This is a genomic window from uncultured Sphingomonas sp. (assembly GCF_913774285.1).
In the GTDB taxonomy this organism is placed as follows: Bacteria; Pseudomonadota; Alphaproteobacteria; order Sphingomonadales; family Sphingomonadaceae; genus Sphingomonas.
Genome location: NZ_CAJYHX010000028.1, coordinates 334,430 through 378,275, shown reverse-complemented (window position 1 = coordinate 378,275; position 43,846 = coordinate 334,430). Strand labels below are relative to the sequence as shown.

49 protein-coding genes and 1 tRNA gene (1 of these 50 only partly in view) are annotated in these 43,846 nt (G+C 68.5%); 19 read left to right on the top strand and 31 right to left on the bottom strand.

Annotation, left to right across the window (positions count from 1 at the left end; translation table 11 throughout):
- The 3 genes from QZ670_RS16015 to QZ670_RS16005 all read right to left on the bottom strand — a co-directional run.
- On the bottom strand, positions 1 to 1,374 hold a 1,374-nt coding region (locus tag QZ670_RS16015), incomplete at its 3' end, for a UdgX family uracil-DNA binding protein (RefSeq protein WP_294257067.1).
- Between the two features lie 236 nt (positions 1,375 to 1,610).
- Complete coding sequence (locus QZ670_RS16010) at positions 1,611 to 2,093, bottom strand: hemerythrin domain-containing protein (RefSeq protein WP_043061101.1); 483 nt, start codon at positions 2,091 to 2,093, stop codon at positions 1,611 to 1,613.
- Between the two features lie 64 nt (positions 2,094 to 2,157).
- Positions 2,158 to 3,405 (bottom strand): putative DNA modification/repair radical SAM protein, encoded by a 1,248-nt coding sequence (locus QZ670_RS16005; protein ID WP_294257065.1) that lies wholly within the window; start codon positions 3,403 to 3,405, stop codon positions 2,158 to 2,160.
- A 90-nt stretch (positions 3,406 to 3,495) separates the two neighbouring features.
- Here QZ670_RS16005 and QZ670_RS16000 point away from each other — a divergent pair, with 90 nt between their 5' ends.
- Positions 3,496 to 4,701 (top strand): hypothetical protein, encoded by a 1,206-nt coding sequence (locus tag QZ670_RS16000; protein ID WP_294257064.1) that lies wholly within the window; start codon positions 3,496 to 3,498, stop codon positions 4,699 to 4,701.
- 6 nt (positions 4,702 to 4,707) lie between these two features.
- On the opposite strand, the gene QZ670_RS15995 is transcribed toward QZ670_RS16000, so the two are convergent.
- From QZ670_RS15995 to QZ670_RS15945, 11 genes are all read right to left on the bottom strand, one after another.
- Positions 4,708 to 5,118 carry a hypothetical protein gene (locus QZ670_RS15995; RefSeq protein WP_294257062.1) on the bottom strand — a complete coding sequence of 137 codons (411 nt, stop codon included), beginning with the start codon at positions 5,116 to 5,118 and terminating at the stop codon, positions 4,708 to 4,710.
- 56 nt (positions 5,119 to 5,174) lie between these two features.
- Positions 5,175 to 5,708 carry a demethoxyubiquinone hydroxylase family protein gene (locus QZ670_RS15990; protein WP_294257060.1) on the bottom strand — a complete coding sequence of 178 codons (534 nt, stop codon included), beginning with the start codon at positions 5,706 to 5,708 and terminating at the stop codon, positions 5,175 to 5,177.
- Positions 5,705 to 6,190, bottom strand: coding sequence for a disulfide bond formation protein B (locus QZ670_RS15985; protein ID WP_294257059.1), 486 nt, complete (start codon positions 6,188 to 6,190; stop codon positions 5,705 to 5,707). The genes QZ670_RS15990 and QZ670_RS15985 overlap by 4 nt, the downstream gene beginning before the upstream one ends.
- Before the next feature lie 5 nt (positions 6,191 to 6,195).
- Positions 6,196 to 7,524, bottom strand: a complete 1,329-nt coding sequence (locus tag QZ670_RS15980; RefSeq protein ID WP_294257057.1) for a S41 family peptidase — start codon at positions 7,522 to 7,524, stop codon at positions 6,196 to 6,198.
- Between the two features lie 65 nt (positions 7,525 to 7,589).
- Positions 7,590 to 8,750 (bottom strand): M23 family metallopeptidase, encoded by a 1,161-nt coding sequence (locus QZ670_RS15975; protein WP_294257055.1) that lies wholly within the window; start codon positions 8,748 to 8,750, stop codon positions 7,590 to 7,592.
- Complete coding sequence (locus QZ670_RS15970; RefSeq protein ID WP_141987891.1) at positions 8,750 to 9,172, bottom strand: 23S rRNA (pseudouridine(1915)-N(3))-methyltransferase RlmH; 423 nt, start codon at positions 9,170 to 9,172, stop codon at positions 8,750 to 8,752. The genes QZ670_RS15975 and QZ670_RS15970 overlap by 1 nt, the downstream gene beginning before the upstream one ends.
- A 24-nt stretch (positions 9,173 to 9,196) precedes the next feature.
- Positions 9,197 to 9,550 carry a ribosome silencing factor gene (gene rsfS, locus QZ670_RS15965; RefSeq protein WP_093296138.1) on the bottom strand — a complete coding sequence of 118 codons (354 nt, stop codon included), beginning with the start codon at positions 9,548 to 9,550 and terminating at the stop codon, positions 9,197 to 9,199.
- A 26-nt stretch (positions 9,551 to 9,576) separates the two neighbouring features.
- Positions 9,577 to 10,236 (bottom strand): nicotinate-nucleotide adenylyltransferase, encoded by a 660-nt coding sequence (locus QZ670_RS15960; protein WP_294257053.1) that lies wholly within the window; start codon positions 10,234 to 10,236, stop codon positions 9,577 to 9,579.
- Positions 10,233 to 10,517, bottom strand: a complete 285-nt coding sequence (locus QZ670_RS15955) for a type II toxin-antitoxin system RelE/ParE family toxin (protein ID WP_294257052.1) — start codon at positions 10,515 to 10,517, stop codon at positions 10,233 to 10,235. The genes QZ670_RS15960 and QZ670_RS15955 overlap by 4 nt, the downstream gene beginning before the upstream one ends.
- Positions 10,518 to 10,769 carry a ribbon-helix-helix protein, CopG family gene (locus QZ670_RS15950; protein WP_294257050.1) on the bottom strand — a complete coding sequence of 84 codons (252 nt, stop codon included), beginning with the start codon at positions 10,767 to 10,769 and terminating at the stop codon, positions 10,518 to 10,520.
- A 31-nt stretch (positions 10,770 to 10,800) separates the two neighbouring features.
- Positions 10,801 to 12,069, bottom strand: coding sequence for a glutamate-5-semialdehyde dehydrogenase (locus QZ670_RS15945; protein WP_294257049.1), 1,269 nt, complete (start codon positions 12,067 to 12,069; stop codon positions 10,801 to 10,803).
- Positions 12,070 to 12,117: 48 nt separating this feature from the next.
- Here QZ670_RS15945 and QZ670_RS15940 point away from each other — a divergent pair, with 48 nt between their 5' ends.
- Positions 12,118 to 13,197 (top strand): DUF3667 domain-containing protein, encoded by a 1,080-nt coding sequence (locus QZ670_RS15940; RefSeq protein WP_294257048.1) that lies wholly within the window; start codon positions 12,118 to 12,120, stop codon positions 13,195 to 13,197.
- A gap of 147 nt (positions 13,198 to 13,344) precedes the next feature.
- On the opposite strand, the gene cyoD is transcribed toward QZ670_RS15940, so the two are convergent.
- The 9 genes from cyoD to pdxH are packed head-to-tail and all read right to left on the bottom strand — an operon-like array spanning position 13,345 to position 20,874.
- On the bottom strand, positions 13,345 to 13,734 hold the full coding sequence (cyoD, locus tag QZ670_RS15935) for a cytochrome o ubiquinol oxidase subunit IV (RefSeq protein ID WP_294257047.1): 390 nt from the start codon (positions 13,732 to 13,734) through the stop codon (positions 13,345 to 13,347).
- Positions 13,731 to 14,378, bottom strand: coding sequence for a cytochrome o ubiquinol oxidase subunit III (gene cyoC, locus QZ670_RS15930; protein WP_294257045.1), 648 nt, complete (start codon positions 14,376 to 14,378; stop codon positions 13,731 to 13,733). The genes cyoD and cyoC overlap by 4 nt, the downstream gene beginning before the upstream one ends.
- A complete protein-coding gene (locus QZ670_RS15925) occupies positions 14,375 to 16,384 on the bottom strand; it encodes a cbb3-type cytochrome c oxidase subunit I (protein ID WP_294257097.1) in 2,010 nt (669 codons plus the stop codon). The genes cyoC and QZ670_RS15925 overlap by 4 nt, the downstream gene beginning before the upstream one ends.
- Positions 16,385 to 16,386: 2 nt before the next feature.
- Complete coding sequence (gene cyoA, locus QZ670_RS15920; RefSeq protein WP_294257043.1) at positions 16,387 to 17,277, bottom strand: ubiquinol oxidase subunit II; 891 nt, start codon at positions 17,275 to 17,277, stop codon at positions 16,387 to 16,389.
- Positions 17,270 to 17,881, bottom strand: coding sequence for an isochorismatase family cysteine hydrolase (locus tag QZ670_RS15915; protein ID WP_294257042.1), 612 nt, complete (start codon positions 17,879 to 17,881; stop codon positions 17,270 to 17,272). Before QZ670_RS15915 ends, cyoA begins: the two co-directional genes overlap by 8 nt.
- Positions 17,882 to 17,904: 23 nt before the next feature.
- Positions 17,905 to 18,084: a hypothetical protein gene (locus QZ670_RS15910; protein ID WP_294257041.1), complete on the bottom strand. Its 180-nt coding sequence runs from the start codon at positions 18,082 to 18,084 to the stop codon at positions 17,905 to 17,907.
- 57 nt (positions 18,085 to 18,141) lie between these two features.
- Complete coding sequence (locus tag QZ670_RS15905) at positions 18,142 to 19,311, bottom strand: MFS transporter (RefSeq protein ID WP_294257040.1); 1,170 nt, start codon at positions 19,309 to 19,311, stop codon at positions 18,142 to 18,144.
- Between the two features lie 55 nt (positions 19,312 to 19,366).
- Positions 19,367 to 20,299: a cation diffusion facilitator family transporter gene (locus QZ670_RS15900; RefSeq protein WP_294257039.1), complete on the bottom strand. Its 933-nt coding sequence runs from the start codon at positions 20,297 to 20,299 to the stop codon at positions 19,367 to 19,369.
- Positions 20,296 to 20,874: a pyridoxamine 5'-phosphate oxidase gene (gene pdxH / locus QZ670_RS15895; RefSeq protein ID WP_294257038.1), complete on the bottom strand. Its 579-nt coding sequence runs from the start codon at positions 20,872 to 20,874 to the stop codon at positions 20,296 to 20,298. The genes QZ670_RS15900 and pdxH overlap by 4 nt, the downstream gene beginning before the upstream one ends.
- 97 nt (positions 20,875 to 20,971) lie before the next feature.
- Here pdxH and QZ670_RS15890 point away from each other — a divergent pair, with 97 nt between their 5' ends.
- The 4 genes from QZ670_RS15890 (at position 20,972) to QZ670_RS15875 (ending at position 27,939) form a co-directional block, all read left to right on the top strand.
- Positions 20,972 to 21,838, top strand: a complete 867-nt coding sequence (locus QZ670_RS15890) for a Ku protein (RefSeq protein WP_294257037.1) — start codon at positions 20,972 to 20,974, stop codon at positions 21,836 to 21,838.
- On the top strand, positions 21,831 to 24,344 hold the full coding sequence (gene ligD / locus QZ670_RS15885) for a DNA ligase D (protein ID WP_294257036.1): 2,514 nt from the start codon (positions 21,831 to 21,833) through the stop codon (positions 24,342 to 24,344). Before QZ670_RS15890 ends, ligD begins: the two co-directional genes overlap by 8 nt.
- Positions 24,345 to 24,568: 224 nt before the next feature.
- A complete protein-coding gene (locus QZ670_RS15880; protein ID WP_294257035.1) occupies positions 24,569 to 27,049 on the top strand; it encodes a circularly permuted type 2 ATP-grasp protein in 2,481 nt (826 codons plus the stop codon).
- Positions 27,049 to 27,939: a transglutaminase family protein gene (locus QZ670_RS15875; RefSeq protein WP_294257096.1), complete on the top strand. Its 891-nt coding sequence runs from the start codon at positions 27,049 to 27,051 to the stop codon at positions 27,937 to 27,939. Before QZ670_RS15880 ends, QZ670_RS15875 begins: the two co-directional genes overlap by 1 nt.
- 147 nt (positions 27,940 to 28,086) lie before the next feature.
- On the opposite strand, the gene QZ670_RS15870 is transcribed toward QZ670_RS15875, so the two are convergent.
- Positions 28,087 to 29,319, bottom strand: a complete 1,233-nt coding sequence (locus QZ670_RS15870; RefSeq protein ID WP_294257033.1) for a phosphatidylserine/phosphatidylglycerophosphate/cardiolipin synthase family protein — start codon at positions 29,317 to 29,319, stop codon at positions 28,087 to 28,089.
- A 150-nt stretch (positions 29,320 to 29,469) separates the two neighbouring features.
- On the opposite strand from QZ670_RS15870, the gene rpoZ reads away from it, so the two are divergent.
- Entirely contained in the window at positions 29,470 to 29,814 is a 345-nt protein-coding gene (rpoZ, locus tag QZ670_RS15865) for a DNA-directed RNA polymerase subunit omega (protein WP_294257031.1), read from the top strand.
- Between the two features lie 60 nt (positions 29,815 to 29,874).
- Here rpoZ and QZ670_RS15860 read toward each other — a convergent pair whose 3' ends face one another.
- The 3 genes from QZ670_RS15860 to QZ670_RS15850 all read right to left on the bottom strand — a co-directional run bounded on the left by QZ670_RS15860 (position 29,875) and on the right by QZ670_RS15850 (position 32,297).
- Complete coding sequence (locus tag QZ670_RS15860; protein ID WP_294257029.1) at positions 29,875 to 30,390, bottom strand: DUF4269 domain-containing protein; 516 nt, start codon at positions 30,388 to 30,390, stop codon at positions 29,875 to 29,877.
- 149 nt (positions 30,391 to 30,539) lie between these two features.
- The gene (locus QZ670_RS15855; protein ID WP_294257026.1) at positions 30,540 to 31,238 is read right to left on the bottom strand and encodes an RlmE family RNA methyltransferase; all 699 of its coding nucleotides are present in this window, start codon (positions 31,236 to 31,238) and stop codon (positions 30,540 to 30,542) included.
- Positions 31,239 to 31,256: 18 nt separating this feature from the next.
- Positions 31,257 to 32,297 (bottom strand): Ppx/GppA phosphatase family protein, encoded by a 1,041-nt coding sequence (locus QZ670_RS15850; RefSeq protein WP_294257025.1) that lies wholly within the window; start codon positions 32,295 to 32,297, stop codon positions 31,257 to 31,259.
- 178 nt (positions 32,298 to 32,475) lie between these two features.
- Between QZ670_RS15850 and QZ670_RS15845 the strand changes: the two genes are divergently transcribed.
- Positions 32,476 to 32,549 (top strand) — tRNA-Gln (locus QZ670_RS15845).
- An 80-nt stretch (positions 32,550 to 32,629) separates the two neighbouring features.
- Here the strand turns inward: QZ670_RS15845 and QZ670_RS15840 are convergent.
- The gene (locus tag QZ670_RS15840; protein ID WP_294257023.1) at positions 32,630 to 33,919 is read right to left on the bottom strand and encodes an MFS transporter; all 1,290 of its coding nucleotides are present in this window, start codon (positions 33,917 to 33,919) and stop codon (positions 32,630 to 32,632) included.
- Positions 33,916 to 34,239 carry an antibiotic biosynthesis monooxygenase gene (locus QZ670_RS15835; protein WP_294257022.1) on the bottom strand — a complete coding sequence of 108 codons (324 nt, stop codon included), beginning with the start codon at positions 34,237 to 34,239 and terminating at the stop codon, positions 33,916 to 33,918. Before QZ670_RS15835 ends, QZ670_RS15840 begins: the two co-directional genes overlap by 4 nt.
- Before the next feature lie 64 nt (positions 34,240 to 34,303).
- On the opposite strand from QZ670_RS15835, the gene QZ670_RS15830 reads away from it, so the two are divergent.
- Entirely contained in the window at positions 34,304 to 35,065 is a 762-nt protein-coding gene (locus QZ670_RS15830) for a sulfite exporter TauE/SafE family protein (RefSeq protein ID WP_294257020.1), read from the top strand.
- Positions 35,066 to 35,183: 118 nt separating this feature from the next.
- On the opposite strand, the gene QZ670_RS15825 is transcribed toward QZ670_RS15830, so the two are convergent.
- Entirely contained in the window at positions 35,184 to 36,119 is a 936-nt protein-coding gene (locus tag QZ670_RS15825; protein ID WP_264606943.1) for a ribose-phosphate pyrophosphokinase, read from the bottom strand.
- 200 nt (positions 36,120 to 36,319) lie between these two features.
- Between QZ670_RS15825 and QZ670_RS15820 the strand changes: the two genes are divergently transcribed.
- From QZ670_RS15820 to QZ670_RS15785, 8 genes are all read left to right on the top strand, one after another.
- Entirely contained in the window at positions 36,320 to 36,991 is a 672-nt protein-coding gene (locus QZ670_RS15820) for an energy transducer TonB (RefSeq protein ID WP_294257017.1), read from the top strand.
- A gap of 73 nt (positions 36,992 to 37,064) precedes the next feature.
- Positions 37,065 to 37,412, top strand: a complete 348-nt coding sequence (locus tag QZ670_RS15815; RefSeq protein ID WP_294257015.1) for a hypothetical protein — start codon at positions 37,065 to 37,067, stop codon at positions 37,410 to 37,412.
- Between the two features lie 14 nt (positions 37,413 to 37,426).
- Complete coding sequence (gene ribD, locus QZ670_RS15810; RefSeq protein WP_294257095.1) at positions 37,427 to 38,374, top strand: bifunctional diaminohydroxyphosphoribosylaminopyrimidine deaminase/5-amino-6-(5-phosphoribosylamino)uracil reductase RibD; 948 nt, start codon at positions 37,427 to 37,429, stop codon at positions 38,372 to 38,374.
- Complete coding sequence (locus tag QZ670_RS15805) at positions 38,374 to 38,982, top strand: riboflavin synthase (protein ID WP_294257014.1); 609 nt, start codon at positions 38,374 to 38,376, stop codon at positions 38,980 to 38,982. Before ribD ends, QZ670_RS15805 begins: the two co-directional genes overlap by 1 nt.
- Positions 38,969 to 40,105 carry a 3,4-dihydroxy-2-butanone-4-phosphate synthase gene (gene ribB / locus QZ670_RS15800; protein WP_294257012.1) on the top strand — a complete coding sequence of 379 codons (1,137 nt, stop codon included), beginning with the start codon at positions 38,969 to 38,971 and terminating at the stop codon, positions 40,103 to 40,105. The genes QZ670_RS15805 and ribB overlap by 14 nt, the downstream gene beginning before the upstream one ends.
- Positions 40,105 to 40,524 (top strand): 6,7-dimethyl-8-ribityllumazine synthase, encoded by a 420-nt coding sequence (gene ribH, locus QZ670_RS15795; RefSeq protein ID WP_294257011.1) that lies wholly within the window; start codon positions 40,105 to 40,107, stop codon positions 40,522 to 40,524. Before ribB ends, ribH begins: the two co-directional genes overlap by 1 nt.
- A complete protein-coding gene (locus QZ670_RS15790) occupies positions 40,524 to 41,069 on the top strand; it encodes a GNAT family N-acetyltransferase (protein WP_294257009.1) in 546 nt (181 codons plus the stop codon). The genes ribH and QZ670_RS15790 overlap by 1 nt, the downstream gene beginning before the upstream one ends.
- A gap of 4 nt (positions 41,070 to 41,073) precedes the next feature.
- Positions 41,074 to 41,574 (top strand): hypothetical protein, encoded by a 501-nt coding sequence (locus tag QZ670_RS15785; RefSeq protein WP_294257008.1) that lies wholly within the window; start codon positions 41,074 to 41,076, stop codon positions 41,572 to 41,574.
- Here the strand turns inward: QZ670_RS15785 and QZ670_RS15780 are convergent.
- Positions 41,562 to 42,677 (bottom strand): alkene reductase, encoded by a 1,116-nt coding sequence (locus QZ670_RS15780; protein ID WP_294257007.1) that lies wholly within the window; start codon positions 42,675 to 42,677, stop codon positions 41,562 to 41,564. The two genes, QZ670_RS15785 and QZ670_RS15780, sit on opposite strands and share 13 nt — an antisense overlap.
- Before the next feature lie 54 nt (positions 42,678 to 42,731).
- Here QZ670_RS15780 and QZ670_RS15775 point away from each other — a divergent pair, with 54 nt between their 5' ends.
- Positions 42,732 to 43,637 (top strand): DMT family transporter, encoded by a 906-nt coding sequence (locus tag QZ670_RS15775; protein WP_294257005.1) that lies wholly within the window; start codon positions 42,732 to 42,734, stop codon positions 43,635 to 43,637.
- Between the two features lie 40 nt (positions 43,638 to 43,677).
- Positions 43,678 to 43,846, top strand: the beginning of a protein-coding gene (locus QZ670_RS15770) for a COQ9 family protein (RefSeq protein ID WP_294257002.1). Its footprint extends 488 nt past the window's final position; the window shows 169 of its 657 coding nt (coding positions 1–169); the start codon lies at positions 43,678 to 43,680; its stop codon lies beyond the right edge, outside the window.

Below are 43,846 nucleotides of genomic sequence, written 5' to 3'. Positions count from 1 at the left end.
CTGTTTCAGGTCTTCGACGAAGCGGGCGTATTCCTCGGCCTTTTGCGTTTCGTCGGGCAGGCGCAGCAGATAGCTCGGGTGGACGGTGATCCAGGCCTCGCCGCCGTCGGGGAGGGCGATGGCTTTGCCGCGTTCGCGGCCGATCGTGACCGTCCGGCCCAGCAAGGAGCGGGCGGCGGTGGCGCCGAGCGCGACCGTGACGCGCGGGCGGATGAGCATCTGTTCCTGTTCGATCCACCAGCGGCAGGCCTGGATTTCGCCGGTGTCGGGCTTGGCGTGGATGCGGCGCTTGCCGCGCTGTTCGAATTTGAAGTGCTTCACCGCGTTGGTGACGTAGACGCGGGCGCGGTCGATTTCGGCTTCGGCGATGGCGCAGTTGAAGACCTGTCCGGCGGGGCCGACGAACGGCGTACCGGCGAGGTCCTCCTGGTCGCCGGGATGTTCGCCGACGAACATCAGCGGCGCATCGACCGGACCTTCGCCGAAGACGGTCTGCGTCGCGTGCTTGTAGAGGTGGCAGCGGGTGCAGGCCGCGGCTTCCTCGCGCAGCGCCGCCCAGGCGGCGGTGGCATTGTCGCCGATCGCCGGCACCTCGCGTGACTGGGTGATCATGCCGCTTTCCCGTGCCTGTGCGCCGGCGATCAGCTGCCCGACCAGCGCGGTTTCGGGCATGTTCTTCCAATACTTCCGCGGCATCTCCTTCAGCATCGCGCCGATCTTGACGCGCGCGGGGTTGAAGATGCTGGCGTAATAGGTCTTCCACACCTCTTCGGTGGGATCGCCGTCGGGCGCGTCCGCCTTTTGCGCGCCGGGTCCTTCGGCCAGCGCCTTGCCGTCCCAGTGGAGCGAGACCTCGGGCGTCAGGATCGACCAGCGCATGCTGGCGAAGCGGTTGACGAAGAAGGCGGCGTTGGCGCGGACGATGTGATGGTCAGGCTCGAACCAGGCAACGTAGCGCGTGCCCTCATCGTCCTGTTCCTCGCGGAAGCGGAGGAAGGCGCGCATCTTGTGGATGTCGCGGCGAACCGATTTGGCGAGGCCTTCGAGGCGGCGGACGAGCGGGTCGGCCTGATCCTCGATCAGTTTCGGTTCGCGGCGCAGGCGGGCGAGCGCGGTGTAGAGGAGCGCGAACCGTTCGGGATCGCTCGACAGGACGACGCTGCGCGCGAGATCGATGAAGGCGCGGGGGACGGAGAGGGTGCCGCTGGGGGGCGGCGGGGGCGTGTTGTCGGCGGCGGTGGCGAACAGGTCGGCGGGGGTGTCGCCGACCTGCCAGACGATGTCGTCCGGGGGGACGTCCGCCGCGGCGAGGGGCCGGGCGGCGTCGCGCCACGCGTCGAAGTCGTCGGGGGTGGGGAGGGTGATTATGCGCATCACACTCTTTCGTCACCCCGGACTCGTTCCGGGGTCCACTCCGCGGCGAGGGGGATGGTTGAAGCCTCTTGCCGTTCCCTCGCGGCCCGGTGGACTCCGGAACAAGTCCGGAGTGACGAGGTGTTTGGGGCAGGCGATGTAAAAAGTAGCGCAAGCCGTCCCCCCGCGGGCCGGTGGACCCCGGACCAAGTCCGGGGTGACGGGGTGGTTGGGGCAGGCGTACCGAGCCTCACCGATCAGTCGCGGTCGTCGCCGCCGGCGGGCTTTTCCTTGGCGAGCTTCAGTTCCTCGGGCTTGCGCTCTTCGTAGATCGCGGCGAGTTCCTTCTCGGTCTTGCTGTCGAGCTCGTCGGCCGCGGCGGGGAACATTTCTTCCTCTTCCTCGGTGATGTGGTGTTCGTAGCGGCGGCGCATGTGAAAGAACTTCTCGTTCCACTCGTCCGACGACACCTCCAGCTCGGTCATCTCGGCGAGCAGGTCGTCGACCTCCTTGTGCTCGGACACCGAATGGCGCGCGTCGTCGCGCAGCTCGGGGTCGCGTAGCATCGTGGCGTAGAGCGATTCCTCCTCGGCGGCGGCGTGCGCCTGCACTTCGAGGCGGAAGGTTTCGAACAGCTTGCCGCGCTTGGCCGTATCGGTCAGTTCGGCCAGCTCCTTCAGCATCTTGCGCTGCTTGTCGTGGTCGCGCTTCAGGTCGGCGTAGATGTCGGCGAGGGCCATGGGTGTGTCTCCTTCGCATCGCCCAACCGGCGAGCGCGCACGGCGTTTCACTCGCGAGTCATTCTCACGCGGCGAAGAGTTCGAGCTGCTGCTTTTTCGGAGCGACGAGCGGCGTCAGGTCGGCGCGGTCGCTGAGCAGGACCGGGCGCCAGTCGTCGGTGACGATGAAGGGGCGGACCTTGGCGACGCTGACCGTCAGGCGCGCGACATCGTCGAGGCGCAGGCGGCGCCAGCGGCGGGTGGCGACGATGCGGTCGACCGCTTTCACGCCGAGGCCGGGGACGCGGAGCAGCATTTCACGGGGGGCGCGGTTGACGTCGACCGGGAAGCGGTCGCGGAACTTCAAAGCCCAGGCGAGCTTCGGGTCGATGTCGAGTGGCAGCATGCCGGTGGCGTCGTCGGCGGCGGCGACGACCTCGGCCGGGCTGTAGTCGTAGAAGCGCATCAGCCAGTCGGACTGGTAGAGGCGATGTTCGCGCATCAACGGCGGGCGTTGCAGCGGCAGCACGGTGCTGGCGTCGGGGATCGGGCTGAACGCGCTGTAATAGACGCGGCGCAGGCCAAAGCGGTCGTAGAGCGTCGAGGCACGCGCGACGATCTCGCCATCGGTCGCGGCGTCGGCGCCGACGATCATCTGCGTCGACTGGCCGGCGGGGGCGAAGCGGGGGGCGGATTTGTACTTCCTGCGTGCATCGCCATTGTCGGCGATCGCGCCCTTCACGTCGCGCATCGCGCCTTCGATACGGGTGCCGTCCTTTTCGGGGGCGAGGCGCTTCAAGCCGCTGACCGTCGGCAGTTCGACGTTGATCGAGACGCGGTCGGCGTAGAGGCCGGCCTGATGCACCAGCTCCGGATCGGCGTCCGGGATCGTCTTGAGATGGATATAGCCGCGGAAGTAATGGTCTTCGCGTAACGACCGCGCGACCTCGACCATCTGCTCCATCGTGTAGTTCGACGATTTGATGATGCCGGACGAGAGGAACAGCCCCTCGATATAGTTGCGCTTGTAGAAGGCGATCGTCAGGTCGACGACCTCTTTGGCGGTGAAGCGCGCGCGGCGAACGTTGCTGCTCTTGCGGTTGATGCAATAATGGCAATCGAAGATGCAGCTGTTGGTCAGCAGGATCTTGAGCAGGCTGATGCAACGCCCGTCGGGCGCATAGGCGTGGCAGATGCCCATGCCCGTGGTCGAGCCCAGCCCTTTGCCATCCTTCGACGTACGCTTGGCCGTGCCCGACGACGCGCAGGACGCGTCGTATTTCGCGGCATCGGCGAGGATCGCCAGCTTTGCACGGGTGTCGAGTTGCGCCATCCCGTTCCTTCTATGTTCTCAAGCACCTGCTGTCCAGATGGACGCTCGGCCATCGGCCCTGTACCAGCGCCGATCGGAGGGTTTTCGGGCATGATTCAGCGGATCGACGGGCGCCTGCGCGCGCTGGCACTCGGCATGGCGCTCACCTGCCTGCTGGGCTGGGTGTTCAAGGCGCATTGCATGCCGCAGGGCTGGAGCGGTGCGATCCAGTATATCAGCGGCTGCTACAGCGATGCGCCCCCCTTCTGGGTCGAGCGCCATGTCGGCGAAGGGCAGATTCCCTATTTCCAGACGCCGATGGAATATCCGGTGCTCACCGGGCTGCAGATCTGGATCGAAGGCGCGCTTGGCCGCGGGCTGTTCGGTGCGGGCGCGGACGGCGCGACCTTCCTCGCCATGGTTTCGCTGGGCAACGCGCTGCTCGCCGGGCTGATCCTGGCGATGTTCGTCCGCGGCGGCATGGACCGGGTCCGCCTTTGGCTCTGGGCCTGCGCGCCGCCGCTGATCCTCTATCTCGGCCATAACTGGGACCTGGGCGCGGTGACGCTTGCGGTGGCGGCAATGTTCGCCGCGCGGCGGCAGCGGCTGGTGCTGGCCGCCGCCCTCGCCGCGCTGGGGACGGCGGCAAAGCTGTTCCCGGTGCTGCTCTTGCCGCTGATCGGGCTGGCGGCGCTGGCCGCGCCCGGGCAGGCCTGGCGCACACGGTTGACGACGGCGGCACGCTGCGTGCTGGCCGCGATCGGCGCCTGGACGGCGGTGAACCTGCCGGTGGCACTGGCGGCGCCGGAGAACTGGTCCGAATTCTACCGCTTCTCCGAGGCACGCCCCGGCACGGTCGCCTCCACCTGGTCGGTGTTGTCGGACCAGGGCGTGTGGGTGAGCGACACCGCGCAGCGCAACTTCGCGGCCTCGCTCGCTTTCCTGCTCGGCGCGGCTGCGATCGTCGCGATCGGCTGGCGCCAGCATCGCGAACGGCCCTGGGTACTGTTCACCCCGGTGCTCGCCTGGTTCCTGCTCACCAACAAGGTGTGGTCGCCGCAGTTCGACCTGTGGCTCTACCCGCTGCTGGTGATGACCAGTCCGCGCCTGGCGCCGATCGCGTTGTTCGTGATCGGCGACGTCGCGGCCTATGTGACGGAGTTCTGGTGGCTGGCAGGCCTTGCCAATGCCTGGCCCTATGCCACCCAGCAGGATATCTTCATCGCCGCGAGCGTGCGCGCGGTAGCGATGCTGTGGCTGATCGCCGATGCCGTGCGGCTGCCGGCGCCCGCGTGGATCCCCCGCGCGCCGGCCTGAACCCGATCAGGGCAGCGGCAGGTCGGTCTCGGCCTTCTTCTGCGCGCGGCGCTCGGCCCGTGCGGCGGTCGCGCGCTGGACGAAGCAGCCGGTACCGCCGCTCGCGCCCACGGTCGAGCAGCTGCCGGTGCCGAAATTGCCGGTGGTCAGCGCATCCTGCGAGCGCACCGCCCAGGACTGGCCCTTCTGGGGGTCGGTCGGCGTGGTCTCGCGGATGTTCTTCGGGATGCGGAAACGCTCGCCCTCGTCCAGACGCTGGCAGACGACGATCTCTTCGCCGTTCTTGTTGGTCGGGCACTTGTCGTTGCCGTAGATGATCAGCACGCCGTTCTGGACGGCATTCTGGGCATGCGCCGGCATGGCGGCGAGCAGCGGCGCCGCAACGGCCGCGGTGATGATGGCGATCCTCTTGAGCACCTGCGTTCCTCCTGTTGTGCGCGCCACCCTGCCGCGGCGCGCCTGAATAGCCGCTGTCAGACCCGCTTCGACACGCCGATCGCGAACCGGCATCCGGCACGGATCAGCGCCGAGAGCACCGGATAGCCGGGCGTGCTTTCCGCGCCCGAGGCAATCGCGGTGTCGCGATGCTCGATCTCCTCGTCACGGAATCGCGCGACGGCATCGCGGAGTTCCGGATCCTCGTCGCCCAATTGCTCGAGCTGCTGCTGGTAATGGAGGTCGATCTCGGTCTCGATCGCCGCGGTGCACGCCATCGCCGCCTGCGGGCCGAGCGCGGCGGTGACGACGCCGAGCCCGAAGCCCGCCACGTCCCAGAAGGGCTGGAGCGCCGTCGGTCGGACGCCGCGCTTGGCGATCAGCGCGTCGAAAAAGGCGCGGTGATGCTCCTCCTGGTTGGCCATGCCGGCGATGGTGCGCGCGGTGGGCGTGCGATCGCCCATCACCGCGAGCTGCCCCGCATAGATGCGCGTCGCGCCATATTCGCCGGCCTGGTCCACCCGAACCATGGCCTCGCGGCTCTCGCGCCGATCCCCCGGCTTCCAGCTCATCGCACTGCCTTTCGCGTTGCGAGCAGCGCGATTCCCACCGCGCCGCCCAGCGACAGGATCGCGTTATAGCCTGCCAGGCTGATTCCGAACATCGTCCATTGGGGCACGTCGCAGCGGACGATCGGGCGGCGCAGCGCCTCGGTCAGCATGTCCATCGCCGAGCCATGGGTGGGGGCGGCAGTGCAGGCGGTGATGCCCTGCCACCAATGATATTCGGTGCCCGCATGATAGACGCCGATCGCGCCGCTCACCGCGATCAGCAGCGCGGCGAGCAGCACCAGCGCCGCCACCTGGCGCCGCCCGCGCACGAAGAAGGCGAGCACGGCGACGACGATCGCCGCCAGATGCGGCCAGCGCTGCCACACGCACATCTCGCACGGCACCAGGCCGCCGATGAACTGCGATCCGATCGCGCCGCCGAGCAGCGCCAGCGGCAGCAGCAGCGCCAGCCAGCGGGCGAGCACCGGCACGTTCCGCGGCATGCGGCTCACTTGGCGGCGCTCGCAGCAGGCGCCTTGCCGAGGCGCGCGAGCGTCTGCACCGCGTAGCTCAGCTGGAAGTCGGTGATGCCCTTTTTCTTCAGCTCCTCGGCGGTGGCGGTGAAGCGCGGATCGGGGGTGTCGTCCGATTCCAGCACGCCGTCGTCCACCTTCTCCATGTTGATCAGGTGGCGGCGCAGATCGGCCTCGCGCAGCTCGGGCCGCGACTTGTAGTCGGGGTCGCTCAGCTGCGGCACGGCGATGTCGGGCTTGATGCCGCCTTCCTGCACCGAATGGCCGGAGGGGGTGAAGTAGCGCGCGGTGGTGAGGCGCAGCGCGGCGTGCGGACCCATCGGCAGGATGGTCTGCACCGATCCCTTGCCGAAGCTGCGCACCCCCAGCACCAGCGCGCGGTGATGGTCCTGCAGCGCGCCGGCGACGATCTCCGAGGCCGAGGCGGTGCCCGCATCGGTCAGCACGATCACCGGCAGCCCCTTGGCAAGGTCGCCCGGGAACACGCTTTCGGCATAATAGCGCTCAATATCGGTCTTCTCGCGGCCGCGCTGCGAGACGATCTCGCCATGGTTGAGGAACACGTCGGAGACGCCGATCGCCTCGGTCAGCAGCCCGCCGCCATTGTTGCGCAGATCCAGGATGTAGCCGAGCGGCTTGTGGCCGAGCTTCTTGTCGATCTCCTGGATCGCCAGCGCAGTGTCGCCGCCGGTATGCGCGGTGAAGGTGCTGATGCGGATGATGCCGATGCCGTCCTTGACGTCCGCCTTCACCGACTTCTGGGTGATGATCTCGCGCGTGAGGGTGAACTGCAGCGGCTTGTCGGCGCCGGGGCGCACGATGGTGAGCGCGATCTTGGTGCCCGGCTTGCCGCGCATCTGGGTGATCGCCTCGTCCAGGCTGCCGCCGACGATGAACTTGCCGTCGAGATGGGTGATGTAATCGCCCGCCTTTATACCCGCGCGCGCGGCGGGGCCGTCGTCGTTGGGCGCGATCACCTTCACCGCGCCGTCCTGCTGGGTGACGGTGAGGCCGAGGCCGCCGTAATTGCCCTCGGTCTGGATCTTGAGATTGTCGAAATCGAGCCCATCGGCATAGCTGCTGTGCGGATCGAGCGCCGCGAGCATACCTTCGATGGCGCCCTTGACCAGCGTCTTGTCGTCGACCTTCTCGACGTAGTTCGCCTTCACGGTGTTGTAGACTTCCATGAAGGTATCGAGCTCGCGATAGCTGCTGGTATCGACCCCCGCCATGGCCCCGGATGTGATGGGAATGATCGCAAGTGCGCCGACGGCGGCGGAAACCTGTAGAAACGAACGCAGCATCAAGAGACTTTCCGGAAGGGCGATCCTGGTAATGTAGGCGAGGATAACGGGATTTGCACGCGGTGTCAGTCGAGCAATTGGGTCAGGTCCAAGGGTTGCCCGCGGCGGCGCAGCTCCACCGTGACGCGCGGGCCGGCGGTGCCGAGGGTTGCACCTTGTGCCACCTTGGCGCCGGGACGCGCGGCTACCGTCGAAAGACCCGCGATCAGCGTGGTCCAGCCCTTGCCGTGATCGACGATCACGACCTGGCCATAGCCCGCGAACGGCGCGGCATAGGCGATGGTACCGGCGGCAGGCGCGACAACCGCTGATCCCGGCCGCACCGCGAAGCTGGGACCGCGGGCGCGGACGCCGGCAGGCGAAATCTCGCCGAAGCCGGTGACGAGCTGCCCGGTGACGGGGAGGCGATAGGGCCCTGGGCCGGCCGTGCGGTCGGCCGAGGTGCCGGGGCGGGGCAGCGGGCCGTTCAGGACGAGGAGGTCCGAGCGGACCTGGGCGGCGCTCAGGCTGCGGTCCTGCTCGGCGACGAGGTCACGCGCCTTCTCGCCCAGCGCGAGCGCGCGATCCGACTCCACCAGCGCGTCGCGGCCGAGCGACATCGCGCGCAGGCGATGCTCGGATTCGAGCTGGAGCGCGGCGAGGCGCCGGGATTCGAGCGCGGTGCGGCGGGTCCGCAAGTCGGCGACGGCCTTGCCCGCGGCGGCCCGCAGCACGCGGGCGCGGGCCAGGTCCGACCGCACACCGGCACTCCGCGCCTCGATTGCGGGCAGCAGGCTGGCGAGCGTCGCGCGGACATGGACCAAGTCCTGCGCCGAGCCCGGCTGGGCGAGCGCCAGGGCCGCCGGGCGCCGCGCCATCGCCTGCAGCGCGGCCACGAGTTCGATCGCGGGCCGCTGGCGCTCGGCAAAGGCGGTGCGCTGACGGGCGAGCAGCCGGTCGAGCATCGCCACGCGCGCCTCGGCCGCGGCCTGCTCGGCTTCGGCCGCCTTGATCCGCTGCGCGGCTGCCGCCTGCTCGGCGCGCGCGCGGGCTTCGCCATCGCGCTCGCCGGCAGCGGCGCGGTCGAGTTCGGCAGCCCGCCGCTCCGCCGCCTGCGCGGCCTGGGAGGCTTCCGTCACCAAGCGCGCGGATTGCTGGGTGGCATCGGGCTGCGGCTGGGCCAGTACGCCGGTTACGCCGATCGCGACCAGCGCCGCCGCGATGCCGAGGCCGCGCGCCGGGTCCATCAGCCTTCGCGGTGATAGGGATGGTTGGCGAGGATCGAGACGGCGCGCCACAGCTGCTCGGCGAGCATCGCCCGCGCCATCATGTGCGGCCAGGTCGCCTTGCCGAAGCTGAGCAGCATGTCCGCCGCCTGGCGATCGGCGTCGTCGAAGCCGTCGGCGGCGCCGATCAGGAAGCGCGTCTCGCGCACCCCGTCGTCGCGCCAGGCGCCGAGGCGGGTCGCCAGCGTCTTGGACGGCAGGTTCTCGCCCAGTTCGTCGAGCATCACCACGCGGGTACCGGGAGCGAGCACGGGCATCTTCCCGCCGGTATCGGGCAGTTCGGTGACGCGCGTGCCCCAGGTCACCCGCTTCAGATAGCGGTCGACCAGTTCGGCCTCGGGGCTGCGCCCGATCCGGCCGCGCGCGACGATGTGCAGCAGCATTGCGCGCGGACCTTCAGGATCAGATCAGGCCTGGCCCTCGAACGACCACATCCGCTCGAGATTGTAGAAGCTGCGCACTTCCGGGCGGAACAGGTGGACGATCACGTCGCCGGCGTCGATCAGCACCCAGTCGGCGGCCGGCAGGCCTTCGACGCGGGGCGTGCGGCCCTGCTCGGCCTTGATCTTGTCGGCCAGCTTCATCGCCATCGAGGCGACCTGCCGGGTCGAGCGACCCGATGCGATCACCATGTAATCGGCAATGCTGCTCTTGCCGGCGAGGGGGATCGAGACGGTTTCCACCGCCTGATCGTCCTCCAGCGAGGTGAGCACGAGCCTATGCAGCGCTTCGACGCTGTCGGCGTCGTTCGAACGCTGCATATTGGGGGAAGTGGCCAAGGTTGCTCCTAGTCTAGCGACGGTCTGTGCAAAGTGGGTGGAGACGGCGCCGGGCTCTCCTGTTCCAACTGCGGAGAAGACCCGAGGAATCGCCGGTGCCAGGCAGGATCGGCAGCCCGAAGGCGTGTTGCCGACGTCGGATCGGGGCGGAAGCGCAACAGCACAAGTGCCGGCAATCTCCATCGCGTCCAATGTTTCGCCTGGCCTGCGGGCCGCACAGCGCGCCGCAGCCAACCCATTGCAGGACTTGCATGGGCGCCCCTGTCATACCCCGGACGCGCGATAACCGCAATCGGAACCTGACGGGCGATGTGCCGCCACCGTTCCCAGCGGTGGAACTGCGCCAGGTTGTCGGCGCCCATCAGCCAGATGAAGCGGTGATTCGGGTAGAGCCGTGGCAGCTTGGTGAGCGTATCGGCGGTGTAGCGGGTCTTCATCCGCTTCTCGATCGCGGTGGGGCGGATCGGTGCATGCCGCGCCATCGCCCGCGCCGACGCCATGCGCGCCTCGAACGGCGCCATGCCTGCCTTGTCCTTCAGCGGATTGCCCGGCGACACCATCCACCACACTTCGTCGAGATCGAGCGCGCGCAGGGCATGGAGCGACAGCCGCCGATGCCCGCGATGCGCCGGATTGAACGATCCCCCGAGAAGTCCGATGCGTTTCATTGCCGTCCCGTCAGATCGCGTGCGCCATGCAGGACGCGGAGCACGCGGATGTGATCGGGCGCGACCCGATAGAAAAGCAGATAGGGGGTTTTAGGCACGCGCCATTTGCGACGCCCGCGGATCGTGAGCGGCCCCGCCTCGGGCAGCTCCGCAAGGAACGCGCCCGCGGCCACGATGCGTTCGACAAGCTCGACGCCCAGTGCCGGGTCGCTGGATTGATGGTGGCGCACGATCGCTTCGAGATCCGCCAGGGCGAGGTTCGCCCATCGAAGGTCCGCCACTCAGGCCGCCGTGCCGCGCCGCAACTCGGCGACCCATTCCTCCATCTGCGCCTGCGTCCGGAACTCACCGCCATCGATCTGCCGTTCGGCTTCATCGAGCGAATCGAGCAACTGCGTCTCTGCGGCGACGAACGCCTCGATGGCCTGCGAGACCACCCAGGATCGCGAACGATCCATCCGCTCCGCCAGACGATCCAGCTGGTCCGAAATCGCTTCCGGAACGCGGCCTGTAATGACGGCGGTCTTGCTCATGCAACCAATGTATACAAGCGATACATGGGGTTCAAGGCCGCGCCTGGCCGGTGCCTAGCACCAGCCATTTGTACGTCGTGAGCCCCTCCAGCGCCACCGGCCCGCGCGCGTGGAGGCGGCCGGTGGAAATGCCGATCTCGGCGCCCAATCCGAACTCGCCGCCATCGGCGAACTGGGTCGAGGCGTTCCACATCACAATCGCGCTGTCGACGCCGTTCAGGAAGCGCGTCGCGGCATCCGCATCTTCCGTGATGATCGCGTCGGTGTGGTGCGAGCTGTGCGCGGCGATGTGCGCCATCGCGTCCTCCAACCCGTCGACCAGCTTCACCGAGAGGATCGCCTCGAGATATTCGGTGTCCCAGTCTTCGTCGGTCGCCGGCTGCACGCGCGCATCGAGCGCCTGCACCTCGGCATCACCGCGCAGTTCGCAGCCGGCCTCGGCCAGCGCGGCCAGAATCGGCTGGGGTTCGGCGAAGCCGCGATCGATCAGCAGCGTCTCGGTCGCGCCGCAGATGCCGGTGCGGCGCATCTTGGCGTTGACGGCCAGCGCCTGTGCCATCGCTGGATCGGCGGCGCGATCGACATAGCTGTGGTTGATCCCGTCGAGATGGGCGAGCACCGGCACGCGCGCCTCGGCCTGCACCCGCGCGACCAGGCTCTTGCCGCCGCGCGGCACGACCATTTCGATCAGCCCCTCAGCCGTCAACATCGCACCGACGGCGGCACGGTCGGTCACCGGCACCAGCTGAATCGCGTCGGCGGGCAAGCCTGCCTGGGTGAGTCCCTGCACCAGCGCGGCATGGATTGCGCGGTTGCTGCGGATCGCTTCGGATCCGCCGCGCAGGATCGCGGCGTTGCCGGACATTAGGCACAAGGCGCCCGCGTCCGCAGTGACGTTGGGACGGCTCTCGTAAATGATGCCGATCACGCCGATCGGCACGCGGACACGCTTGAGTACGAGGCCGTTGGGCCGCGTCCGTTCGTCCAGGATGCTGCCGACGGGATCCTCCAGCCCCCCAACCGCTTCGATACCATCGGCCATGCCCTCGATCCGCTTGGCATCCAGCAACAGCCGGTCGAGCATCGCATCGGACAGGCCGTTGGCCTTGCCGGCAGCCATGTCGTCGGCATTGGCGGCGAGGATCGCGTCCTGCGCCGCGCGGATCGCTGCGGCGGCAGACCGCAATGCCTGCGCCTTGGCCGGGCTTGGCAGCGCCGCCAGCACCGCGGCGGCGGCGCGGGCGCGGCGGCCCATGTCGGCGATCAGCATCTGGGTGTCGGGCGTGTCGATATCGGCCATGGTGCGGATGCTAGCATGCGATCCGCGAAGCTGATAGCCTCCGGCCCCATGGGGGACTTCGACGCAGCCGGCGAACTGGTGATGGGGGGCATGCTTGGCCGTGCGGTGGAGCCGCATGCCGGGGAAAGCCATGGGCATGGGCATGGCACGATCTGCCTGAATTGCGGGACCGCGCTGATCGGCCCGCATTGCCATGAATGCGGGCAGTCGGGGCACGTCCACCGCTCGCTGGGCGCGATCGGGCACGAGCTGCTCCACGGCGTCGCGCATTTCGAAGGCAAGATGTGGCGGACGCTGCCGCTGCTCGCCTGGCGGCCGGGCGACCTGACCCGCCGCTACATCGCCGGCGAGCGCGCCCGCTTCGTCTCGCCCATGGCGATGTTCCTGTTTTCGATCTTCACGATGTTTGCGATTTTCCAGATCCTCGGCATCTCGACGCCAACCGATTTGGAGACGCCGACGGCACGCCCGACCGCCGCCCTGCAGCGCGCGCTGCAGCATAGCGAGGAAGGGCGCGCGCGCGACATCGCCAAGCGCGACAAGCTCGCTGCCGGGGACAGCGACCGTGCCGAGCTGGACAAGGACATCGCCAAGGCGGATCGCGAGATCGCCGCGATCAAGGCCGCCACCGCGCAAATCGCCCCGATCGAAGCCGTCGCGGGGAACGACGACTCCATCAAGCACGTCAACACCGGCTGGTACACGCTCGATCACGGCGTCGAGAAGTGGCAGAAGAACCCAGCCTTGATGCTCTATAAGCTGCAGTCGAGCATCTACAAATTTTCCTGGCTGCTGATCCCGCTGTCGATCCCGTTCATCTGGCTGCTGTTCTTCTGGAAGCGGCAGTACAAGCTCTACGACCATGCGGTGTTCGTCACCTACTCGATCGCGGCGATGTCGATGCTGTTCATCGGCGTTACCCTGCTTGCCGCGGTGCGGGTCTCCACCGACATTCTGGTCTGGATCGCCCTGCTCGTGCCGCCGATCCATATGTGCAGGCAGCTGAAGCAGGCCTATGGCCTGGGGTGGCGCTCGGCGATCTTCCGGACCAGCCTGCTGCTGTGGTTCATCACCATCATCGCAACGCTGTTCCTGCTGATCCTCGCGCTGCTCGGCATCATGGGGTGAACGCCCCCCCGATCCTACCCGCCAGGGGGAGGTGTCAGGCGCAGCCTGACGGAGGGGGAAGAAGCACGCAGGCCCCAGAGGTTCTGGCATCCTCCCCCTCCGTCGCTTCGCGCCACCTCCCCCTGGCGGGGGAGGCTTGGAGGCCACTCACGGGAAGCCGTGCATCTGCCGGCCCATCGGCATCATGTTGTGGTCGAGATGGCCGAGGATCCACACCGATCCGCCGATCAGCAGCAGCACGACCAGCGTGCCGAAGGCGAGCGCCAGCACGTTGTTGGTGTTGTCCGGCCCGGTGGTCACGTGGAGGAAGAAGACGAGGTGGATGCCCATCTGCGCGATGGCGAGCACCACCAGCGCCATCGGAACGGCGGGGCGCCAGACCAAAGGCAGGTTGACCATCGCGAACGCCGCCGCCGTCAGCAGCGCGGCGAGGCCCAGCCCCACCACATAGCCGCTGGTGCCGCCGGCGAATTCCTCGCCCTCAGCGGCTTCGTCGCCGGGGGCGGTATCGCCGCTGTCGGTTTCGCGCTCGCTCATGGCGCCACTCCCATCAGATAGACCATAGTGAAGATGCCGACCCAGACGATGTCGAGCGCGTGCCAGAACAGGTTGAAGCACATCAGTCGCCGCAGCACCTGAGACCGGAAGCCCTTCACCCAGAGCTGCGCCATCATCGTGCCGAGCCAGAGCAGCCCCACCGCGATGTGCAGCCCGTGCAGGCCAACCAGCCCATAAAAGGCCGATAGGAAGGCGCTGCGCTGCGGCCCCGCGCCCTTGCCGATCATCTCGGCGAATTCGGTCAGTTCCAGCCCGAGGAACACCGCGCCGAGCAGCCCCGTCGCCAGCAGCCAGAGCTGCGCGGGAATCAGCTTCCGTTTCTCCGCCGCGACGCCGGCGAGCCCGCAGGTGAAGCTGGAGAGGAGCAGCGCCGCCGTCTCCAGCGCGACGCGCTCCTGGCCGAACAGGTCGTGCGGGGTCGGGCCGCCCGCCGTCTGCTTGGCGAGCACGGCATAGGCGGCGAAGAAGCCCGAAAAAAGGATGATGTCGCTGAGCAGGTAGATCCAGAAGCCATAGCCCACCGTGGTGCGCTTGCTCGCGGGACCGCCCTCGCCGCGCCCGGTGTTATGGTCTTCGCCTCCGCCACGGCCGATGCGATAGGGATCCTGCGCCTTGGCGGTCATGCCGACTGCTCCCGATTGTCCTCGAGCCACTTCTGCCGCGAGGCGCGGCGGGCACGATCAATCCGCGCGACCTCCTCGGCGGAAATTTCCTCCTCCGCCTCATCACGCCAGGCAAAGACCACGAACGTGGCATAGGCGCCGACAAACCCGAGCGCCGCCAGCCACCAGATGCTCCAGATCATCGCGAAGCCGATGGCCGTCGCGAAGAAGGCGGTAACAACGCCCGTCGCCGAGTTTCGGGGCATCTCGATCGCTTCGTACTTCGGCTCATCGGCAAGGCCTTGGCTCTCGATCGCCTGCTGTTTGATCGTCCAGTATGGCTCCTCGCCGTGCACGCGGGGCAGCACCGCGAAGTTGAACGCGGGCGGCGGCGAGGTCGTCGCCCATTCGAGCGAGCGGCCGTCCCAGGGGTCGCCGGTCTCGTCGCGCAGTTGCTCGCGATTGCGGATGCTGACGACGATCTGGAGGATCTGCGAGGCGACGCCGAGGATCATCACCCCGATCCCCGCCACGGAGACATAGAGCCAAGGCGCCCATTCGGTGAAGTCGATGTGCTGCAGCCGCCGGGTCATGCCCTCCAGCCCCAGCACGTAGAGCGCGCCGAACACGATCAGGAAGCCCGCGAGCGTCAGCCAGAACGCCATCCTCCCCCAGAACTCGTCGAGCCGGAAGCCGAACGCCTTGGGGAACCAATAGGTGATGCCGGCGAACGCGCCGAAGATAACGCCCGAGTTGATCACGTTGTGGAAGTGGGCAACCAGAAACATCGAATTGTGCAGCATGAAGTCGGCCGGCGGCACCGCGAGCAGCACTCCGGTCATGCCGCCGATGATGAAGGTCATCATGAAGGCGAGCGACCACAGCATCGGCGTGGGGAAGCGCAGGCGGCCGCCATACATGGTGAACAGCCAGTTGTAGATCTTCACCCCGGTGCCGACCGCGATGATGCTGGTGGCGATGCCGAAGGCGGCGTTGACGTCCCCGCCCGCGCCCATCGTGAAGAAGTGGTGCAGCCACACCGTGAACGACACGACGACAATGAACAACGTCGCCGCCACCATCGATCGGTAGCCGAACAGCGGCTTGGACGAGAAGGTGGAGAAGATCTCGGAGAAGATGCCGAAGGCCGGCAGGATGAGGATGTAGACCTCCGGATGCCCCCAGGCCCAGATGAGGTTCACGAACATCATCATGTTGCCGCCGGCTTCGTTGGTGAAGAAGTGGAAGCCGAGATACCGGTCCAGCGTCAGCATCGCGAGCGTGGCGGTGAGGATCGGGAAGGCGGCGACGATCAGCATGTTGGCGCCCAGCGCCGTCCAGCAGAACATCGGCATCCGCAGATAGCCCATGCCCGGCGCGCGCATCTTCAGGATCGTCGTCACCAGGTTGATGCCCGACATCAGCGTACCGACGCCCGAGATCTGGATCGCCCAGACATAGTAATCGACGCCGACGCCGGGCGAATAGGTCGTCTCGCTCAGGGGTGCGTAGGGCAGCCAGCCGGTGCGCGCGAACTCGCCGATCACCAGGCTCATGTTGACCAGCAGCGCGCCCGAGGCGGTGAGCCAGAAGCTGGTCGAATTGAGCGTCGGAAAGGCCACGTCGCGGACGCCGAGCTGCAGCGGGACCACAAAGTTCATCAGACCGATCACCACCGGCATCGCGCCGAAGAAGATCATGATCGTCCCGTGCGCGGAGAAGATCTGGTCGTAATGCTCGGGCGGCAGGTAGCCCTGGGCATGGCCGATCGCGCTCGCCTGCTGGGTGCGCATCATGATCGCGTCGACGAAGCCGCGCAGCAGCATCACGAGCCCGAGCAGCACGTACATCACCCCGATCCGCTTGTGATCGACCGAGGTGATCCATTCCTTCCACAGATAGGGCCAATGCCCCTTCACCGTGATCCAGCCGAGCACGGCGAGCAGCGCGAGGCCGACACCGCCCGCGGCGATCAGCGGGATCGGCTGGCTGAAGGGAATTGCGGACCAGGAGAGCTTACCGAGCATCGTCACTCCGCCGTTCCGGGGGAAACTTGAGGCTCGCCGTCGCGGCCCTGTTCGGGCCCGGGGGCCGGCGGCAAATGCTGCGCCACCACCATGTCGAACAGGCCCGGCTGCACCGCGCCCCAATGCTTGGCGGGCTCGTGCTGGCTCTGGCGGGCGAGCACGCGATAGGCGCGGCCGTCGAGTAGCCCGCCCGCCGCCTTCACGCGCGCCACCCAGCGGGTGAAGTCCGCAACCGGCACCGCCTGGAGCCGGAAGTTCATGTCCGAGAAGCCGTCGCCGCTGAAATGCGCGCTCTGGCCGTAATAGCTGCCGGGCCGGTCGGCCTGCAGGTGCAGCGTCGTCGCCATGCCGTTCATCGTGTAGATCTGGCTGCCCAGCCGCGGCACGAAGAAGCTGTTCATCACGCTCGCCGAGGTGAGGCGGAAGCGGATCGGTACGCCGGCGGGCACCACCGGCTGGTTGAGCGTGGCGATCCCCTGCGCGGGATAAACGAACAGCCATTTCCAATCGAGCGACACCACCTGCACCTCGAGCGGCGGGGTCTTCTCGGCGAGCGGCTTGGCGGGGTCCAGCGCGTGGCTGCCGATCCAGATTAGCCCGCTGAGGAACAGGATGGTCAGCAGTGGGATCGACCAGACGATCAGCTCGATCCGGCCAGAATAGACGAACTCCGGCCGGTACTTGGCCTTGCCGTTGCCGGCGCGGAACCACCAGGCGAAGGCGAGCGTGGCGATCATCGTGGGGATGATGATCGCCAGCATGATCGCCAGCGAATCGAGCAGGATCGTGCGGTTGTTCCCGCCGATCGGGCCGCCCGGGCGCAGGATGCTCGCGCCGCTGCAGCCGCCGAGCAGCAGCAACAGGGGCAAAAGGCGCGCGCCGCGCTCAGCCATGCTCGGTCTCGGCAAGCCACTCGTCGGGCGATCGTGCTTGAGTCGCGGCGGTATCGGCACCCATGCTCTGGGCGATGATCTCCAGCGCCCAGCGGCCGCGATCCTCGTCCTGCGTCGCCACCGCGTCCTCGGGCACCCACAGCGCATAGTCGCGCATGTGCGCGTCGCCCGCGGTGAACAGCACGCAGATGTCGGTCGCGACGCCGGTCAGCACCAGTCGCCGCACCCCCAGCTTGGGCAGCAGCACCGGCAGGTTGGTCGCGTAGAAGCCGGAGAATTGCGGCTTGAGCACGAAATAGTCGCAGTCGCGGGGCTCGAGCTTGGCCAGCCCGTCGGGCGCGCCGTCGAGCGCCTGTTCGATCAGCCGCGACTTTTCCGAATGCCATTCGCCGAAATTGTCGTTGACGTAGACCGTCGGCAGATCGGCAGCGTCAAACGCGTCGCGCAGTTTCAGGATCGGCCCGGCGATCGCCTCGGCACGCGCGCGCAGGTCCTCGCCGCCCTCGAAGTCGAAGGTGTTGATCATGTCGATGATCAGCAGTGCCGCGGCGGCACCGCCTTGGTCGCGCGCAGGGGCGGTTGCGCCTGTTTCCGGTTCTTCCACGGCCTCGTCCCCTGGCGGATGCGTCAGGACTGGCCGCGATCGAGCGTGTCGCTGGGATGGGCGGCATCGCCCTCCCGCTGATGCTCGGTGGAGATGTTGGGCCGCGGCTGGGTGCTGGTGCCGCCCTTCTCGCCTTTCTCGCCGGGTTCGGTCGAAAGGTTGGGGCGGGGCTGGGTGCGGGTCTGGTCGTCCGGATCGGGCATCGCGCTTCTCCTGATGCCCGGGCTAACGACACGCAGCGGCGGCTGTTCCCCCGGCTTTCAGCCTTTCCGGCGATTCATAACCTGGAGCAGTGCGGCAATCAGCGACAGGCCGCCGCCGAGCAGCGCCACGCCGGTCCATCCACCCATTCCCCAGGCGAAGGTAGCGGTGGCGGAGCCGGCCGAGGCGCCGAGGAACATCGATCCCATCAGCACCGTGTTGAGCCGCGCCCGCGCCTCGGGGCGCAGCGCGAAGATGATGTGCTGGTTGGAGACGAGCGCGCTCTGCACCGCGAAGTCGAGCACCACCACGCCGATCACCAGCGCGACGATGCTGACCCACAATCCGAACAGCAGCCAGCTCGCCACCGCGAGCAGCGCGCCGAGCAGCACCACCCGGTGCGGGCCGCTCTTGTCCGCAATCCGGCCTGCCAGCGGCGCGCCGAGGATGCCCGCCGCGCCGACCACGCCGAACAGCCCCGCCACGTCCGCACCGAGCCGGAAGCGCGGCGTCTCCAGATAAAGCGCGAGAATCGTCCAGAACGCCGTGAACCCGGCGAAGAGCAGCGCCTGGGTGATCGCCGCCAGCCGCAGCGCCGGGAATTCGCGCCACAGACCGCCCAGCGAGCCGAGCAGCGCGCCATAGCCGAGCGTCGCCTCGGGCGCGCTGCGCGGCAACCGCCACGCCATCACGGCCGCGGTGCCGAGCGCCAGCGGCACGCCCAGCCAGAACATCTCGCGCCACCCCAGATGTGTGCCGACGAAGCCGGACAGCGTCCGGCTGAGCAGGATGCCGCAGAGCAGGCCCGCCATTACCGTCCCCACCGTCTGCCCGCGCCGCGCCGGATCGGCGAGATGCGCGGCAAAGGGCACGATCTGCTGCGCGACGCTCGCCGCCGCCCCCACCAGCAGCGACGCGCCGATCAGCATCCAGGCATTGGGTGCCACCGCCGCGCCCACCAGCGCCGCCGCCAGCACCAGGAACTGGAGCACGATCAACTGCTTGCGCTCGTGCAGATCGCCCAGGGGCACGAGCAGGAACAGGCCCGCCGCATAGCCCAGCTGGGTCGCCGTCGGCACCAGCCCCGCGGGCTGGCCGGGCAGGTCGCGCTCGATGATGCCCAGCATCGGCTGGTTGTAATAGATATTGGCAACCGCGATGCCCGCCGCCGCCGCCATGGCGAAGGTCAGGCCGCGACCGAGCCGGGCAGTGGGATGGGGGGCATGCAAAACGGCGACTCCTGGAGCGATGGGTCGCACAGATAGGGAGTCGTCCGCCCGATTGTTACTGTCCGATGGTTTGTGGGCCGCTGTCGTCCAGCAGATTGGTCTCGGCCATCGCGTTGTCCGGCTCGTCGACATGGCCGTCCGGATCGACATGGATCAGGATCTCGGTGTCGGGGAACGCCTCGCCCAACGCGCCCTCCAGCCGCTCGACCACGTCGTGCGCCTCGGCGATGGTCATGCAAGGGCGCATGCTGACGTGGAACTGCACGAAATCGCGGTTGCCGCTGGTGCGGGTGCGCAGGTCGTGCAGGCTCTTAAGCTCGGGGTGTTCGGCCGCGATCTCGACAAAGCGGCGACGCTTCTCCTCGGGCCATTCGCGGTCCATCAGCTGGTCGATGGCGGCGACCGAGGCGCGCCACGCCCCCCAGAGCAGCCAGAAGGCAATGGCGATGCCGAACACCGGGTCCGCGCCCGTGAGGCCCAGATAGCTCTCGCACACCAGCGCGCCGATCACGGCGGCGTTGAGATACAGGTCCGAGCTGTAATGGATGCTGTCCGTGGTGATCGCGATCGAGCCGGTCTGGCGGATCACGCGGCGCTGATACTCGGTCAGCGCCAGCGTCACGAGGATCGCGACGACCGAAACGGCGATGCCGTCCGCCGGGTGCGCACTGGTCTCGCTCTGCACCAATCGCTGCACCGCGCGCAGCAGGATGGCGAAGCCCGAGATAGCGATGATCACCACCTGGAACAGCGCCGCCAGCGCCTCGGCCTTGCCATGGCCGAAGCGATGCTCGTCGTCCGCCGGCTGCGAGGCCCAGTGCACCCCGCCCAGCGTGACCAGGGAGGCGACGAGATCGAGCCCCGAATCGGCAAGGCTGGCGAGCACCGCGACGGAGCCCGTCTTCACCGCCGCATAGGATTTGAGCGCGCCGAGGAAGAGCGCGCTGCACACGCTGGCGATCGCCGCGCGGCGCGCGAGATTGCTCATGGGTAGAGCATGCCTTCTTGCCAGCCCTCGCCGGCGCGCGTGAACACGCGGCGCTCGTGCAGGCGATGTTCGCGGTCGAGCCAGAATTCGATCCGCTCGGGCGTTACGCGGTAGCCGCCCCAGTGCGGCGGGCGCGGCACCGGCTGCCCGTCGAACCGCGCCTGCACCTCGGCGAAGCGCGCCTCGAAGGTGGCGCGGGAATCAAGCGGACGCGACTGGTCCGAGGCCCAGGCACCGAGCTGCGAATCGCGGCTGCGGCTGGCAAAATAGGCGTCCGACTCCGCGTCGCTGGCGAAGGCGATCGGCCCTTCGATACGGATCTGGCGGCGCTGCGACTTCCAGTGGAAGAGCAGCGCGACATGCGGGTTGGCGGCGAGGTCGCCCGCCTTGCGGCTCTCGCGGTTGGTGTAGAAGACGAAACCGCGTTCGTCATAACCCTTCAGCAGCACCATCCGCACCGACGGGCGCCCCTCGGCATCCGCCGTGGCAAGCGCCATGGCGTTGGAATCGTTGATCTCGGTGGTACGCGCCTCGGTGTACCAGGTGTGGAAAAGCGCGAAGGGGTCGGTGCTCATGGGGTCTGCCTCTACAGCCTAAACGCCGCCGTTGCGATGGGCGGAACAGACTGACCTTTGGGGAATTGAATCGGGCCTGCAACGAGGAGACTTCCGCATGGCCGCACGCGCCTATTGGCAGGGACAGATCCGGCTGGCCCTCGTTTCGATTCCCGTCGAGATCTACACCGCCACCAAATCCGGCGCGCAGATCGCGTTCCACCAGATCCATGAACCGAGCGGCCAGCGGATCAAGTATGAGAAGGTCGCCCCCGGCGTCGGCGCGGTCGAGCCCGACGAGATCGTCAAGGGCTATGAGGTCGAGAAGGGCGAATATGTCCTGCTCGAACAGGACGAGATCGACGCGGTGAAGCTCGAATCGCGCAAGACGCTGGAGCTGACCCAGTTCGTCGACGCCGACGAAATCGACGTGCTCTATTACGAACGCCCCTATTTCGTGGTGCCGGCCGACGATCTCGCCGAGGAGGCGTTCATCGTGCTGCGCGAGGCGCTGCGGCGGGCGCGCAAGGTCGGGCTCGGCCAGCTGGCAATGCGCGGGCGCGAATATGTGGTAAGCCTCAAGCCCTGCGGCCGCGGCATGATCCTGGAGACGCTGCGCTATGCCGACGAGGTGCAGAAGGCGCAGGGCTATTTCCGCGAGATCCCCGACAGCGAGCCCGACCCCGAGCTGCTCGACCTGGCCCAGACGCTGATCGACAAGAAGGCTAGCAAGTTCGATCCCAAGGGCTTTCACGACCGCTATGTCGACGCGCTGCGCGACCTCATCGAGAAGAAGAAAAAGGCCAAGGGCGCCAAGATCCTGGAAGATCCGGACAAGCCGGACGAGCGCGGATCGAACGTGGTGGACCTCATGGCGGCGCTGAAGAAGTCGCTCAACACCGGCGACGCCAAGCCAACCGCCAAAGCCAAGGCGCCGGCGAAGAAGGCACCGGCCAAGAAACCGGCGGCGAAGAAGCGTGCCTGATACCGACAGCCTCGCCCGCTACAATGCCAAGCGCGACTTCGCCAAGACGTCGGAGCCCGCCGGCAAGGTCGCCAAGACCGGCGGCAACCGCTTCATCGTCCAGAAGCACGACGCGACCCGGCTGCACTGGGACTTCCGGCTGGAGGTGGACGGCGTGCTCAAAAGCTGGGCGGTCACGCGCGGGCCCAGCCTTGATCCCGACGAGAAAAGGCTCGCGGTGCGCACCGAGGACCATCCGCTCTCCTATGCCGATTTCGAGGGGACGATCCCCAAGGGCGAATATGGCGGCGGCACGGTAATGCTGTGGGATACCGGCAGCTGGGAGCCGGTGCCGGGCAAGAGCGCCAAGGACCTGGAAAAGGGCCATCTCCACTTCGTGCTGCACGGCGAGCGGATGAACGGCGAATGGCTGCTGATCCGCCTCAAGCCGCGCGGCAAGGAGAAGGCCGAGAACTGGCTGCTGCGCAAGATCGATGATGCGTATGCGGGCGCCACGGACGAGCTGGTGGAAACCGGGCTGACCAGCGTCACCACCGGCCGCACGATGCAGGAGATCGCCGAGGCGAAAAAGCCAGCGCTCCGCTCGCGGGAGGGGTCGGGGGAGGGGCTGAAACCTCGCAGCGCTTCTTCCACATCAGCCCCTCCCCCGGCCCCTCCCGCAAGCGGGAGGGGAGCGAAAGCGCGAAAGTCCCGGGGAGGATCGAAGGCGCCAGCGTTCCAGCAGCCGCAGCTCGCCACGCTGGTCGACACCGTACCCACCGGCAATCAGTGGCTCCACGAGATCAAGTACGACGGCTACCGCGCGCTGATCGCCACCGGCGCCGACGGGCCGAAGATCTACACCCGCTCCGGCCTCGACTGGACCGAGAAGTTTCCCGGCATCGCCGAAGCCGCCACCACCCTGCCCCCCGGCGCGCTGGTCGACGGCGAGATCGTCGCCATGCAGGACGGCAAACCCGATTTCTCCACCTTGCAGGAAGCGATCTCCGCAGGCGGCGAGGGATTGCTCTGCTTCGCCTTCGACCTGCTCGCCGAGGGTGGCGAGGATCTCACCCCCCTCCCCCAGATCGAGCGCAAGGAGCGCTTGCGCGCGCTGCTCGACGGCGCCGACGATCGCATCCGCTTCTCCGAGCACATCATCGGCCAGGGCGAGAAGCTGTTCGAAAGCATGTGCCGCGAGGGCTTCGAGGGCGTCGTCTCGAAGCGCGCCGATGCGCCCTATCGCGGTACCCGCAGCAAGGCGTGGCTCAAGATCAAATGCACGCACCGCCAGGAATTCGTCATTCTCGGCTGGACCGCCTCCACCGCGCGCGGGCGGGGCTTCAAGTCGCTGCTGCTCGGGCTGAACGGCCCCGACGGACTCGTTTATGCGGGCAAGGTCGGCACCGGGTTCAACACCGAAACGCTGCTCTCGATGCGCGAACGCCTCGATGGCCTCGCCGCCGAGAAACCGGCAGCCAAGGTCCCCCGCCCCGAGGCGCGCGGCGCGCATTGGGTAAAGCCCGAGCTGGTCGCCGAGATCGCCTTTGTCGAGTTCACCGCCGAGAAGGTCGTCCGCCACGCCAGCTTCCTCGGCCTGCGCGAGGACAAGCCCGCCGATGCGGTGGTCGCCGAAGAACCCGCGGACCTGCCGGAGGCCGCGCCGTCCACCATCAAGATCAGCAGCCGCGACCGGGTGATCTTCCCTGAATCGAAGCTCACCAAGGGCGATCTCGCCGACTATTATGCCGCCGTCGCTCCCATCGCCCTGCCTTGGCTGGCCGAGCGCCCGATCAGCCTGGTCCGCTGTCCACAGGGGCGCGCCAAGCAATGCTTCTTCCAGAAGCACGACGCGGGCAGTTTCGGCGAGCAGGTCCATCATGTCGATATTCGCGAGAAGGACGGATCGACCCAGCCCTATCTTTACGTCTCGGACGTCGACGGCATGCTGGCCTGCGTGCAGATGGGATCGATCGAATTCCATGGCTGGGGATCGCGCGTCGCCGATGTCGAGAAGCCCGACCGGCTGGTGTTCGACCTCGATCCCGACGAGGGCCTCGACTTCGAAGTGGTCAAGAAGGCCGCCGAGCATCTGAAGGAGCAGCTGGCCGAGATCGGCCTCACCAGCTGGCCGATGCTCTCCGGCGGCAAGGGGGTGCACGTGGTGGTGCCGCTGGTGCCGCAGGCCGAGTGGCCGGCGGCGAAGAGCTTCTGCGAACGCTTCGCCCGCGCGCTCGCCCAGGCCGAGCCCGAGCGCTTCACCGCCAATCTCAAGAAAGCGAATCGCGTCGGCCGCATCTTCATCGACTATCTGCGCAACCAGCGCGGCGCGACCGCCGTGCTCCCCTATGTCGCCCGCGCGCGAGCCAATGCGCCGGTGGCAACGCCCGTCACCTGGACCGAACTTAGGAGCATCGACAGCGCCCACGCCTTCACCATCCAGGATGCCGCCGTGCTGATCGAGCGCGCGGGCAGCCGGGCGCTTCGAGGATGGGGTACGGCCGACCAGACGCTCCCTGATCTGTAACGCGGCACGCAGCCGCTAAAACAGCCTCGCGCCGCTGGGTACGGTGGGCACACTGCCCCCGTGAACCAGATTCTCCTCTGCGCGGGTGCAACACACGCGGCCTTGCCGGGTTGTTACCCTGGACGAGGCGCTCGCCAAGCTCGGCTGAGACAGTCCCGCACATCTCCCGTGTTGCATGGCACCATCGTTTCGCCCATCACCGCGGCCGAGAAAGGGAAGCAGCTGTGGCCAGCCTTGCCGAGGCGGGATTGTTCGACGCGGGCACGATCGCCGATCGTTGGATCGCCGACTATTGCGGTCATGCACCCGCCGGCGACGTGCTGTGCGCGGAATCCGGACCACCCTGGAGCGCGCTGTTCGAGGAACTGGCCGGACTTTCCGGCGACGGGCTGACGATCGCCCGCGAACGCGCGCATCGCCATGCCGAGGATATCGGCACCGGCTACCGCATCGGCGACGAGGGCGAGGAGCGCCCCTGGCCGCTTTCCCCCGTGCCGCTGCTGATCGGCCAGAGTGAATGGCGCGGCATCGAGGCCGGCGTCACCCAACGCGCCGACCTGATGGAGCGGCTGCTCCAGGACCTGTACGGCCCGACCCGGCTGATCGCCGACGGCCACCTGCCTGCCGCGCTGCTCACCGGCAGCCCGTTCTTCCTGCGTCCGTTGACGCACCTGACCCCGCCGGGCGAGCATCATCTCCACTTCGTCGCGTTTGACCTGTGCCGCAGCCCCGACGGCCATTGGCGGGTGCTCGCCGACCATCTCCGCGCACCAGCCGGGGCCGGCTATGCGCTGGAGAACCGGCTGGCGATGGCGCGGACGCTCGGCGGCCTCCAGAGCCGGCTCAACATCGAGCGCCACGCCCCCTTCTTCGCCGCGTTCCGCGACGGCATCGCCGCCGCCTGCCGCCGCGCCGAGCCGCGCATGGCGCTGCTCACCCCCGGCCGCTTCACCGCCAGCTATGCCGAGCAGGCGCATCTCGCGCGGTATCTGGGCTTCCTGCTGGTCGAGGGCGCCGATCTCGCGGTGCTCGACGACCGCGTCTATGTCCGCACCATTGCCGGGCTGAAGCGCGTGGATGCGCTTTGGCACCGCTTCGACCCGCGCTATCTCGATCCGCTCGCGCTCGATTCGCATTCGACGATCGGCGTTGCCGGGCTGATCGACGCGACCGTCGCCGGCAATGTCGTGATCGCCAATGCGCCGGGCGCGGGGCTGATCGAGGCACCGGCCTTCGCCGCCTTCCTGCCGCGGCTCAGCGAGATCCTGCTCGGCGAGCCGCTACGCCTGCCCAACATCGCCACCTGGTGGTGCGGCCAGGCGGCCGAGGCGGCGCATGTCGCGGCAAACCTCGATCATATGCTGGTCGCCCCCGCCTTCGGCACCCCGCCGCTGGGCCTGCCCGAGGGCAAGGCGGTGCTCGGCGCGCATCTCGACGAGGCCGCGCGGGCGGCGCTGCGCGACGATCTCAGCCGCCGTCCGCAGGATTATGTCGGGCAGGAAGTCGTCTGCCTCTCGACCATGCCCTTCGTCGCCGAGGATCGGCTCGCGCCCCGACCCTTCACGCTCCGTGTCTTCGCCGCGCGCGATGCGGCGGGTACCTGGACCGTGCTGCCCGGCGGCTTCGCCCGGATCGGCGAGCATGCCGATGCCCGCGCCGCGGTGATGGGCGAAGGCAGCTGGTCCGCCGATGTCTGCATCCACGGGCCCGATCCGGTCGCGCCGGTGTCGCTGCTCCCCTCGGGCGATTCGACCCAGCTGCGCCGCAACCCCGGCACGCTGCCCAGCCGCGTGGCGGACAACATGTTCTGGCTCGGCCGCTATCTGGAGCGCGGCGAGGCGCTGCTGTCGGTGCTGCGCGTGCTCCTCGGCCACTCGATCAGCGCGGATACAGGCGCGGCGCTCTCGGCGGAGACGGTGGATCGCCTCGCCCAGCTGGTCGTCACGGCAGGTGCCGCCCCCGCCCCGCGCGGCCTCAAGCGGCAGGACCTGACGCAGCTCGCCCGCACCGCGCTCGAATCGACCGAGGGCTTCACCAGCGTCCGCGCGATCAATCGCCAGGCGCGCTCGATCGGCGCAGTCTCGCGCGACCGGCTCTCCGCAGACTTGATCCGCCTGCTCGACGCGCCCTTCCCCGAGCGCGGCGTGCTGCTTGATCGGGCCGGATCGCTGCAGCGTCGCTATTCGGCGCTGGCGGGGCAGGCCGGCGAGCATATGGGCCGCACCGATGCGTGGCGCTTCCACGATCTCGGGCGCCGCATTGAGCGCGCGCTGGCGACGATCGGTTTCCTCCGCGCGCTCGGCGGGCCGGAGGCGACCGCCGACGATCTCTCGACCCTGCTCGACCTCGCCGACAGCCAGATCAGCTATCGCCAGCGCTACCTCACCGGCATCGCCCGAGTGCCGGTGCTCGACCTGCTCGCGCTCGATCCCGGCAATCCGCGCGGGCTGGCCTTCCAGGCGGCGGCGATCTCGGCGCACCTGAACGCGCTGCCGGTACTCTCCGACGATGGCCTCGCCGAGCCGCAGCAGGAACAGGCGCGCGGGCTCGCCGCCACGCTGGTCACCGCACGCGCGACGACGATCGACGATGCCTGGCTCGCCGATCTCCAGTCGCGGTTGTGGAGCCTCTCCGAAGCGGTGGCGCGCCGCTACTTCCTGCACGGTGCGGAGCCGCTGCGCGCGGCAGGACTCGTGCTGGCATGATGCTCTACGGCATCCGGCATGTGACGCGGTTCGATTACGACCAACCGGTCGCCTTCGCGCGCTGCAACCTGCGGCTGAAGCCGATCCTCTGGTCCGGCCAGCGGATCGAGGAATATGCGCTGAGCGTGCAGCCGGGAGGACGCACCTACCCGGCGCGCGCCGAGGCCGGGCTCGCCAATGTCGTGCGGCTGCTGGTCGAGCATGACGCGAGCAGCCTGACGATCGAGAGCCGCGCGCGGGTGCGGGTCGACCGCCAGATCCCGATCCCGGCCGCGAGCGACCCGACCATCGCCCAGATCGCCGCCTGGGCGCGCGACAGCCGCGATCCCACGCCGGCGGGACCCGCCGCCTATCTCTTCCCCTCGCCGCTGATCCCGCTCGACCGCGCCATCGCTGGCTGGTGCGCCGAGGAGCTGCGCCAGGACCGCGGTATCCTCGAGGCCGGCATCGCGCTGGCGCAGCGGATCCAGCGCGACTTCGCCTTCGATCCCACCGCCACGCTGGTCGATACGCCCCCGCACGAAGCCTTCGCCAAGCGGGGCGGCGTCTGCCAGGATTTCGCCCAGATCATGCTCTCCGGCCTGCGCGCCGCCGGGCTGCCAGCCGCCTATGTCTCCGGCTATCTACGCACCCTGCCGCCGCCGGGCCAGCCGCGGCTGGTGGGCGCGGATGCGACCCATGCCTGGGTGCTGCTGTGGTGCGGGCCCGATCTCGGCTGGGTCGGCGTCGATCCCACCAACGGCATCTGGATGGCCGAGGACCACATCGTCATGGCGATCGGCCGCGACTATGCCGACATTGCGCCGATCGACGGCATCGTGCTCGGCTCCGGCGCGCAGGCGATGCATGTGTCGGTGGATGTCGAGCCGCTGGAAGTGGCGGTGGGGTAACTCTTATCCTCCCCTGCTAGGGGCACGTGGCGCGCAACGCGCGACGGAGGGGGAGGATTCCAGAACCTCGCGGCCGTCGTGCTTCCTCCCCCTCCGACCCGCTATCGCGGGCCACCTCCCCCTGGCGCGGGAGGATAGGGAGAGGCCTCAATGCTCCACCGGGCCCTTGTCGCCGAAGTTCAGCCGGCGCGTGACGTTATAGTCGAGCACCGCCATCACGAAATACGCGCCGAACTGCTTCACCCGCGTCCACCAGCCGGTGCGCGCCTTGTACAGCTCGGGGGTGATCCGCTCGGACTGCGCCACCTCGCCGTCGACATAGCTGCGGACATGCGCGGCGAAGGCGGCATCCTGCACGCGCAGCATCAGCTCGAGGTTCAGGAACATGCTGCGGATGTCGAAATTGGCCGAGCCGATATGGACGACATCGTCGATCACATAGAGCTTGGTGTGCAGCTTGGTCGGCTGATATTCGTAGATCTGCACGCCCTTGCGCAGCAGGCCGGCATAGGTGAAGCGCGCCGCCCAGATCGCAGCGGTGTGGTCTAGCTTCGCTGGCAGCACCAGCCGCACCCGCCCGCGCCGCCCGGCCTTGTCGAGCCGGCGCAGCATCGCCGGGCTCGGCGCGAAATAGGCGGCGATCAGGTCCAGCGTGTTGGCCCGCTCCATGTCGTGCTTCACCACCCGCGCCCAGGGCGACAGCCGCCGCATCGGACCGCCGAGCAGCCAGCGCGTCTTGCCCTCGGGCTCGCTCCACGCCTTGAGCGTGCGCCCGAGCGACCGCAGCGTTGCCCGCGGCCGCTTGGCCCAGGCGGCGAGCGCGTCGAAATAGCCGGTCAACCGCTCGGCCGCCGCTCCCTCGACCAGCAGCCCCATGTCACGCCACGCCTGTTCGGCGACGGTGCCGAAATAGCTCGATTCGATGTTGAACCCGCCGACGATCACCCGTGCCTCGTCGGCTAGCGCCAGCTTCTGGTGGTTGCGCAGCAGATATCGCCGTCCCCAGCGCGGCACGAATCGGCACACCTCGATGCCGGCAGCGTGGAGCGGTTCGAAGAAATCATTGCTCTCGGCATGCTCGCTGCCGAGCCCGTCGACGATCAGATACACTCGCACGCCGCGCGCGGCCGCATCGAGCAGCGCCTGGCGCACTGCCGCACCCGCCTCGTCGTCGAGATAGATGTAATAGAGCACCCGCAGCGTCCGCTCGGCGCCGGCGATCAGGCCTAGCAGCGCGCGCATCCGCTCCGGCCCCTCGGGCAGCAGCGTCAGCCGGTTGCCGTAGACGGTGAAGCTGGGCTGGGCGAGCGGCGGCATCGCCGGGGCATGCCCGGTGGCCAGCGCATCGGCAAGCGGTTCGGGATCGGCATAGGGTGCCATCGCGCGGGGAGCCTCCGGTGGGTGAACCTGCGTAACGATCGAAGCCGCGTCGCGCTCCCTCGCGCAGGGCCGGCGGCTTTTCTTGACATTTGCGGGCTCGGCCCCTAACTGGCCGGTCTTTCCCGGCCCTGACATCTAAGGAAGAACAGGATGGCGCGCGTCACTGTCGAAGATTGCGTCGACAAGATTCCGAACCGGTTCGACCTGGTGCTGTTTGCTGCGCAGCGCGCGCGGCAGATCTCCGGCGGTGCCGACCTGACGCTGGATCGCGACCGCGACAAGAACCCGGTCGTCGCGCTGCGTGAAATCGCCGAAGAGACCGTGCGTCCCGATCATCTGCAGGAAGCGGTGGTTTCGAGCCTGCAGCGCGTCCGCGTCGACGACGAGGATGCACCCGACGAGGTCGGCTCGATCCAGGCCCAGGCCGAGGCGCTCCGCCTCACCGCCGCAGCCCCGCCGCGCAATCAGAATCTGGGCGGCGACTACGAGGGCTGATTGCCTTCGGTCTCTACCGGAACAGCAAAGGGGCTGGCGGCAACGCCGGCCCTTTTTGTTTCAGGCGCCGATCCGGGCGTTTAGGGCGTCGTCGTCGAGTCCTTCGAGCGTGAGCAGCATGGCATAGGGATCGCCGGTCAGGCCCAGCACCTGCGCGAAGGCGGGCTCGGTCTTGGCGCCTGCATACCGCCGCGCCATCACGGCGGCGCGCAGCGGTTCACCGCCCAGCGAGAGCAAGCGCCGCTCGATCGCGAAATGCCGCCAGCCGAGCTGCTCCGCCACGGGCCGCGCCTGGCCGAACAGCTCGAACAGCCAGCCGGCACAGTGGAAGCGCGCCACCACGGGGCGGTCGCTGCCCTGCCACTGCCACATCGCAAAACCGGGCAGGTCGCGATACGCTTCCCATAGCGCCGCGGCGAAGGCGTGCGGGTCGGGCGCGTGGCAGAGGATGTCGATGTCGCTGTCGGGCAGATCGAGGCCGAGCGGCGGTGTGCCTGCGACGTGCGGGTCGAAGGCGGCGAGCCGTGAGAGCACGCCGCTACGGGAGAGCGCTTCGGTGTACGCCGGCCTCGTCATGGCGTGTCCAAATCCTATCCTCCCCCGCCAGAAGGAGGTGGCGCGCAAAGCGCGACGGAGGGGAGGATGCCAGAACCTCTCGGACCTGCGTGCTTCCGCCCCCTCCGTCAGGCTGCGCTGACACCTCCCCCCGGGCGGGGGAGGATATGCTATTCCTGTTCCTGCTCGGGCTCGCTGGCCGGCTCCACCCGCCCCTTGAAGCCCTGCGCCACCACATACCATTCCACCGAGCCCTTGCGGCTGGCCGGCGGCTTGGCGTGCTTCACCGTCGCGAAGGCGCGCTTCATCTCGGCGATCAGCGCCGAATCGGCACCGCCGGCAAACACCTTGGCGACGAAATCGCCACCCGGGGCCAGCGTCTTGAGCGCGAAGTCGAACGCAGTCTCGACCAGCGCCATGGTGCGCAGCGCATCGGTCTGCGGATGCCCCACCGTGTTCGCCGCCATGTCCGACAGGATCAGGTCGGGCGCGCCACCCAGTGCCTCGATCAGCCGATCGGGGGCGGCGTCGTCCATGAAGTCCATCTGGAGCAGGGTCGCGCCCTCGATCGGATCGACCGGCAGCAGGTCGATGCCGACCACCGCCGCCTTGGGCAGCACGCGCCGCACCACCTGCGTCCAGCCGCCCGGCGCCACGCCGAGATCGACCACGCGCCTGGCACCCTTCAGGAACCCGAACTTCTCGTCCAGCTCGGTCAGCTTGTAGGCCGCGCGGCTGCGATAGCCCTCGGCCTTGGCGCGCCGGACATAGGGGTCGTTCAGCTGACGCTCCAGCCAGCGCGTCGATTGCGCCGTACGGCCGCGCGCCGTGCGCACGCGGACATGGCCGCGGCCACCGCCCCTGCTCATCGCTTCTTCCTCACAACCTTATAAGGGCGCGCCGCCGATCAGCCGCCGCAAGATGCCTTCGCGAATGCCGCGATCGGCGATGCCTAGCCGCTCGGCGGGCCAGATGTCGAGGATCGTCTCCAGGATCGCGCAGCCGGCCGAGACCAGATCGGCGCGCTCGCTGCCGATGCACGGCACCTGCGCCCGCTCCTTGACGCTCATCGCGGCGATTCGCGCGCTCACCTCGCGCATCGCCGCGCTCGGCACGATCAGCCCGTCCACCGCCGAGCGATCGTACGAGGCCAGCCCGAGATGGACGCTGGCGAGCGTCGTCACCGTACCGCTGGTGCCGAGCAGCCGCGGCGTACCCTTGGGCGGACGCAGCCGCGCGACGAACGGCGCGAAGCTCTCGCGCACCCGCGCGCGCATATCGGCATAGGCGGCGGCGCGGGCATCAGCGCCCACCGCCTGGCTCTGCCCGGTCGCTTCGCTGAGCGACACCACGCCCCAGGGCGCGCTGTGCCAGTCGAGGATGCGCGGAATCGGCGCATGCGAATCGACCAGCACCAGCTCGGTAGAGCCGCCGCCGATGTCGAACACCAGGGCGGGCCCGTCCCCGGGCTCGAGCAGCGCATGGCAACCGAGCACCGCCAGCCGTGCCTCCTCCTCAGCGGTGATGATGTCGAGCGCGATGCCGGTCTCCCGATAGGCGCGCGCGATGAATTCGGCGCCATTCTCGGCCTGGCGACAGGCCTGGGTCGCCACCGATCGCGCGAGCGCGACATTGCGGCGCTTGAGCTTGTCCGCACAGATCCGCAGCGCCGCGAGCGTGCGCTCGATCGCCGCGTCGGACAGGCGCCCGGTCGTCGCCAGTCCTTCGCCCAGCCGGACGATTCGCGAAAACGCATCGATCACCGCGAAGCCCGACCCCTGCGGACGCGCGATCAGCAACCGGCAATTGTTCGTACCCAGATCCAGCGCCGCATAATGGCGCGCTTCGGGCCAGCGCGGTGCCGGGCCTTTCGCGGCCGGCGGCGGCGGGGCATTGCGGGCGGCGGAAACGCGCCTCCCGCGGGGCATTCTGGCGGAGCCATCCCCCATCACATCAACTCACTTATCTTCTTCCGTCACCGAACCAAAACGGTCCGGCCGGTGCTTGGATGCGAGGCTAGACGAGCAACGATGGCAGCGCAAGGCGAGCGCGCGATTGCGCGTTGACAGCGCCGCTCCATCCCCCTATCTGGCGCGACCTGCCTGGTGCCCCGTCGTCTAAAGGTAAGACTACGGACTCTGACTCCGTCAATTGAGGTTCGAATCCTCACGGGGCATCCAAGCAGCTTCCGACATCGTGATACATCGTACTCGGGCGGCGCGATCCGCGCTCCGTCCCTGAGAAACGTGGGCGATTCGAATCAGGCCAGGACAGGCCGCCGAGTAGCGATCCAGCCATAGCCAAACAGCAGCACCAGCGCCCCTGCCGCGACCAGATAGGGCAGCGCGCCCCAGAACTCGTACATCGCCACGCCGATCGAGGGCCCCAGCACGAAGGCCGCGCCGTTGATCGAGGTCACCCGCCCCGCCACCGAGCCCTGCGCATGCGGCCCCACCGCGAGCGAGGCGCCGGCGGTGAAGCCGGGCCGGGCGAAGCCCATGCCCAGCGCGATCGTCGCATAGCCGAGCGCGATGCCGTACAGCGATCCCGCCATCGCGGTCATGACACAGCCGATCGCGCCCAGCGCGGCGCCCGCCAGGATCAGGGCGCGCGGCTTGAGCTCGAGCAGCGGAATCAGTCCCCATTGGACGAGCAGCGAGGCGCCCGCGCCGATCATCAGCACCAGCCCCGTCGGCTCCAGCGCGGCGGCGGGCGCGAGCGCCAGCCGGTCGATGATCAGGAAGCCGATTGCTTGACCGGTCATCGCCTGGGCATGGCCGGTGACCAGCCCCGCGATCATCCAGGGGCGCACCCGCGGATCGAAGGTGCGGATGTGCTCGACATGCTCGCCCATCGCGGCGGTCACATTTGCGCCGGTGCCCTGCCCGCCGATTGAAGGATAGCTGGGGGCGGCGCCATGCTCGATCGCACCCGAGGTGGCCGGCAGCAGCCGCAGCACCGCGACCATCAGCACCAGCCCGACCAGGCTTGCGGCGAAGGCGGGACCGGATAGCCCGATCAGCGGCCCGCCGGGCCAGAGATGCCCCATGACGAGATAGGGGGCGACCGCCGGGCCCAGGATCGTCCCCAGCCCGAAGGCCGAAGCGAGCAGGGTCAGCGCCTTGGTGCGCTCCTCACGGCTGGTGCGCGCGGCAACGATCGCCTGCACCGCCGGCGGCGCCGCCGAGCCGAACCCGCCATAGAGCATGCGGCCCACCACGAAGGCGGCGAAGGTGGCGAAGGGGCTCAGCACGCCGTTGATGCCGAGCGCGAGACACAGCCCGCACAGCCCCAGTGAGGCGGTGAACCCGGCAATGCCGAGCAGCACCATCTTGCGCCGCCCCGCCCGCTCCGACCGATTCGCCCAGAAGGGCGCGGTGAGCATCCACAGCAGCGCCGAGACCGAGAACACCGCCGCGACCGCACTGTCGGCGGCGTGGAGCTCGCGGCCGAGCGCGGGCAGGATCGACTGCAGCGCGGTGTTGCCCGCGGCGATCATCAGCATCACGCCGAACAGCAGCGCGAAATCGCGGTCGATCGCGCGGCTCATGCGCGACGCCACCGATAGCCGCGCTCGACCCGGGTGACGATCACCTCATACCAGTCGTACCAGCGTTCGCGGCCCCGCGCGCGGATCGCAGCGTGTTCTGGATGGTCGCGCCAGGCGATCGCGCTGGCATCATCGGCCCAATAGCTGATGGTGATGCCCACGCCCGCGTCGCCGCGCTGCGATTCGACGCCGCGATAGCCGGGCTGCTGCGCCGCGAGCACGTCCATCGCGGTCGCCGCCTCGGCATAGCCTGCATCGTCGTCTTCGGTGCGCTTCGATACGAACAGCACCGCGATCTGACCGGTACGATCCTCTCCCATGGGCAAATCGTAGAAGGGACTCGGCGCTTTGCAATCCGTACGAGCCCTGCGAGAGCATGGCCGGATGATCACTGACTGGCATTTCTATGCGCTCGCCGTGCCCGCCGTGCTGCTGCTCGGCCTATCCAAGGGCGGGTTCGCCGGCATGGGCGCGCTGTCGCTGCCGCTGTTGGCGCTGGCGATCGATCCGGTGCGCGCCGCCGCGATCACCCTGCCGATCCTGATCCTGCAGGACGTGGTGAGCGTCTGGGCGTTCCGCCGCACCGTCGACTGGCGGCTGCTGGCGTGGATGTTGCCCGGATCGATGGCGGGAATCGCGCTCGGCTACGGCTTTGCCGCGAGCGTGTCGCCGGTGCTGGTGCTGGCGGCGGTGGGCGCGATCTCGATCCTGTTCGGCTGCTACCGGCTATGGGCGAGCGGCCGGTCGACGCCGGCGGTTGCCGCGCGCTGGCCCGAATGGGTGGGCAGCCTGTTCGGCGTCGCCTCGGGCTTCACCAGCCAGATCGCCCATGCCGGGCAGCCGCCCTTCCAGCTCTGGGTGCTGCCGCGCGGTCTGCCGCGCGACCGGCTGGTGGGCACCACCGCGATCTTCTTCGCCGCGACCAACTGGATCAAGGTGCCGGCCTATTGGGCGCTGGGGCAGTTCACGCCCGCGAACCTGCTGACCTCGGCGGCGCTGTTCCCGCTGGCGCTGGCGTCGACGCTGGCGGGCGTGTGGCTGGTGCGGCGGGTTTCGCCCGAGCGGTTCTACACGGCGATCTATGTGCTGATGATCGCGGTGGGCGGTTCGCTGCTGTGGGAGGCGGTGGGGAAGGCAGCCTCTTAAGCCCCTCCTCCTTGGAGGAGGGGTTTGGGGGTGGAGGGATTCCAGAACGCAGGTTGGTCTCGGTGAGACACAGCCCCACCCCAACCCCTCCCCTGAAGGGGAGGGGCTAAGGAGAGAATCAGTCGAACAGGCTCGACACCGAGCTTTCGTCGGCGATGCGGCGGATCGCCTCGGCGATCAGCGGGGCGATGGTCAGGTGGCGGACCTTCTCGCCGGCCGCGACGATCTCGTGATTGCCGATCGAATCGGTGATCACCAGCTCGCGCAGCTCGGACTTGGCGACGCGCGACATCGCTGCGCCCGACAGCACGCCGTGGGTGCAGTACGCCACTACGTCCTCGGCCCCGGCCGCCTTCAGCGCCGCGGCGGCGTTGCACAGCGTACCGGCCGAATCGACGATGTCGTCGATCAGGATGCAGAAGCGGCCCTTCACCTCGCCGATGATGTTCATCACTTCCGATTCGCCCGGACGCTCGCGCCGCTTGTCGACGATGGCGAGCGGGGCGTTGTCGAGCCGCTTGGCGAGCTGGCGCGCGCGCACCACGCCGCCGACGTCGGGCGAGACGACCATCCACTGCTTGTCGATGAAGCGCGTCTGGATGTCGGCCGACATCACCGGCGCCGCGAACAGATTGTCCGTGGGGATGTCGAAAAAGCCCTGGATCTGACCGGCATGGAGGTCGACCGAGAGCACGCGATTGGCGCCCGCGGTGGTGATCAGGTTGGCGACCAGCTTGGCCGAGATCGGCGTGCGGGGCCCGGGCTTCCGGTCCTGGCGGGCATAGCCGAAATAGGGGAGCACCGCGGTGATCCGCTTGGCCGACGCGCGACGGAGCGCGTCGATCATGATCAGCAGCTCCATGAGGTTGTCGTTCGCCGGATAGCTGGTCGACTGGAGCACGAACACGTCCTCGCCGCGGACGTTCTCGAGAATCTCGACGAAGATCTCCTCGTCGGCGAAGCGGCGGACGTTCGCCTGCGTGAGCGGAATCTCCAGATAATCGGCGATGGCGCTCGCCAGCGGCAGGTTCGAATTGCCGGCCATGAGTTTCATAGGTGCGTGGCCTCCCGTGCCGCTCGCGATGTCCCGATGCTCGCGCCCTTTAGTGCGACGTTTCCGTGACGCAAAGAGGGCATCGGCGCTTCTCGCTGTGCCAGCGCTGCACCATCCCCGCTTTACGAGCTGTATGTGACGTTGTACCATCACCTTCATCCGGCGTTCAGAGACCGGTGTAGGAGAAGGAGTGCAAGGTGATGCATGCCGATACCCGCTATCATGCCAATGCACCGCGTTCGGTCAGCTTCGGGGCCGCGCTCGCCATCAACGGGGCGATCATCGCTGGGTTGATGCTCTCGGCACCCCATTTTCTGCCCAAGCCGCAGCCAAAGCCGTTCGAGGGCACGAACATCCCGCTGCCGGTGCCGGAGCCGGTCACGCGCGAAAAGCCGAAGCCACAGCCGGAAAAGAAGGTCACGAACACCGAAGTACGGCCGCACGTCCCCGATCCCGTCCTGCGCACCGCCTCGGAAAACCGGATCCAGGGTACGGACATCGTTCCGGAAATCCTGCCGCCCCCGATGTCCCTCGATCCGGGCCCCACGACGACGATCGATCCGCCCAAGCCCGTCCCGGCGCTGATCGGCGCGACCACGGATCCGCGCTACGCACAGGATTTCCAGCCCGAATATCCCGCGCAGGAGATGCGCGCCCAGCGCGACGGTCTGGTCACCCTGCGCGTGCTGATCGGCACCGACGGGCGGGTGAAGGCGGTGGAGCCGGTGAGCGCCACCAGCGATGCCTTCTTCGCCGTCACCAAGCGCCAGGCGCTCGGCAAATGGCGCTTCCGCCCCGCCACCCGCGGCAGTGTGCCTGAGGAGAGCTGGAAGACGATGACCGTCCGGTTCCGGATCGAAGACGCCCGCTGATCGCCCTCCGATCCCAGCGGCGTGGACGCGGGGGCTGGCCCTGGAGCCCCCGCGTCCCTATCTTCGGCCACCGATGACCTTCCTCAAGTACATCTCGCCGCTCAAGGCACTGCGCGACCTCCGCGGCTATCTGGCGACGCGCAAGAAGCACGAACTCTGGTTCATGATCCTCGCGCTGGCGCTCACCTTCGGCATCATCGTGATGTTCGTGAAGGATTCGCACGTGCCGGTGCCCTACAAGAAGAACATCATCTACGTCGACAGCTGGCCGATCACCCGCACCGAGGCGGAGATCCGCGAGAAGCAGAAGGTCGACGAGGCCAAGCGCCAGGAAGAGGAAGCAGCTTTTCAGGAGCGCCAGAAAAAACGCCAGGCCGATTTCAAGAAATATGACGATTGGCTGAAGAAGCACGGCATTTGAACGACGCACGCTGGATGGCGGTGGCGCTCGGCTTGGCCGAGCGGGGTAAGGGGCGAACGGCGCCCAACCCCAATGTCGGCTGCCTGATGGTCCGCGACGGCCGTGTCGTAGGCCGCGGCTGGACCCAGCCCGGCGGCCGCCCTCATGCCGAGGCGATGGCGCTGGCGGAGGCAGGCGCCGCGGCGCGCGGCGCCACCGCCTATGTCACGCTGGAGCCTTGCGCCCATGTCTCGCCGCGGGGGCCGGCCTGTGCGGACCTGCTGGTTAGCGCCGGTGTCGCCCGCGTCGTCGCCGCACTGCGCGATCCCGACCCCCGCACCGACGGCAGCGGCTTCGCGCGGCTGGCGGACGCCGGCATCGCCGTCAAATCGGGCCTGATGGCGGTCGAGGCGCAGCGCAGCATGGCGGGCTTCCTCACCCGCCTCGCCAAGCGCCGCCCGCACGTCACGCTCAAGCTCGCCACCTCGCTCGACGGCCGCATCGCGCTGTCGACCGGAGAGAGCAAATGGATCACCGGCCCCGCGGCCCGCGCCCATGTCCATCTGGAGCGCGCCCGGCACGACGGCATCCTGGTCGGCCGCGGCACCTTTCTCGCTGACGTCCCGAAACTGGACGTGCGGCTGCCCGGCCTCGCCGATCGCTCCCCGCGCCGAATCCTGCTTTCCGCCACCGGCCCCACCCCGCCGGGGTGGGAGCGCATCGCCGACATCGCCGACATTCGCCACCTCACCGGCATCGACACGCTGATGGTGGAAGGCGGCGCCAAGGCGGCGACGGCCTTTCTCCGCGCCGACCTGGTAGACCGGCTCCTCCTCTACCGCGCCCCGATCCTGATCGGCGGCGGCAAACCCGCGATCGAGGCATTCGGCCTCGCCGCATTGTCCGAGGCGCATGATCGCTGGCGCCTGCTGGACTCTCGACTGCTTGGCAGCGATCGGTTCGAGGTCTACGAGCGCAACTGATGTTCACCGGAATCGTAAGCGATGTCGGCACGATCGACGCGGTACAGCGCCAGGGCGACCTGCGCGTGCGCGTGGCGACGGCCTATCCCACCCATGAGATCGATCTCGGCGCCTCGGTCGCCTGTTCGGGCGTGTGCCTGACGGTGGTCGACAAGGGCCCCGGCTGGCTCGACTTCGACGTGTCGGGCGAAACCGTCTCGCGCACCGCCGACGACCAGTGGACCGCCGGCCGCAAGCTCAACCTGGAGCGCGCGCTGCGCCTGGGCGACGAGCTGGGCGGGCACATCGTCACCGGCCATGTCGACGGCATCGGTCGCGTGAAGCTGATCGAGGCGATCGACGGCTCGCACCATGTCGTGATCGCGGCAGGGCCGGAGATTGCCCCCTATGTCGCGCCGAAGGGTTCGATCACCGTCGACGGCGTGTCGCTGACGGTCAACGCGGTGGACGATACCCCGCAAGGCGTCGAATTCCACCTCAACATCATTCCCCACACCGCAGCCGTCACCACCTTCGCCACGCTGGCGGAAGGCCAGGCGGTCAATCTGGAGATCGACGTGCTCGCACGCTATCTCCAGCGCATGGAGGCATTGCGTGCCAAAGGCTGAACTCGCCGCGCTCAAGCACGGCTTCCTCTCCTCGCCCGAGGAGCTGATCGACGAGGCCCGCAACGGCCGCATGTTCATCCTGGTCGACGACGAGGATCGCGAGAATGAGGGCGATCTGGTCATTCCCGCCCAGATGGCGACGCCCGACGCGATCAACTTCATGGCCAAATACGGCCGCGGGCTGATCTGCCTGGCGATGACCAAGACGCGCGTCGACCAGCTCGGGCTCGAGCTGATGAGCCGCGCCAACGGCACCCGCCACGAAACCGCCTTCACCGTCTCGATCGAGGCCAAGGAAGGCGTGACCACCGGCATCTCCGCCGCCGACCGCGCCCGCACCATCTCGGTCGCGATCGACAGCACCAAGGACCGCGCCGACATCGTCACCCCGGGCCATGTGTTCCCGCTGGTCGCGCGCGACGGCGGTGTGCTGGTCCGCGCCGGCCATACCGAGGCAGCGGTGGACGTCGCCCGCCTGGCGGGCCTCAACCCCGCCGGTGTGATCTGCGAGATCATGAAGGACGACGGGACGATGGCGCGGCTCGACGATCTCGTCGGCTTCGCCCAGCTCCACAACCTCAAGATCGGCACGATCCGCGACCTGATCGCCTATCGCCGCCGGCACGACCATCTCGTCGAGCAGCGCGCCGAGGCGACCTTCACCAGCGAATGGGGCGGCGAGTGGCGCGCGCTCACCTTCTGGAACAAGGCGACGGGGAGCGAGCAGGTCGCGCTGGTCAAGGGCCGGATCGATCCCGACAAGCCCACCCTCGTCCGCATGCACGCGCTTTCGCCCTTTGCCGATGTGTTCGGCGAAGGCGGCCCGCGCGGCGGACTGCTGCGCAAGTCGATGGAGATCATCGGCAAGGAAGGCGCCGGCGTGATCGTGGTGATCAACCGCCCCCGCCCCGACGGCTATACCGTCGCGCTGCAGACCCGCAGCGGCGCGATTCCGCCCAAGGACATGGACGAGCTGCGCGATTACGGCGTCGGCGCGACCATCCTCACCGAACTCGGCGTGCAGGAGATGATCCTGCTCTCCAACACCCATCACACGCTGATCGGGCTCGACGGCTACGGCCTGTCGATCGCCGGCACGCGACCCATCGATTCGGAGCAATAATGGCCAACGTCCTCATCGTCGAAGCGCGCTTCTACGAGCATCTCAACGACATGCTGATCGCCGGCGCCAAGGCCGCGATCGAGGCGGCGGGCCACAAGGCCGAGGTGATCACCGTGCCGGGCGCGCTGGAGATCCCCGGCGCGGTCGCGCTCGCGGCGGACAGCGGCCGCTATGACGCGTTCGTCGCGATCGGCGTGGTGATCCGCGGCGAGACCTATCATTTCGAGATCGTCGCCGGCGAAAGCGCGCGCGGGCTGATGGCGCTGTCGATGGACGGCGTCGCGATCGGCAACGGCATCCTGACGGTCGAGAATGAGGCGCAGGCGCTGGTCCGCGCCGACCCCAAGCAGAAGGACAAGGGCGGCGAGGCCGCCAAGGCGGCGCTGGCGATGCTCGCGCTCAAGGCCAAGTTCGGCTGATGCAGGTGCCGGTGCTCGAAACCGAGCGCCTGATCCTGCGCCAGCACGCGGCCGGCGATTTCGAGGCATGGGCGGCGTTCCATGCCGATCCGGAGGTGATGCGGTTCCTGGGCGGCGTGCAGCCGCGCGGCACCGCCTGGCGCAGCCTGTGCAGCATGGCGGGCGCCTGGACCATCCGCGGCTTCTCAATGTTCGCGGTGATCGAACGCGCGACCGGTCGCTGGATTGGTCGCATCGGCCCGCATTCTCCCGATGGCTGGCCTGGGCTGGAAGTGGGCTGGGGCCTTGCCTCGGAGGCTGCCGGCAAGGGCTATGCCCGTGAGGCTGCCATCGCCGCGATCGACTATGCGGTAGACGTGCTCGGCTGGGACGAGGTGATCCACACCATCGATCCCGAGAACACCGCCTCCATCCGCCTGGCCCAGGCGCTGGGCGCCGAGAATGGTGGGCCTACCCGGCTGCCCGCCCCGCTCGAGCATCTGCGGGTCGATCGCTGGGCGCAGACCGCCGAGCAATGGCGCGCCCGCCGCGCGGCGCTGGGCTGAGCCCATGGACATGCCCCCCTCTCGCTATCGCGTCGAAGAGCGGGGCCGAAGGCTGGTCGTCATCGATCGCAAGACTGGACGCGAAGTCTCCCATACCAAATCTCCCCTCCCGCTTGCGGGAGGGGTCGGGGGAGGGGATGGCAGCCATAAGGGTAAGCGGCACAGATCAGCCCCTCCCCCGTCCCCTCCCGCAAGCGGGAGGGGTGCGCAGGGTTGGCGGTTCGGGATTCAGCGTCCGAAAGCCACGCCGGACAGCTTCGTCACGCGCAGCTGGTTCGACGCCAAGGCGCCGCGCACCATCAAGCTCAACTACACCGCGCATTCGCGGCTGGCGACGCTGCGCTTCGGCGGCGCGATCCTGATCGCGCTGCTGGTGACCGGCAGCTTCCTGTTCTGGCCGTGGTTCCCCGTCACACTCGCGGCGGTGCTGGGCCCCGCGAAGACGCGCGCGCGTCTCCGCGACGCCAGCACTCGCTGGATCGACGGCTTCGATCAGGCCGGCTGAAGCGCGGCCTCGTCGGCGGTCGGATAATCGGTGTAGCCCTCGGCGCCACCGACATAGAACAGCTCTTCCCGCTGCGGGTTGAGCGGCAGCCCCTCGCGCAGGCGGCGCGGCAGGTCCGGGTTGGCGAGGAAGGTCCGCCCGAAGGCGATGGCATCGGCCTCGCCTGCGTCGAGCGCCGCCTGGGCGCTGGCGGCATCATAGTTCGAGTTGAGCGCGAGCACCCCGCGATAGACCTTGCGCATCACCGGATGGATTGGCGGCTGGTCGGGCTCGCCCCGGCTTCCGCCCGGACGCGGCTCGCGCATCTCGAGGAAGGCCACGCCGATATCGTCGAGCGCCGCCGCAGCCGCCTCGAACAATGGCACCGGGTTGCTGTCGTTGACGCCCTGCACTTCGCCGTTGGGCGAGAGTCGCACGCCGGTGCGATCGGCGCCGATCGTGTCGACCACGCGCTGGCTCACCTCGCGGAGCAGGCGGATGCGGTTCTCGATCGAGCCGCCATATTCGTCTTCGCGGAAATTGGCATTGTCGCGCAGGAACTGGTCGATCAGATAGCCATTGGCGGCGTGAATCTGCACCCCATCGAACCCGGCGCGGATCGCGTTCTCGGCGGCGCGGGCATAATCGGCGAGAATGCCGGGGATCTCGTCGATGCGCAGGGGGCGGGCCTGGGTATAGGGCCGCTTGATCTCGCCGGCGTCCTCTGCCGGATAGGTGCGGACCTCGCCGGGCGCAGTGGTCGCCGAAGCGGAGACCGGCGGCTCGCCGCCGAGGAAGTCCGAATGGACCAGCCGGCCCATGTGCCAGAGCTGCGAGACGATCTTCCCGCCGGCTTCGTGGACAGCGGCGGTGATCGGCTTCCACGCCTCGACCTGCTCGTCGCTCCAGATGCCGGGCGCGTAGGCCCAGCCGAGCCCCTGCTGGCTGATGCCGGTCGCTTCGGTGATGATCAGCCCGGCGCTGGCGCGCTGGCGGTAATAATCGACCATGACCGGGGTGGGCACATGGCCGCGCGTCGAACGGCCGCGGGTGAGCGGCGACATCCACACGCGGTTGGCGGCGTGGATCGCGCCGAGCTGAATCGGATCGAACAGGCTGGGCATCGAAATTCCTTTTGCAGCTTGTGACTTCGCACAGATAGGGCGCTACAGGGCGCCATGCAGCGCAACGCACCGACAACAAAAACTTCCCCGGCACGAAGCCATGTTGCGACCGCGCTCGTCGCAGCACTCATCGCAAACGCCGCGCTGGCGACGGGCCCCTTGTTCGTGCGGATGGCGGATGTCGGGCCGGTGTCCGCCGCCTTCTGGCGGCTGATCATCGCCACGCCGATCCTCTTCGCCGCCGCCACTGCACTGGGCGAAAAGCCGCTTGCGCTGGCACGCGGGCGCTGGTGGATCCTCAGCATCGCGGGCGTGGTGTTCGCGCTGGATCTCGCCAGCTGGCATGTCGGCATCGTCCGCACGACGCTCGCCAACTCAACGCTGTTCGGCAATTCGGCGTCGCTGATCTTCCCGATCTACGGCTTCGTCGTCGCGCGTGCCTGGCCGAGCAAGATGCAGGGCGCCGCACTGCTCCTCGCCGCGATCGGCGGGGCGCTGCTGCTCGGGCGCTCGGCCGAGCTTTCCTCGCGACATCTGGCGGGCGACCTGTTCTGCCTCGCCGCCGGCGTGTTCTACGCGGTCTATTTCGCGCTGATGGCGCGGGTGCGGGTGTCGCTCGGCCCGGTGCCGGCGCTGGCGCTGTCGTCGCTCGCCACCATCCCGCCGCTGCTGGTGATCGCGCTGGCGATGGGCGAGCAGATCGTGCCGCATCTCTGGTGGCCGCTGCTGGCGCTCGCCATCGTCAGCCAGCTGATCGGGCAGGGCTGCATGATCTATGCGCTCGGCCATCTCTCGCCGCTGGTGATCGGCATCGCGCTGCTGGTGCAGCCGGCCGTTGGCGCGGCGCTCGGCTGGATCATCTTCGGGGAGCGGCTCGGCACCGCCGATCTGTTCGGCGCGGCGCTGGTCGCGGCGGCGCTGGTGCTGGTGCGGCAGGGCGCGGTACGGCCCAAGGGGTAGGCGGTTGCCGGGCGGCGGCTTCGCGCCTAGATCAGCACCCATGGATCTCGCCGACGCCACCCTCGACGAACTGCGCGCGGCGCTTGCGCCGTCGCTTGCCGCCAATGCCGCCTTCGACGGCTGGAACCAGCGCGCGCTCGACGCCACCGCCGACGGCATGGGGGTCGACCGCGACGTGGCGCGACTCGCCTTCTCGGACGGGCCGCTAG

Bases quoted from the DNA above. Each gene is read 5' to 3' on its own strand.
- QZ670_RS16010 (WP_043061101.1), bottom strand. From the start codon at position 2,093: ATGGCCCTCGCCGACATCTACGCCGACCTGAAGCGCGACCACGACAAG.
- QZ670_RS16005 (WP_294257065.1), bottom strand. From the start codon at position 3,405: ATGGCGCAACTCGACACCCGTGCAAAGCTGGCGATCCTCGCCGATGCC.
- QZ670_RS16000 (WP_294257064.1), top strand. From the start codon at position 3,496: ATGATTCAGCGGATCGACGGGCGCCTGCGCGCGCTGGCACTCGGCATG.
- QZ670_RS15990 (WP_294257060.1), bottom strand. From the start codon at position 5,708: ATGAGCTGGAAGCCGGGGGATCGGCGCGAGAGCCGCGAGGCCATGGTT.
- QZ670_RS15985 (WP_294257059.1), bottom strand. From the start codon at position 6,190: ATGCCGCGGAACGTGCCGGTGCTCGCCCGCTGGCTGGCGCTGCTGCTG.
- QZ670_RS15980 (WP_294257057.1), bottom strand. From the start codon at position 7,524: ATGCTGCGTTCGTTTCTACAGGTTTCCGCCGCCGTCGGCGCACTTGCG.
- QZ670_RS15975 (WP_294257055.1), bottom strand. From the start codon at position 8,750: ATGGACCCGGCGCGCGGCCTCGGCATCGCGGCGGCGCTGGTCGCGATC.
- QZ670_RS15970 (WP_141987891.1), bottom strand. From the start codon at position 9,172: ATGCTGCTGCACATCGTCGCGCGCGGCCGGATCGGGCGCAGCCCCGAG.
- rsfS (WP_093296138.1), bottom strand. From the start codon at position 9,550: ATGCAGCGTTCGAACGACGCCGACAGCGTCGAAGCGCTGCATAGGCTC.
- QZ670_RS15960 (WP_294257053.1), bottom strand. From the start codon at position 10,236: ATGAAACGCATCGGACTTCTCGGGGGATCGTTCAATCCGGCGCATCGC.
- QZ670_RS15950 (WP_294257050.1), bottom strand. From the start codon at position 10,769: ATGAGCAAGACCGCCGTCATTACAGGCCGCGTTCCGGAAGCGATTTCG.
- QZ670_RS15945 (WP_294257049.1), bottom strand. From the start codon at position 12,069: ATGGCCGATATCGACACGCCCGACACCCAGATGCTGATCGCCGACATG.
- QZ670_RS15940 (WP_294257048.1), top strand. From the start codon at position 12,118: ATGGGGGACTTCGACGCAGCCGGCGAACTGGTGATGGGGGGCATGCTT.
- cyoD (WP_294257047.1), bottom strand. From the start codon at position 13,734: ATGAGCGAGCGCGAAACCGACAGCGGCGATACCGCCCCCGGCGACGAA.
- cyoC (WP_294257045.1), bottom strand. From the start codon at position 14,378: ATGACCGCCAAGGCGCAGGATCCCTATCGCATCGGCCGTGGCGGAGGC.
- QZ670_RS15925 (WP_294257097.1), bottom strand. From the start codon at position 16,384: ATGCTCGGTAAGCTCTCCTGGTCCGCAATTCCCTTCAGCCAGCCGATC.
- cyoA (WP_294257043.1), bottom strand. From the start codon at position 17,277: ATGGCTGAGCGCGGCGCGCGCCTTTTGCCCCTGTTGCTGCTGCTCGGC.
- QZ670_RS15910 (WP_294257041.1), bottom strand. From the start codon at position 18,084: ATGCCCGATCCGGACGACCAGACCCGCACCCAGCCCCGCCCCAACCTT.
- QZ670_RS15900 (WP_294257039.1), bottom strand. From the start codon at position 20,299: ATGAGCAATCTCGCGCGCCGCGCGGCGATCGCCAGCGTGTGCAGCGCG.
- pdxH (WP_294257038.1), bottom strand. From the start codon at position 20,874: ATGAGCACCGACCCCTTCGCGCTTTTCCACACCTGGTACACCGAGGCG.
- QZ670_RS15890 (WP_294257037.1), top strand. From the start codon at position 20,972: ATGGCCGCACGCGCCTATTGGCAGGGACAGATCCGGCTGGCCCTCGTT.
- QZ670_RS15875 (WP_294257096.1), top strand. From the start codon at position 27,049: ATGCTCTACGGCATCCGGCATGTGACGCGGTTCGATTACGACCAACCG.
- QZ670_RS15870 (WP_294257033.1), bottom strand. From the start codon at position 29,319: ATGGCACCCTATGCCGATCCCGAACCGCTTGCCGATGCGCTGGCCACC.
- rpoZ (WP_294257031.1), top strand. From the start codon at position 29,470: ATGGCGCGCGTCACTGTCGAAGATTGCGTCGACAAGATTCCGAACCGG.
- QZ670_RS15860 (WP_294257029.1), bottom strand. From the start codon at position 30,390: ATGACGAGGCCGGCGTACACCGAAGCGCTCTCCCGTAGCGGCGTGCTC.
- QZ670_RS15855 (WP_294257026.1), bottom strand. From the start codon at position 31,238: ATGAGCAGGGGCGGTGGCCGCGGCCATGTCCGCGTGCGCACGGCGCGC.
- QZ670_RS15850 (WP_294257025.1), bottom strand. From the start codon at position 32,297: ATGCCCCGCGGGAGGCGCGTTTCCGCCGCCCGCAATGCCCCGCCGCCG.
- QZ670_RS15840 (WP_294257023.1), bottom strand. From the start codon at position 33,919: ATGAGCCGCGCGATCGACCGCGATTTCGCGCTGCTGTTCGGCGTGATG.
- QZ670_RS15835 (WP_294257022.1), bottom strand. From the start codon at position 34,239: ATGGGAGAGGATCGTACCGGTCAGATCGCGGTGCTGTTCGTATCGAAG.
- QZ670_RS15830 (WP_294257020.1), top strand. From the start codon at position 34,304: ATGATCACTGACTGGCATTTCTATGCGCTCGCCGTGCCCGCCGTGCTG.
- QZ670_RS15825 (WP_264606943.1), bottom strand. From the start codon at position 36,119: ATGAAACTCATGGCCGGCAATTCGAACCTGCCGCTGGCGAGCGCCATC.
- QZ670_RS15820 (WP_294257017.1), top strand. From the start codon at position 36,320: ATGCATGCCGATACCCGCTATCATGCCAATGCACCGCGTTCGGTCAGC.
- QZ670_RS15815 (WP_294257015.1), top strand. From the start codon at position 37,065: ATGACCTTCCTCAAGTACATCTCGCCGCTCAAGGCACTGCGCGACCTC.
- ribD (WP_294257095.1), top strand. From the start codon at position 37,427: ATGGCGGTGGCGCTCGGCTTGGCCGAGCGGGGTAAGGGGCGAACGGCG.
- QZ670_RS15805 (WP_294257014.1), top strand. From the start codon at position 38,374: ATGTTCACCGGAATCGTAAGCGATGTCGGCACGATCGACGCGGTACAG.
- ribH (WP_294257011.1), top strand. From the start codon at position 40,105: ATGGCCAACGTCCTCATCGTCGAAGCGCGCTTCTACGAGCATCTCAAC.
- QZ670_RS15790 (WP_294257009.1), top strand. From the start codon at position 40,524: ATGCAGGTGCCGGTGCTCGAAACCGAGCGCCTGATCCTGCGCCAGCAC.
- QZ670_RS15785 (WP_294257008.1), top strand. From the start codon at position 41,074: ATGGACATGCCCCCCTCTCGCTATCGCGTCGAAGAGCGGGGCCGAAGG.
- QZ670_RS15780 (WP_294257007.1), bottom strand. From the start codon at position 42,677: ATGCCCAGCCTGTTCGATCCGATTCAGCTCGGCGCGATCCACGCCGCC.
- QZ670_RS15775 (WP_294257005.1), top strand. From the start codon at position 42,732: ATGCAGCGCAACGCACCGACAACAAAAACTTCCCCGGCACGAAGCCAT.